Here is a 44527-nt window from a genome sequence, read left to right as displayed (position 1 = left end):
CACCCACCCACGCCAGCCCGCCCCACCGCCACGCCCGCCCCACTGGCCCCGGTGATCAAGAGAAATACGTCACGATTGATCTCCACGGTGACGCAGACCTCTTGATCACCGGGCCCGTCTCGCTGAAGGTGTTTCCGGCGATCTTGGTTAGTAGGTTTCGGGGGGGGAGCGGGCGCTGAAGGTACGGCGTCAGCCGCGGGCGGCGGCCTTCATGTCGCGCTTGAGCTCCTGGGGCAGCGAGAAGGTCAGTCGCTCGTTGGCGGTGACCACCTCGTCGACGTCGGTGAAGCCCCGCTCGGCCAGGTAGGCAAGCACCTCCTGGACCAACTCGTCGGGCACGCTCGCCCCGGAGGTCAGGCCGACGGTGGCGGCACCGGCCAGCCAGGCGTCGTCGATCTCGTGGGCGAAATCGACCAGGTGCCCGGCGCGGGCCCCGGCGTCCAGGGCCACCTCGACGAGGCGTACCGAGTTGGACGAGTTGCGGGAGCCGACCACGAGCACCACGTCGCAGTCGGGGGCGATCTCCTTGACCACGTGCTGCCGGTTGGAGGTGGCGTAGCAGATGTCGTCGCTGGGCGGCGACTGGAGCAGCGGCAGCCGGGTCTTGAGCCGGGCCACCGTCTCCAGCGTCTCGTCCACCGACAGGGTGGTCTGGGAGAGCCAGACGACCTTGCTCGGATCCCGCACGGTGATCTTGTCGGCGTCGTCGGGGCCGTCGACCAGCTGGATGTGGGCGGGGGCCTCGCCTGCGGTGCCGATGACCTCCTCGTGCCCCTCGTGGCCGATCAGCAGGATGTCGTAGTCCTCGGCGGCGAACCGCTTGGCCTCCTGGTGCACCTTGGTCACCAGCGGGCAGGTCGCGTCGATCGCCTTGAGCGAGCGCACCTTCGCCTGCTCGTAGACCTCGGGGGCGACGCCGTGCGCCGAGAAGATGACGGTGGCGCCCTCCGGCACCTCCTCGTTCTCCTCCACGAAGATCGCGCCCTGGGCCTCCAGGGTCTGCACCACGTGCTTGTTGTGCACGATCTGCTTGCGGACGTAGATCGGAGCGCCGTAGAGCTTCAGCGCCTCCTCGACGGTCTGCACCGCCCGGTCCACCCCCGCGCAGTAGCCGCGGGGCTTGGCCAGGAGCACGCGCTTGCCGGTCTTGGGGGTCGCCTCAGCCTCGGTCACCCACCCATCGTACGTGCCGACATCTCCGACGACAGGGGCTGCGACCCGTACCACAGCGGGGGTACGGAGCCGGTGGACCGGCGGCCCGGCAGCGCGCGGTTCGTCGGAGCCGGACCGTAGGGTGGGCGGGTGACCGACGCCCCCCGCAGCACCCCCGAGGAGCCCTGGCCGGTCCGGGTGGTCAGCCAGAAGGTCGGCGCGTGGATCGCCAGGCTCGGCTGGGTCTGGGTCGACGGGCAGGTGGCACAGATCAGCCGTCGGCCGGGAGCGGGCACGGTCTTCCTCACCCTGCGTGACCCGTCGGCCGACCTCAGCCTCACCGTCACCACCAACCGGGACGTCCTCGACGCCGGCGCCCCCGAGCTGCGCGAGGGCGCCCGGGTGGTGCTGCACGCCAAGCCGGAGTTCTACGCGGCCCGGGGCACGCTGAGCCTGCGGGCCGACGAGATCCGCCAGGTCGGGCTCGGTGAGCTGCTGGCCCGACTGGAGAAACTCAAGAAGCTGCTCGCCGCCGAGGGGTTGTTCGACAGGTCCCGCAAGCGCCGGCCGCCGTTCCTGCCACAGCGGATCGGCCTGATCACCGGCCGGGCGTCGGCGGCCGAGCGGGACGTGCTGACCAATGCCCGGCGGCGCTGGCCGGCAGTGGAGTTCCGCACCGTCAACGTGGCGGTGCAGGGGCCGGGTGCGGTGTCGCAGATCGTCGACGCGCTGCGGGTCCTCGACGCCGACGAGACCATCGACGTGATCATCCTGGCCCGGGGCGGCGGCGGCATCGAGGATCTGCTGCCCTTCTCCGACGAGGCGCTGTGCCGGGCTGTCTTCGCCTGCCGTACCCCGGTGGTCAGCGCGATCGGCCACGAGACGGACGCCCCGCTCGTCGACTACGTCGCCGACGTCCGCGCGTCCACTCCGACGGACGCGGCCAAGCGGGTCGTCCCCGACCTGGCCGACGAGGTACGGCTGATCGGTCAGGCCCGGTCCCGGCTGGAGCGGGCGGTGCGCAACCTGGTCGACCGGGAGTCGCACCGGCTGACCCTGCTGCGGTCCCGGCCGGTGCTGGCCCGCCCACAGGTGATGGTCGACCAGCGGGCCACCGAGGTGACCGCGTTGCGTGACCGGTCGACCCGCAGCCTGACCCACCGGCTCGGCGCGGCCACCGACGACCTGCGGCACACCCTGGCCCGGCTGCGTGCGCTCTCCCCCGCCGCCACCCTCGATCGGGGCTACGCCATCGTGCAGCGGGCCGACGGGCACGTGGTCCGGGCGGCCGGCGAGGTGGCCCAGGGCGACCCGCTGCGGGTACGCCTCGCCGAAGGCGAGCTGACCGCGACCGTCGAGGAGATGAGGACGACATGAGCGAGCGCAAACCCGACGAGCGGCTCAGCTACGAGCAGGCCCGCGCCGAGTTGGCCCAGGTGGTGGAGCGGCTGGAGGCCGGCGGCACGTCGTTGGAGGAGTCGCTGGCGCTGTGGGAGCGCGGCGAGCAGCTCGCCGCGGACTGCCAACGTGCCCTCGACGGCGCACGCGCCCGGATCGACGCCGCCCGGTCCACCGCGGAAGCCTGACCCGGCCCCGCCCTCGACGGACGGGCCGCACCCGCTGCCGGCGGAGCGGGTGCGGTGGCCCGTGCCGGCGCAGCGGTGGGTCAGCCGGCGAGGCGGATGCGTACCCGGCGGTTCTGCTTGCCCTTGCTCTCCACCTTGACGATCTGCAGCCGCCCGACCTGCCCGATCGAGGCGACGTGGGTGCCACCGTCGGCCTGCACGTCGAGGCCCTCGATGTCGACGATCCGGACCTCCTGCTCGTCCGGCGGGATCAGGTTTGTCTGGGTGCGCACGATGTCGGGGATGGCCAGCGCCTCGTCGCGCGGAAGCACCCGGACGGAGACCCGCCGGTCGGTGGCCAGCTCCTTGTTGACCGCCTCCTCCAGCAGCCCCTTGAAGCCCTCGGGGACCTGCGGCAGGTTGAAGTCCATCCGGGCCTCGCCCGGCTCCATGTTGCCGCCGGTCACCAACGCGCCGAAGTCGCGGAACACCACCCCGCAGAGCACGTGCAGCCCGGAGTGGGTACGCATCAGGGTGAACCGGCGTTCGTCCTCGATCGCCCCCTGCACCTCGGCACCGACCGGTGGCACCGGGTCGCCCTCGGCGGGGATCAGGTAGAGGTCGTCACCCTTGTGGGTGCCGACGATCCGGGTCTGCACCCCCTGCCACAGCAGGACTCCGTGGTCCGGTGGCTGGCCGCCGCCGCCCGGGTAGAAGGCGGACCGGTCCAGTACGACGCCGAGCTCGGGATCGACGTGCACGACCCGGCAGGTCCACTCGCGCAGCGAAGGATCGGCGAGGTCGAGACGTTCGGTGCGTCCGTGGTGGGAGATGCCCATGAAGGCGCAGCGTACTCCCGGTCGACGGGCGCCGTGGGTCCCGCAAGGCCCGACATCGACCGCCGGTCCGGGACGACGCTGGACGTGCCGGCGGCGGGGTGGGCCCCGACCACCCCGCCGCCTGACGGACGACTCAGTTGAACAGGTTGTAGAGCTCCTGCGGCGCCTCGACCACCTGGTCGGAGGCGGGCTTCTGGGCGGCGGTGGCGCTGCCGTAGTCGGAGTAGGTGATCTTGATGTCCTGGGCGGCGGTCTGACCGGCGGCCGGGATCTGGACCACCATCTCGCTGAGCCGGCCCTGCGGGTCCAGCTTCGCGGTGAACGGCACCGACTGCGCCTGGGCGCCCAGCGCGGTGATCACCGTCGGGTCGACCGAACCGGCCTCGGCCGCCTTCGACACGTCCAGGGTGCCGGCGTAGCTGCCCTCGCCGGTCTGCCGTACCTCGGTGATGCCCTGGGTGAGCACGGCGCTGCCGGCCGGGTCGACCTTGTCGAAGTCGAAGCCGAGCGACTTGTTGCCCTTGATCCGGGTCTGGTCGAGGTGCTGGTACTTGCCGAGGCTGAGCTTCTGCGCACCGGGGATGCTGCTTGCGGACTTGCCGCCGAGGTCCAGCTTCACCCAGCTGTCCGGCTTGGCGTGGATCACGTCCAGGTTCATCATCAGGTCCGAGGACGCGTCACCGATGCTCAGCTTGATCTGGGCGCTCTGGCTGGGCTGGTGCACCTGCCCCTCGGCGGTGGAGCCCACCCCGGTCATGGTGAACCGGAAGTTGCCGTTGCGGATCTCGTTGGTGGAGTTCAGCAGGGCCTGCTTGGCCTCGGAGGTGCCGGGCGAGGCGCTGCCCGAGGCGGCGCTGCCGGAGACCGTCGGGGATGCGGAGGCCCCCGCCTCGCCGCTTCCGGAGTTGTTGCAGGCGGCCAGGCCGGGGGTGAGCAGCGCCGCGGCGAAGACCGCCGTGCTGAAACGTCGAATGGTCACGTCAGGCTCTCCAGTCGGGTCGTCCGGTCCCCGGCGGGTGCCGGGGCGTGGCGCCGCGGGCGTGACGCTCTTTCGCGCGGCGCGCGGTCCCCGCCCGGTCGCGCCCGGCCCGGGGTCGCGTCCCTTCTGTTCCCGGACGTCGCCTTCCGCAATCCACCCCGGCGTGAATCACCCGTACGCCCGGGCGTGGAGCACCCGCCCGACCTGGCTTGGAGCACCCGCCCAACCCGGCGTGGTCACCGCCCCGCCCCTGGTCAGCGCAGTGCGCCGGCCAGCTCGCGCAACTCGTTGTCCCTGGCGTCCCCGACCACGATCACCGTACGGTTCGGTTCGAGCAGCACCAGGGCCTGCTCGTTGCCCCGCCCGGTGTACCGCTGCCAGTTCGCCCCGCCCAGGTCGGCCGGCCCCTGCGGTTGCCCCGCTGCGGTCAGCTCGGCCGGGAGCAGTCGCTCCGGCGGCACGTTGCTCTGCACCAGCTGGGCGCCCCGCCCCTCCGGAGTGAGATAGCCCACCCGCAGGTTCGCGCCGCCCTCGACGGTACGGAAACTGGCGCTCACCGTACGCCAGCCGGAGCCGAGCCCGGACGGCTCGGTGACCGGGAAGACGTTCGCGGCGCGGGCCTGCTCGTAGGCGGGGGTGGCGTCGACGGTGGTCGGCTGCTCGCCACCGAGGAAGCCCCGGTAGAAGGCGAGCAGCAGGGCGATCGGGACCAGCAGCACCAGCAGGGACAGCGCCATGTCCTTCGGCGACCGCTCTGAGCGGGGTTTCTCCACCCGACCGGCACCCGCCGGCGGGGTCGGCTCGGCGGGTACGCGGTCGGCAGGCTGTGCGGGCTCCACCGGCCCATTCTCGCAGCCGCCCGGTGGAGCGATCCCGCCCACCATCGCCCCGCCCCGTCTCCGGACCTGGCATCGTGTGAGGATCAGCGACAAAACCGGCCGGGGCGACCGAGCCCCTGCCGGTCCACCCCGCACCGTCGCGAGGAGGAGGCCGCCATGACGAACACCAGGACGCGGATCCCACAGGATCTCGACCGCAACCTCGCCCTCGACCTGGTCCGGGTCACCGAGGCCGCGGCGATGGCCGCCGGCCGGTGGGTCGGCCGGGGCGACAAGGAGGGTGGCGACGGGGCAGCCGTCGACGCCATGCGCAAGTTGATCAACTCGATCCAGATGCGCGGCGTCGTGGTGATCGGCGAGGGCGAGAAGGACAACGCCCCGATGCTGTTCAACGGCGAGGAGGTGGGCGACGGCAGCGGCCCCGAGGTGGACGTGGCGGTGGATCCGGTCGACGGCACCACGCTGATGAGCAAGGGCATGCCCAACGCGCTCGCGGTGCTGGCCGTCTCCGAGCGGGGGGCGATGTTCGACCCGAGCGCCGTCTTCTACATGGAGAAGCTGGCCGTCGGTCCGGCGTACGCCGACGTGGTGGACATCGAGGCCGGGCCGGCGGAGAACATCCGGCGGATCGCCAAGGTCAAGGGCACCGACGTCGCCGAGGTCACCGTCTGCGTGCTGGACCGTTCCCGGCACGAGGATCTGGTGGACGAGATCCGCCGTACCGGGGCGGGCATCCGGTTCATCTCCGACGGCGACATCGCCGGCTCGATCGCCGCCGCCCGGGGTGAGTCGGGCGTCGACGTGCTGATGGGCATCGGCGGCACCCCGGAGGGGATCATCTCCGCGTGTGCGCTCAAGTGCATGGGCGGGGCGATGCAGGCCAAGCTCTGGCCGCGTGACCCGCAGGAGCGGGAGAAGGCGCTCGCCGCCGGGCACGACCTGGACCGGGTGCTCGGCACCGACGACCTGGTCACCGGGGACAACTGCTTCTTCGTGGCGACCGGGGTCACCTCCGGTGACCTGCTGCGCGGGGTGCGTTACCAGGACGGCGGGGCGTACACCCAGTCGATCGTGATGCGGTCCAAGAGCGGCACCATCCGGGTGATCGACTCGTACCACCGGTTGGAGAAGCTGGCCCTCTACTCGGCGGTGGACTTCGACGGCAGGCCCCTGGCAGAGCAGGAGTGACCGCTACCGGCACGGCGACCCCACCCGTCCTGTCCACCTCCCGCCGGATCGCCGGGATCGGCCTGGCGACCGCCGCCGGCGTCGGGGTCGCCGTCCAGTCCCGGATCAACGGCGAGCTGGGCGTACGCCTGGCCGACGGGATCGCCGCGGCGGTGGTCTCCTTCGGCCTCGGGCTGCTGGTGCTGCTGGTGCTGGTCCCCGCCCTGCCCGCCGGGCGACGTGGGCTCGCCGAGCTGCGCGGGTCGTTGCGCTCCGGCGCGCTGCGCCCCTGGCAGTTGCTGGGCGGGGTGTGCGGGGCGTTGCTGGTCGCCACCCAGGGGCTCACCATCGGGGTGCTCGGCGTGGCGGTCTTCACCGTGGCGGTGGTGGCCGGGCAGTCGGCCAGCAGCCTGGCCGTGGACCGGGCCGGTATCGGACCGGGCGGGCGCCAGCCGGTGACCGTGGCCCGGTTGGCCGGCGCGGTACTGACCGTGCTTGCCGTGTTGTTGGCGGTCGGTGACCGGCTCGGCGACCCGGGCACGCTGGCGCTGGCCCTGCTGCCGTTGCTCGCCGGGTTGGGCCTGGCCTGGCAGCAGGCGGTCAACGGCCTGGTCCGGGCGGCGTCGGGCAGCGCGCTCACCGCCACCCTGGTCAACTTCGCCGTCGGTACGGCGGCCCTGCTTGTCGCCTTCGGTGTGGAGGTGGCGGTCCGGGGCGGCCCCGGTGGCACCCTGCCGACCGAGCCGTGGCTCTATCTGGGTGGCCCGATCGGCATCGTGTTCATCACTGTCGCGGCGGCGATCGTCCGCTTCACCGGGGTGCTGCTGCTGGGGCTCGCCACCATCGCCGGTCAGGTCGTCGGGGCCGTCGCGCTGGACGTGGTGCTGCCCACGGCGGCGTCGCACCCTGGGCCGGCCACCCTGGCGGGTGCGCTGCTCACCCTGGTCGCGGTGCTGGTCGCGGCGCTCGGCCCGGCACCCCGGCGCTGACCCGCGACCCGCACCGAGGGTCAGCGGGCCGCACCGGCACCCGACGCGACCGGCGTGCCGGTCGACGCGGTGAGCGTGCGGACGGTCGTGGCCAGCGCCTCGTCCAGCGGGGTCGCTGTGATGCCCAGGGTCGCGGTGGCCGCCGTCGAGTCCATCACGAAGGGCCTGGCGAACTGGTGCGCGGTCTCCCGCAGCTCACGGGCGAACGGGTCGGTCAGACCCCCGAGCCAGAGCAACGGGTAGGGCACCCGGGTCAGCCTCGGCGTGGGGGCGTCGGCCAGCTCCGCCGCCCGGCCGGCCAGCTCGCGGGCGCTGACCGCCGGGGTGCTGGGCACGTGCCAGGCCCGTCCCCAGGCCCGCTCGTCGGTCGCGGCGGCGACCAGGGTGCGCACCACGTCCCCGATGTACGTCCAGGTGTGCGGGGCGTCCCAGTTCACCGGCAGGAAGACCCGTTGCCCGGCGAGCACCTTCGGCAGCATCAGCATCGGCAGGGAGCTGCCATCGGCACCGAGGTAGTCCGAGCCGCGCACCTCGGTGATCCGGGCCCGGCCGGCGCGGTGGGCGGCGAGCGCGTCGGCCCACATCCGGTTGCGGACCCGCCCCTTGGTGCCGGTGGCGGCGAGCGGGGTGTCCTCGGTCATCGGCGCGTCGACCGGGCCGTACCCGTAGAGGCAGCCGACGGTGGCGAGCACCGCGCCGGTGCGCTCGGCGGTGGTGAGCAGCGCGGCGGCCAGCGGCGGCCAGTCGGTGGCCCACCGGTGGTAGGCCGGGTTGGCGCAGTTGTAGAGGGCGACCGCTCCCCGGGTGAGGGCGGTCAGCCGGTCGGTGTCGGCGGCGTCGGCGGCGATCCGCTCGATCGCCGGGTGGGCGGGGCCGGTGCCCCGTCGGGTGACCAGGCGGACCTGTTCGCCCTGCTCGGCGAGGTGGTGGGCGGTGGCGGTGCCGACCGGACCGGCACCGATGATCACGTGCAGCGACATGGGAACACCTTTCGGAGCGGGGGACTGAATCGAGAGCACTGCTCTCGTTCAGCTGCGTCCAGCATGGCCCACTGCCACCTCATCGTCAAGAGCAGTGCTCTCTCTTTTGATTGCCGCTCTGAACCGTGGCAGAGTGAGGTCATGCCGGCTTCCTCGATCCGCGCCCGGGTCCGTGCCGAGATGATCGACGAGATCAAGGCGGTGGCCCGTCGCCACCTCGCCACCGACGGTGCCGACCTCTCGCTGCGGGCGGTCGCCCGGGACATGGGCATGGTCTCCTCCGCGATCTACCGCTACTTCCCGAGCCGCGACGACCTGCTCACCGCGCTGATCATCGAGGCGTACCACGCGCTCGGCGACGCGGTGGAGGCCGCCGACGCCGCCGCCGACCAGGCCGACCTGCGCGGACGCTGGCACGCCGCCTGCCGCGCCGCCCGCGCCTGGTCGCTGGCGCACCCCGCCGAGTACGCCCTGCTCTACGGCAGCCCGGTCCCCGGGTACGCCGCTCCGGTCGACACCGTGCTGCCCGCCCAGCGTCCACCGCTGACCCTGATCGGCATCCTCCGCGACGGGATGGCCGACGGCCGGCTCACCCCGCCCGACGACGAGCTGCCCGAGCCGGTCCGCGCCGACCTGGCCGAGGTCGCCACCGGTCTCTTCCCCGGTCTGCCCGCATCCCTGCTGGCCCGGGGCATGGCCGGCTGGACGCAGCTCTTCGGGCTGATCAGCTTCGACCTCTTCGGTCGGCTGGATCCGGCCCTCCCGCACCGGGACGCCTATTTCGACCACCAGACCGGCCTGATGGCCGACCTGATCGGCCTGCCCTGACCCGGGCCGGTGCCAGGCGGCCGGTGCCAGGCGTTTCGCCGGGCCGGGCCGACCCGGCACCCCCGGCGGATCGGCCGGCACCGGCGTGGACGCCGGTCAGCCGGCGTCGGAGGAGTGGCCGGGGAAGAGGTGGGCCGCCGGGTCGATGGCCACTGCGGCGTTGTTGACGGCGGTGGCGGCCTCACCGAAACCGGTGGCGATCAGCCGTACCTTGCCCGGGTACTCGGTGATGTCGCCGGCGGCGAAGACCCGGGGGAGGTTGGTCGCCATCGCGCTGTCCACCACGATGTGCCGCCGGTCCAGGCGTAACCCCCACTCGGCCAGCGGGCCAAGGTCGGCGGTGAAGCCGAGGGCCGCGACGACCGTGTCGACCGGCAGGGTCTCCGTCGCGTCACCCCGTACGGTGATCTCGGCGGCGGTCACCGTGTCGTCGCCGTGCAGCCGGGTCACCTCGGCGTTGACCACGACCCGCACCGGTAGCGACAGCACCCGGGCCACCGTCCCGGCGTGCGCCCGGAACCGTTCGCGACGGTGCACCAGGGTCACCGAGCGGGCCAGCGGTTGCAGGGTCGCCGCCCAGTCGAACGCGGAGTCGCCACCGCCCACGATCAGCACGTCCCGGTCGGCCAACCCGGCCGGCTCCGGTACGAAGTAGACGATCCCGCCGCCGAGGAAGTTGTCCGCGACCGGCAGCGGGCGCGGGGTGAAGCTGCCCAGCCCGCTGGTGACCACCACCGCGCCGCAGCGCAGCTCCTCACCGCCGGCGAGGCCGAGCACCGGTCGGCCGTCGATGTGGGCGAGCTTCTCGGCCCGGGTGCCGAGCAGGTATTCCGGGTGGTAGGGCGCGGCCTGGGCGACCAGGTTGGCCACCAGGTCACGCCCCTTGATCGCGGGGAAGCCGGCGACGTCGAGGATCAGCTTCTCCGGATACATGGCGGTGATCTGCCCGCCCGGCTCGGGCAACGCGTCCACCACCGCCACCGACAGGCCCCGGAAACCCGCGTAGTACGCGGCGAACAGCCCCGCCGGGCCGGCTCCGATCACGGCGACATCGACCTCGCGCATGGGCGTACCGTCGCTTTCCGCTGGCGATCAACGCGTGCTGATGCCGACGTTAGGCGTGCCGACCCGATCGGGCAAGCATGTCCGGGCGCTGCCGTGTGCCGGGCGGGTCGCCGGCGCTCAGGAGGTCAACGTGGACTCCACCCGGTACTCCCCGTACGGGTCGTACGGGCGACGACGCCGGAACAGGATCGCCGCGACCACCCCGCCGAGCAGCCCGAACAGGTGACCCTGCCAGGAGATCCGCTCGTCGGTGGGGAGGATGCCGAGCAGTTGCCAGCCGTAGAGCAGGCCGACCAGCAGCACCACCGCGAAGTTCCACCAGCTGCGTTCGACGATGCCCCGGGTGAGCAGCAGGCCGAGGTAGCCGAAGATCACCCCGCTGGCCCCGACGACCACCGAGTCGGGCGAGCCGGTGAACCAGACGCCGAGCCCGCTGACCAGGATGATGACCAGGGTGGACCAGAGGAACCGGCGGACGCCGGCGGCCAGCACGAAGGTGCCGAGCAGGATCAGCGGGATGCTGTTGCTGTAGAGGTGGTCGAAGCCGTGGTGCAGGAACGGCGAGAAGAACACCCCGTCGAGCCCCTGGATGCGGTGCGGGATGATGCCGGCGGCCACGTCGAGCCCGAAGCCGAGCCCCTGGTCGAGGGCCTCGATGAGGAAGAGGAACGGCACCACCGCGCACATGGCGACGAAGGCCCGGCCGAGGGACGCGTAGAACGCCTCGGTGCCGAACCGGTCGGGGTCGCCGCCCGTCGGGTGCAGGGTCACCCCACCATGGCTATCAGCATTCCGCGGCAACCGCCACCTCGGTCCCGCGCCACCGGGGGTACGACGACGGCGGGGCGGATGGTCGCCCACCCGCCCCGCCGTCGTGGTCGTCGATCAGTACCAGCCGGAACTCTGGCTCTTGGCCCAGGCTCCGCACGGGTTGTCGTACCGGCCCTCGATGTAGCCGAGGCCCCACTTGATCTGGGTGGCCGGGTTGGTCTTCCAGTCGCTGGCGACCGAGCTCATCTTGGTGCCCGGCACCGCCTGCGGGATGCCGTACGCCCCGGAGGAGGAGTTGCTGGCCTTGGGGTTCCAGCCGCTCTCCTTGGTCCAGAGCTTGTCCAGGCAGGGCATCTGGTCGATCTTGAAGCCCTCCTGCAACAGCATCGCGCAGCCGGTCTTGCGGTGACCGCTGTACGAGCTGCACGAGGCGGGGATCGGGCCGGCGAACGACTTGATCTTCGAGTCCGCCTCCTTCTCCTTGGCCTTGGCCTCCGCCTCGCGCTCCTTCTTGCGCGACGCCGCGGCGGCCTCGGCGGCCTTGGCCCGCTGGGCGGCCTCCTTCGCCGCCGCGGCGGCCCGCAGCCTCGCCTGGTATTCGGCGGCCCGCTGCTTCGCGGACTCCCGCCGGTGGTCGGCCTGCCGGTCACGCTGGTAGTCGTACTCGGCCTGGTCGACCTGGAGGCCGACCTGCGCGGTCAGGCCCTGTTGCTGGGTTTCCCGGTCTTCGCCCAGATAGAAACCGCCGGCAACGCCCACGGAGAGCAGTGCGACAGCGGCCGTACGGGCGCCGAACCGGCTCCACAGCCGACTCACGAAGTCGTCCCTTCGTCGGGGGCAAGGACGCGGCGCGGACCGGCCCGTTGACGGGCGCGGTCGTGCCACGAGCGCCCCGACCTCGGCCGGTCGCCACCGACGTTCCGGCAGAGCGGCGGCGGCCCGTCCGAAGATGGGACGAACGTTCACCAATGACCCCACCGGGACGTGGGCGCTCGTGGGACACCATCGCGCACAGTGAGGCCGATGGGAAACCCGGTACGCAAATTGTGACCTGCGCCACAAAGTGAATGCGGACGATGCGGGGTGGAGTTCACCCCTGGACAGGTCAGCCCGGAATGTCCTCCAACAGATCCGTCACCATCGCCGCGATCGGGGAGCGTTCGGACCTGTTCAACGTGACGTGCGCGAAGAGCGGGTGGCCCTTCAACGCCTCGATCACCGCCGTCACCCCGTCGTGCCGGCCCACCCGCAGGTTGTCCCGCTGGGCGACGTCGTGGGTGAGCACCACCCGCGAGCCCTGCCCGATCCGGGACAGCACGGTGAGCAGCACGCCGCGCTCCAACGACTGCGCCTCGTCGACGATGACGAAGGCGTCGTGCAGGCTCCGCCCCCGGATGTGGGTCAGCGGGAGGACCTCCAGGATGCCCCGCGAGGTGACCTCCTCCAGCACGTTCTCGTGCACCACCGCGCCGAGGGTGTCGAAGACGGCCTGCGCCCAGGGCGACATCTTCTCCGACTCCGAACCGGGCAGGTAGCCCAACTCCTGGCCGCCGACGGCGTAGAGCGGCCGGAACACCACCACCTTCTTGTGCCGGCGGCGCTCCATCACCGCCTCCAGCCCGGCGCAGAGCGCCAGCGCGGACTTCCCGGTGCCGGCCCGGCCGCCCAGCGACACGATCCCGATCGACTCGTCCAGCAGCAGATCCAGCGCGATCCGCTGCTCGGCCGACCGGCCGTGCACGCCGAACGCCTCCCGGTCGCCCCGGACCAGCCGGACCGTCTTGTCGGGCAGCACCCGGCCCAGCGCCGAGCCCCGGGTGGAGTGCAGCACCAGTCCGGTGTGACAGGACAGTCCGGCGGCGGCGTCCAGGTCGAGGCAGTCACCGGCGTAGAGCCGGCCGATCTCCTCCTCGCCCAGCTCCAGCTCGGCCATCCCCGTCCAGGTCGGATCGCTTGCCTGACCGTGCCGGTACTCGTCGGCCCGCAGACCGACCGAGGCGGCCTTGACCCGCAGCGGCATGTCCTTGCTGACCAGGGTCACCTCCCGCCCCTCGGCGGCCAGGTTCAGCGCCACCGACAGGATCCGGGCGTCGTTGGACTCGTTGCGGAAACCCGGGGGCAGGACGCCGTCGTCCGAGTGGTTCAGCTCCACCTTGAGCGTGCCGCCGGACTCGTTGGCGGGCACCGGATGGTCCAGCCGACCGTGCCGGACCCGAAGCTCGTCGAGCATGCGTAGGGACTGGCGGGCGAACCAGCCCAGCTCCGGGTGGTGCCGCTTGCCCTCCAGCTCCGAGATGACCACGAGGGGCAGGACCACCTCGTGCTCCGCGAAGCGGTGGAAGGCCGCCGGGTCGGAGAGGAGCACCGACGTGTCCAGGACGAATACCTGGCCTGCTGGTCCGGGCTCCTCGGGGCCGGGCGGAGCGGCGGCCGTCGTACGGCGGCTCCGGGTGGATCGGCGGGTCGTGGCAGTCGCGGCCGGGATCTGGTCGACACCGGCGGGCGTACGGCGAGTCGTCACAGGCCTGCTCCGACGGACGGGCATCCGCCGTCCGCGTTCCGCCTCCTCCGGTGCCCGGGGACACGGGGTCGGATGCGGAACCCCGTGCGCGAGGTCGCAGATCCGGGCTGGCCGGCTGACCCGGGAGAACCCCGGGTCATGCCTAGACGCTAGCGGCGTCGGGCCGCCGCGGCTAGAGGGCGGACCAGGATCTCCCCGGCCGGGTGGTCACCGTCGGCGGACCGGCCGGGATGCGGCCCCCTGCGCGCATCCCGGCCGGTGGGACCGCGTCACCGTCTCCGACGCGGTCTGCGTCGGTACCCGTCCGCCGCGGACGTCGTACCGACGCGTGCCGGCTCCTGCGGTTCAGCCCGGCCGGCGGACCAGGGTGCCGGTCGGATGCCGACCGGTGACCGGGCCCGGTGGGGCCACCACCGGGCGCTGCGGAGCCGCGACCGGGCCCGGCGCAGCGGCGAACGAGGAGCCGGTGTACGTGGTGCCCTGGCGGACCGCCGGGGCGGGCAGCCCTGAGGTCGGGTGCGGTACGGCCGGGGGAAGCGCGGCGGGGGGCGGCACCGCCGGGGCGGCCAGGGCCGAGGCGAGCACCGCCTGGGCCTCACGTCGACGCCGGTTCCAGGCGCCGCGGTCCCCGTCGAAGTAGCCCTGCCGGTAGCCGAAGCGGTACCCGATCCGGTAGCTGAGCTGACCGTGCAGGCGACCGGCCGCATAGCTGGTGGCGCCCAGGACGAGCACGAGGAACAACGCGAGGAAGGGGCTCATCGGGCGGCTCCGGCGGGCCGCGTCGGCCGGGTCACCTGTCCTCCGGCTCGACCGGGCTCGGATCGACGACCAGCAACCGTTCCAGGTCCTCGGTGCTGACCTCCTCGACCAGCTCGACGCTGATCCGGCAGCCGTCCAGCACCACCTCGGCCATCGAGGAACGGCGGATCTCGCCACCCGCGTCGTAGACCCGGACGCTCATCTCCGGGCAACCGAGGTGGGCCCGCCAGGCGTCCCACTCGTCCCGGTCGCCGACGCTCAGTGACAGGTAGCGGCAGCCCCGGGCGAGGTAGAGCCGCCAGGGTGCGCTCAGTCCCGCGGCGACCCCCTCCGCGATCAGGCCGAAGGCCTGGGACCGGGTCGCGAGTTCGGTCACCACACACCCCTCGTACCGGGGGCGTTACGCATACGCGCAAAGATCGTCTCAAGCACGAGACACACCGTAGATTGTCCCATGAGCGTGACAGTATCAGCTTTTCGTCCGGTTTCCCCCGACCTGAGATACGGCTATTATGCCCAGGTAATGACCTATGCGCGGGCCGCCGACGACCGGCAGACCGCGCCATGAGGGCGTCTCATATGCGTGACAAAGATCCGCCCCGGACAGGCCGGACGGGCGCTCCGGTCGTACCGTCACGGGGTGACCGAGACCGCCCCCGCCCGGAAGATCGCATTCGCCACCTTCATTCGCCGGGCACTCGACGACGCCCGGGCGATGCGGGCCTGGACCGGCACCGAGGTCTCCCGCCGCACCGGCGTCTCCCGACAGACGATCAACCGGTGGGTTCGCGGCGACTGGGCCAGCGACCCGGAGGCGGAACGGGTGGTGGCCTTCTGCGAGGGACTGGGCCTGAACCCCGCCGCAGCCTTCGCCGCTCTCGGCTGGGACCGGGCCGCCGCCCCCCGGGGCACCGCCAACACTCCCCCGATGGACCCGGACGTGGAGGCACTGCTGCGCCGGCTGGTCGATCCGGCGGTGTCGGACGCGGAGAAGTTCCACATCCGGGAAACCATCCGTTACCTCGCATACCGCCCCACTCTCCCGGTGGATGTCCGAAATGGCGGCGAGCAGGCCGGGTAGTTCCTCAGATAGCGAAAGAACGCCTGAGTAGACCTGATCGTTTCCCTCCCGGGGCCGCAACGGGCACGCTAGCGTCCGTATTCGTACTGCTTGGGCTCGTCGTCGGCGGGGGGACGGGCAAGGCCGAACTCAGCCCTGCGGGACAGAAGGAGGGGTCTGTCCATGACCCTGAAATGGGGGGCGGTCCTGGTCGCGGCAGTGTCCCTGACCGCCTGCGTGACCGCGAACCTGATGGCCGCCGTGGGGGCAGGCGAACAGATTCCCCTGGTCGTCAACCTCTTCGCTCTCACCACCGCCGGCACCGCCGTCGTCCTGGCCGTGGTCGCCGAACTGCACGCCCGGCTCGACGACCGGGTCAGCGCACTCACCGAGTTCCTGGTGGCGCGGCTCAACGAGATCGAGCACCGCACCGGCGACCGGAACACCGGCTTCGTCGAGGGTTACCTGCTCAACCAGGGTCGGCAGGCCACCGTGGTGCCGTTGGGACGGCGCGGACGGGGTGCCGCCGAGCAGTGAGGACATTCACCGACGGCGTATCCCGACGGTGTCAAGAAGCCATTCCGAAGCCACGAATCAGCCATCACCCCCGGGGTACGCTGTCGCCCGTGCCGCCGTTGAATCTGGGTAACCAGCAGCCGCAGACCCCGCTGGATGCTGAGCACGCCTGGCGTACCACCGCCGAGCGGGCCGCCGACACCGTCCTCTTCTTCGACTTCGACGGCACCCTCGCGCCGGTCGACGACGATCCCACCGCGGTACGCCCTGCACCGAAGGTGCTCGCCGCGCTGGAAGCCCTCGCCCCGGTGGTGCAGCGGGTGGCGATCGTCTCCGCCCGACCCGTCGACTTCCTCCGTGACCACCTCGGCGGCCTCACCGGAATCGACCTCTACGGCCTCTACGGCCTGGAGCACAGCCACTCCGGCGGCGAGACCGTCACCGAACCCGCCGCGCTGCCGTGGGTGCCCACCATGGCCGAACTCGCCGACCTGGCCCGCGCCGAGCTGCCCGCCGGGGCGCTCGTGGAGTTCAAGCGGCTGAGCGTGGCACTGCACTGGCGTACCGCGCAGCAGCTCGGCCCGGCGGTCGAACAGTGGGGGCGGGCGCAGGCCGAGCGGCTCGGGCTCAGGGTGCAGGCCGGCCGGATGGTGCTGGAGCTCAAACCCCCCGTCGACCGGGACAAGGGGCTGGTCATCGGCGAGGTGGTCCGGGACGCCGGCGGCGCCTGGTACTTCGGCGACGACGTCTCCGACATCAAGGCGTTCGCGGCGCTGCGCGCCAGGTCCGCCGCCGACCCGAGGTTCCTCGGCGTCTGCGTGGCGGTGGCCAACCCGGAGACCGGTCATGAGGTCGCCGAGGCCGCCGACCTCACCATCGACTCACCCGCCGCGCTTGGTGACTTCCTGACCCACGCCCTGCGCCACCTCACCTGAACGCGACCCCACCTGGCCGCGACCCCACCTGGCCTCGTCTGACCGGCGGAGGCCGCGTCTGACCGGCGGAGCTGTGGTCAGGTGCCGTAGCGGCGTTGGCGGGTGCCGTAGGAGCGCAGGGCGCGCAGGAAGTCGACCCGGCGGAAGTCGGGCCAGTTGAGTTCGCAGAAGTAGAACTCCGAGTGCGCCGACTGCCAGAGCATGAAGCCCGACAGCCGCTGCTCGCCGCTGGTCCGGATGATCAGATCCGGATCGGGCAGGCCCCGGGTGTAGAGGTGCTCGGAGATGTGGTCGACGTCCAGCGACTCGGCCAGCTCCTCGATGGTCCCGCCCTTGGCGGCGTGCTCCACCAGCAGTGACCGGACCGCGTCGGCGATCTCGCGCCGTCCGCCGTACCCGACGGCGATGTTGACCTGCGCGCCGCCGGTGCGTTCCCGGGTGCGTTCCTCGGCGGCCTTGAGCGCCTGGGCGTGCTGCGTCGGCAGCACATCGAGCGCGCCGACCATCCGCAGCCGCCAGGGGTTGCCCTGCTCGGCCAGCTCGGTGGTCAGGTCCTCGATGATCTGGAGCAGCGGATCCAGCTCCTCCGCCGGCCGGGACAGGTTGTCGGTGGAGAGCAGCCAGAGCGTGACGTGGCCGACGCCGGCCGTGTCGCACCAGCGCAGCAACTCCTTGATCCGCTCGGCGCCCATCCGGTGCCCGTCGTTCGGGTCGACGAAGCCCATCTCCCGTGCCCACCGGCGATTGCCGTCGCACATCACGCCGACGTGCCGGGGCACCGGTCGACCCGCGAGCCTGGCCGTCAACCGGCGCTCGTAGACGGAGTAGAGAAGTTTCCGCAGAGTCATCACCCTTGAGCCTAGCGACCCACCCCCACCCTCAGTGCCTCGGACGCCGCACCTGCACCGTGATCAAGAGAAATACGTCATCCACCGGCCGTCCGATGACCGAAACCTCTTGATCACCGGGGTCCGTCCTCTCCGGTGCGGGTGGCTCGGTGGAGGGCGTAGAGGGTCAGGGAGGCGGCTGCCAGGAGGGGGGCGCCGTCGCGGATCAGGCCGTCCAGGCCCAGCAGCCACCAGCAGAGGGGAAGGTTGACCGCGAGGACGCCCAGGGTGATCGCCACCAGCAGGCGGCGGGCCCACGGTCGGCCACGCATCAGGAACGCCGTGCAGAACAGCACCAGGTAGCTGACCACGATGCCGGCACCGAACCAGAGCAGCACCACAGGTACGGCGGCGAGTCGGCCGTCCAGCACCGCGCCGCCGGCCACCAGGGCGGGCACCAGCGTCAACGGGCTGTACGTGAAGGCGGCCACCCGGCTGGTGAGCAGCCAGCCGGTGACCTGGGGGCGTTTCGGGGCGACCTCCCGCCAGGTGATCGTCCCGCCCTCGACCACCAGACCCTTGCGGTGCCGTACCAGGTGCCCGGCGACCGCGTCCGAGCGGTAGAGCAGCACGACCACGGCGACGCAGAGCGCGGTGAGGACGGCGAAACCGAGCAGGCCGGGCAGCGGTGGGACGCCCTGCCGGGGCACCACCAACCGGCCGACCGCGAAGACGGTGGTCACGGCGAGGATCAGCCCGAACGGCTTCGCCCCGGCCCGCCCCCGGTTCACGTGCCCGATCAACACCAGGAAACCCAGCGAGCGCAGCATCGCCCAGCCGGTGCGTACCGCCAGGCCGAACTCCTGCTCCGGGGCGTACCACCAGTTGAGCAGCTCGACCACGACGGTGGCGGCGGCGGTCGACGCGAGCAGGGTGGTCAGCGCCCGGACGGCGGACGGCCGCCGGACCTGCGGGGTGGTCACGGCGGCCGTCCTCATGACTTCCGGTGTTGCCCGGCACGGGTCACCGGCACACCTGTTACTTCTGCGGCTGTTCCGCGTCGAGCCGGGCCCGCAGCGCGTCCAGCTCCGACCAGAGGACGGCGGGGAGCTTGTCACCGAACTTCTCGAACCACTCGGTGACCAACGGCAGCTCGTCGCGCCACTCCTCCGGGTCGACCTTCAGCGCGATCCGGACGTCCTCCGGGGTCATGTCCAGTCCCTCGACGTCCAGCGCGTCGGCGGTCGGGACCATGCCGACCGGGGTCTCCACCGCGTCGGCGGTGCCCTCGATCCGCTCGACGACCCACTTGAGCACCCGTGAGTTCTCGCCGAAGCCCGGCCAGAGGAAGTTGCCCTCGGCATCCTTGCGGAACCAGTTCACGTAGTAGATCCGGGGCAGCTTGGCGGCGTCCCCGTCGACGCCCTTGCCCATCTCGATCCAGTGGTTGAAGTAGTCACCGGCGTGGTAGCCGATGAACGGCAGCATGGCCATCGGGTCGCGCCGCACCACACCTACCGCGCCGGACGCGGCGGCGGTGGTCTCCGAGGAGAGCGTCGCCCCCAGGTACACCCCGTGCACCCAGTCCCGGGCCTCGGTGACCAGCGGGATGGTGTCCCGGCGACGACCGCCGAACAGGATCGCGTCGATCGGCACCCCGTTGGGGTCGAAGTACTCGTCGGACAGGATCGGGCACTGGGTGATCGGGGTGCAGAACCGGCTGTTCGCGTGGGAGGAGAGCTGCTCGCTCTGAGGCGTCCAGTCGTTGCCCTTCCAGTCGACCAGGTGGGCCGGCGGCTCCCCCATCCCCTCCCACCAGATGTCCCCGTCGTCGGTGAGGGCGACGTTGGTGAAGATCGAGTTGCCCCGGTCCAGCGTCCGCATCGCGTTGGCGTTGGTCTTCCAGTCGGTGCCCGGGGCGACCCCGAACAGGCCGTACTCCGGGTTGACCGCGTAGAGGCGGCCGTCGGAGCCGAACCGCATCCAGGCGATGTCGTCGCCGATGGTCTCGACCTTCCAGCCGGGGATGGTCGGCTCCAGCATGGCCAGGTTGGTCTTGCCGCAGGCGGAGGGGAACGCGCCCGCCACGTGGTAGACCTTCCCCTGCGGCGAGGTGATCTTCAGGATCAGCATGTGCTCGGCGAGCCAACCCTCGTCCCGCCCCATCACGCTGGCGATCCGCAGCGAGTAGCACTTCTTGCCGAGCAGCGAGTTGCCGCCGTAACCGGAGCCGTAGGACCAGATCTCCCGGGTCTCCGGGAAGTGCGAGATGTACTTCGTCTCGTTGCACGGCCAGGCCACGTCGGACTGGCCGGGGGCGAGCGGGGCGCCGATGGAGTGCAGCGCGTGCACGAAGTCGGCGTCGTCACCCATCGCGTCGAGCACGCTGGCGCCCATCCGGGTCATGATCCGCATCGAGGCGACCACGTACGGGCTGTCGGTGATCTCGACGCCGAACATCGGGTTCTCGGCCTCGACCGGCCCCATGCAGAAGGGGATGACGTACATCGTCCGGCCGCGCATCGCGCCCCGGTAGAGGTCGGTCATCGTCCGCTTCATCTCGGCCGGCGCCATCCAGTTGTTGGTGGGGCCGGCGTCCGCCTCGTCCACCGAACAGATGAACGTGCGCTCCTCGACCCGGGCGACGTCCGTGGGGTCGGTGCGGGAGTAGAACGAGTTCGGCTTCTTCTCCGGGTTCAGCCGGACCAGGGTGCCGTTGTCGACGAGTTCGTCGGTGAGACGCCGCCACTCCTCGTCGGACCCGTCCACCCAGACAACCCGGTCCGGCGTGGTCAGTTCCGCGATCTGCCGGACCCAGGCGAGCAGCTTGGGGTGGGTCGTGGGGGCCTGATCGATCCCCCGCACAGTAGCCGGAGCAACCATGACTCATCTCCTTGTGGTCGACGCTGACCGATTTATGGGATGCACGAGTCTCGGCGGACGCGGGCCGCGTCGCCTTCGTGGAAACCTGGGATTGGCCTCAGCGTAAACCGGGCGGACCTGCGCGTCAGTGGGACTGGTTGTGAACAACTGCACAAGGTGCGGCCCGGCTGCGGTAACACGAGCTGATACCCGCTTTCACGCGCACTTTCACGCAGATCCTTCGACGAACTGTCGGCGACTGCGGGAACGGCCGACGGGAAACGGCGGAACCGGGCGGTCGGGCGGACCGGTCCGCGTCGCGGCGACAGGTCGCCGGTGGTGCCCCGTCCGGACAGCCGGGAACCGGTACGCTCGCGGGGTGGCCGCGACGATGACCGGGGACCAACCGGGCACCCCGCAGACCCGCCCGGGTCTGGTCCGTTCGTTGCTCGACCGGTTCGGTCATCTCATCCGTGAGTTGAGCAAGTTCGCCACGGTCGGCGGGGTGGCCTTCCTGGTCGACTTCACGCTGTTCAACTACCTGACGCTGGGCCGGGGCTTCGAGCCGGTGACCGCCAGGGTCGTCTCCACGGTGATCGCGGCGACCGTGGCCTTCGTCGGCAACCGGTTCTGGACCTGGCGGCACCGGGTCCGCTCCAACCCGGCCCGTGAGTACGCGCTCTTCTTCTTCTTCAACGCGGTCGGCCTGGGGATCGCGGTGGCCTGCCTGGCGGGCAGCCGCTACGGGTTGGGCAGCATCTGGCCCGGTGTCTTCCGCACCCCGTTGGCCGACAACATCGCCAGCTACGTGGTGGGCACCGCGCTCGGCACGCTGTTCCGGTTCTGGTCGTACCGACGGTTCGTCTTCGTGGAAGCGGGAACTCCCCCGGTTCCGGAGGCGACCAGCGACCCGTCGTCGTCCGGGGCGTGACCGGCCGCCCACCCCGTCCAGCCGGAGAATCCGGCATCGTCCACTGCCCTAAGGTGTTGCGCATGCGTCTTGTCCGTCTGCTGCCCGAGCGCTGGCAGAAGTTCATCCGCGAGGCGCTCAAATTCGGCATCGTCGGGGGCGTCAACACCGTCATCAATTACGCGGTGTTCAATGCCCTCGCACTCACGGTTTTCGTCGACGGTCAACTGAAGGCGACGGTCATCGCCACCATCGTGGCGACCATCACGTCATATCTGATGAATCGTCACTGGACGTACCGGGATCGACCCAAATCGGCACTCCGGCGGGAATACGCCCTCTTTTTCCTGTTCAACGGTGCCGGCCTGATCATCGAGCTGGGGGTCCTCGCGGCGGCCAAGTACGGCCTGGGGTTCAACAGCCTGCTCGCGCTCAACGTGGCGAAGACAGGCGGTGTGCTGCTCGCCACCCTGTTCCGCTTCTGGTCCTACCGGACCTTCGTCTTCCAGCCGGTCGCCCAGCACGCCGAGGAGACCTGGCACTCCATCAAGCGGGACGAGTGGGACACCATGGCCGAAATGGACCCGGTCGCCGAGCTGGCCGAGTCGGTAAGCGAACTGGAGGAGGCCCAGGACCAGCCGGACCAGCGGCCCGCCCCGGCCACCGAACCGACGCCCAGGCCCGCTCCGGCCACCGAACCGACGCCCAGGCCCGCCCCGGCCACCGAGCCGGTGTTCCCACCGGGTCCGACCACCGAGCCGGTGTTCAAGCAGGCCCAGGGCGGAAGCGCCGGTCTCGGCCGGGCGGCCGGCGGCGGCGACCTGAACGCGGAGCTGGCCACCGAGCTGCGCGTCGGCACCAACCGCGCGCCGCGCTCCTGACCGAACCCGATCGACCACGGCCCCGGGGGAACCCCCGGGGCCGGCGCGCAGGCCCGAAGAGTGTCAGCCGGTGGTGTCGCGCAGCGGCTTGCCGTCGCGCATGTCGGCCAGGATCTCGCGCATCTCGCCGTCGCCAAGCGTGTGCTTGTCGTGCTGCGCCTCCACCAGCTCGTAGAGGGTGGTCTGGACCCGGTCGACCCGGGGCACGTCGACGAGCACCGACTGGCCGCGTTCCCCGGCCGACTCGATGGTCAGGGTGCCGCAGCCGAGCAGCCGCTCGACGAAGCGCTGGCTCATCGAGTGGTCGTTGATCCGGGCCAGCGGCAGGTCCCGCCGGTGCCGGGAGAAGACGCCCTCCTGGAGCAGCACCCGCTCGTTGGTGAACAGGTAGTGGGTGGTGCGCCAGACCAGGAACGGCCACAGACCCAGCCAGAGCGCCGCGATCAGGAACAACCCGGCGACGACGTAGAGCGCGATCGTGCCACCGTCACCGTCGGGCAGCAGGAGCCAGCCCGCCACCACCGCCGCGACGCCGACGACCAGCACCAGGATGGGCCGCAGCAGCGCCTTCCAGTGCGGGTGCAGGTGCAGGACGACGTGCTCGTCCTCGGTGAGCACATCTTCGGGGAACGCCACGGGAACCTCCTAGCCGACAACCGGACGCGCTGACCGTAACCGGTCGACACGACCCGTCGGATCCGACGGTCGGCCCGCCGTGCACCCCCCGCACGAACCGACCGGAGGCGGCCCGGCCGCCGACCCGACCGGAGGCGGCCCCGGTCACCGCAGGTGCAGCACGTCCCCGGCGGCCAACCGGCGCTGGCCGGCTGCGGTGTCGACAAGCAGGTGCCCGTCGGCGTCCACGCCGGTGGCGAGCCCGGTCAGCGCGGATCCGTCGGGCAGCAGCACCCGTACCTGCCGGCCCACCGTGGCGCAGGAGGCCAGGTACGCCTCGCGCAGGCCGCACGCGTCGGCGTCACCGCCGGCGACCCGCCACCTGTCGTACCAGTCGGCGAGGGCGCGCAGCAGGGCCCGCAGCAGAGGATCACGATCGGTCGCGGTGGCACCGGCGAGTTGCAGCGAGGTGGCCGGCACGCCGGTCGGGTTCTCCGGCAGCTCGTCGGCGCGCAGCGTCACGTTCAGCCCGACACCGAGCACGATCGCGGGCGGCTCCGCTCCGCCGGCCGCCGGCACCGCCTCGGCCAGGATGCCGGCGCACTTGGCGTCGCCGATCAGCAGGTCGTTGGGCCACTTCAGGCCGGCGTCCAGCTCGGCCAGCAGGGAGACCGCCTCGACCAGCGCGACACCGGCGAGCAGGGGCAGCCAGCCGTACCCGGTCGGGGGGGCCGGTGGCCAGTCGCGCTCGGTGACGGCCTCGCCGGGCCGGAGCAGCACGCTGGTCGCGAGGCCCGCCCGGGGCGGCGACTGCCAGGCCCGACCGCGCCGGCCCCGGCCGGCGGTCTGCCGCTCGGCGACCACGACCAGACCCTCCGGCTCGCCGGCCCGCGCGGCGTCGGCCGCGTCGGCGTTGGTCGAGCCGGTCTCGGCCCGCAGGTCCAACCGCCGCCAGGGCCCCAGCGGCGCGGTCAACGCCCGGGACAGCCGTGCCGCCGACAACGGCGGTCGGTCCAGATCGGTGTACGGCGAGCCCGGCATCCCGCCAGCCTACGGGCCGGGCCGACCCCGCCGCCCCGCCAGCCTGCGGCGGAGGTCGCTGAGGCGTACTGCACAGCGGCGCGGGCCTGAACCATCGTTATATTCCCAGGGTGACTACCGAGACCGGGACCAACATCCACAGCACCGCGGGCAAGCTGGCGGACCTGGAGCGCCGGGTCGACGAGGCGGTGCACGCGGGGGCGCGCGGGGTGGAGAAGCAGCACGCGCGGGGCAAGAAGACCGCCCGGGAGCGGATCGGGCTGCTGCTCGACGAGGGCTCCTTCGTCGAGCTGGACGAGTTCGCCCGGCACCGGTCCGCCAACTTCGGGCTGGACCGCACCCGCCCGTACGGCGACGGGGTGGTCACCGGTTACGGCACCGTCGACGGCCGGCAGGTCTGCGTCTTCGCGCAGGACTTCACGGTCTTCGGTGGCTCCCTCGGCGAGGTCTTCGGCGAAAAGATCGTCAAGGTGATGGACCTGGCCATGAAGATCGGCTGCCCGGTGGTCGGGATCAACGACTCCGGTGGCGCCCGCATCCAGGAGGGCGTCGCCTCGCTCGGCCTCTACGGCGAGATCTTCTTCCGAAACGTCCGGGCCAGCGGGGTCATCCCGCAGATCTCCCTGATCATGGGCCCGTGCGCGGGTGGGGCGGTCTACTCCCCGGCGGTCACCGACTTCACCGTGATGGTCGACCGGACCTCGCACATGTTCATCACCGGCCCGGACGTCATCAGGACCGTCACCGGTGAGGACGTGGCGATGGAGGAGCTGGGCGGCGCCCGCACCCACAACACCCGCAGCGGCAACGCCCACTACCTGGCCGCCGACGAGGACGACGCGGTCGACTACGTCAAGGCGCTGCTGTCCTACCTGCCGTCGAACAACCTCGACGAGCCCGTCGTCTTCGACACCCCGGCCGACCTCGACGTCACCGACGCCGACCGGGAGTTGGACACGCTGGTCCCCGACTCGGCCAACCAGCCGTACGACATGCACCGGGTCGTCGCGCACGTCCTCGACGACGGGGAGTTCCTGGAGGTCCAGCCGCTCTACGCGCAGAACATGCTGGTCGGCTACGGCCGGGTCGAGGGTCGCCCGGTGGGGGTGGTCGCCAACCAGCCGATGCACTTCGCCGGCACCCTGGACATCGCCGCCTCGGAGAAGGCGGCCCGGTTCGTGCGCACCTGCGACGCGTTCAACATCCCGGTGCTGACCTTCGTGGACGTCCCCGGTTTCCTGCCCGGCACCGGCCAGGAGTGGGACGGCATCATCCGTCGGGGCGCGAAGCTCATCTACGCGTACGCCGAGGCCACCGTGCCGAAGGTCACCGTGATCACCCGCAAGGCGTACGGCGGGGCGTACGACGTGATGGGTTCCAAGCACCTCGGTGCCGACCTGAACTTCGCCTGGCCGACGGCGCAGATCGCGGTGATGGGGGCGCAGGGCGCGGTGAACATCCTCTACCGGCAGGAGCTGGCCGCCGCCGAGGATCCGGCCGCCGTCCGCGCCCAACGGATCGCCGAGTACGAGGACACCCTGGCCAACCCGTACATCGCCGCCGAGCGTGGATACGTCGACGCGGTGATCCCGCCGCACGAGACCCGTACCCAGATCGTCCGGGCGCTGCGGGTGCTGCGGACCAAGCGGGAGACCCTGCCGCCGAAGAAGCACGGCAACATCCCGCTTTAGCCGGCCGCCCCGGCCGCCGGCGGCCCGCCCGGCGCGGACAGGTCAGCAGAGCGGGGGCCACGCGGGCCGGTCAGCAGGGCGGGTCGGCGGCCGGGCAGAGCCGTCTCGCGGCCACCTCACCCAGGTCGATCAGGTCGGCGTAGTTTATCCCGGGTCCGGTGCCGTCGACCCGGTCGGCGACCGTGTCCGGGGCGGGCACGACCACGGTGACCAGGTCACCGACCCGGACCACCAGGGTGGTCTCGACGGTGGGGGGCCCGCCGACCGGCTCCCCGTCGGTCTGCGTCCGGGGTTGCAGCGCCACGTGCCGCAGCAGCACCGACTGGTCACCGGCGAAGTCCCGCACCGACGGCTCCCACCGGTGCTCCTGCTCCGTGCGGACCGGCTGCCGGCCGGTCGTCAGGGTGGACGCGGTAAGAGTCCAGTCCGGACACGCGTTGAGCAGCCGGTCGATCTCGCCGAAGAGCCACCGGCCCCGGGTCAGCTCGATCCGGTAGACGTCCTGGGTCAGCACCGGCCCGGCCGAGGCGTCGGCCCGGTACGACGGCCGGAGCAGGGTCTGCGAGCGGGAGGCACGCGACACCGGCAGTTGGGCGGCGACCTCGCGTTCCCGCCCGCACGATTCGAGCAGCGGGTCGACCCGGACGGTCTCGCCCAGCCCGGTCTCGCCGAGCCGTACCCCGGTCTTCGTGGGCAGTTCGGCGGGGGTGAGCAGCGCGTCGAGGGGGATCTCCACCCGGGACGGGGCCGGGGCTCCGGCGACCGGTGCCGAGGCCGCGACCGGGGCGGCCGGCGTCGACGACGGCACGGTGGCCCGCTCCCGCACCGCCCCGGCGGAGCCGGCGAGCACGACGAGCACCGTCACCGCCGACAGCGTCGCCGTACGACGGCTGCGGCGGCGGGCGCGGGCGCGGATCTCCGCCGGCTCGGGCCAGCCGACCTCGCGGAGATCCCGGTGCAGCCGCTCGACGAAGTACAGATCCTCACCCATCAGACCTCCTCCAGGTCAGAGACGGCGAGCAGTCCGGCGAGCGCAGCGCGCCCCCGGGAGAGCCGCGCCTTCACCGTGCCCACCGGGGCTGCGGTCTCCCGGGCCACCTCGGCGACGGGCATGCCGACCAGGTAGTAGAGGGCGAGCGCGGTGCGCTGCTCCTCGGGCAGTTGACGCAGGGCGGTGACCACCTCGAGCGTCTCGGTGCCGGGGCCGGGCATGCTCTCGGTCGCCCCGTGCCGCAGGTAGGCGCGGGCCCGACTGCGCAGGCTGCGCCAGCGGCTGACCGCGATCCGGGAGGCGACCACCCGTACCCAGGCCTCCGGGTCGTCGTAACCGCTCACCGTCGTCCAGCGCTGCCAGGCCCGGATGTACGCCTCCTGCACGGCGTCCTGCGCCTCGGCCAGGTTGCCGGTGAGCGCGCAGACGAAGGCGAGCAGCCGTTGCCGGCTGCCCCGATAGAACTCGTCGAACCCGTCGACGTCCGGCACCCTGGTACCTCCCCCGTGGCGGTCGCCTGTGACACGCACGCCGCGCCCCGGTGGGTTGCGTGTTCAGCCGGTCAATCTGGTCCCTCGACCACGCCGGTCAGCTCGGCCAGCGGGAACGTGCCGGCGGGAAGCCGGTCCCGGGCCAGCCGCCGCACCGCGACCTGCACTGCGGCGTTGGCCGGCGTGGGCACCCCGAGACGCCGGCCTAGCTGCACGATCTCCCCGTTGAGGTGGTCGGCCTCGGTGGAGCCGGCCGCCCGGGTCAGGCTCTGCCAGGTCGAGCTGCCGCTGCGCGGCTGACCGTCGACCGGCCGGGTGCCGACCCGACCGTCCCGCTCGGCCCGCTCCTCGTCGTCGCAGGGGTGCGCGATGCCCGCCGCGGCGAGCACTGTCGCGCCCTCGGCCCGGACCCGGTCGACCAGCCAGCGGGGGTAGTCCGCCCCGAACAGGGCCTGCACCCCGTTGCCGAGGTTGTTCAGCAGCTTGCCGTACTTCCAGCGCATCACGTCGTCCCGGACCGGGGCGACGAAGCCGGCCGCGGTCAGGTCCGCCGACACCGCCGCGTCGACCTTGTCGGCCCCCGCCGGGTAGCGGCCCAGGTGCAACACCCCCGGGTACGGGTGACCGCTGGCGATCACCACACCCGGATCGAGATGGGTGGCCGGCAACCAGACGCAGACCGGGTGGACGTCGGCGAACAGACGCAGCGCGGTCGGCTCGTTCGCCACCCCGTTCTGCGCGGTGAACAGCGGCAGCCGCTGCCCTGCCGTACCGCCACCGGTGACCGGGGCGTCCGCCCAGGCGTCCAGGGCGGCCCAGGTGTGCTGCGACTTGACGGTCAGCACCAGGACGGTGTCGGCCGGCAGCGGCTCCGGCCCCGGCCCGTCGGCGGCCGGCCCCCGCCAGGTCACCGCCCGGTCCGGGGTCCGCAGGGTGAGGCCCTGCCGCCGGATCGCGTCCAGGTGCGCCCCGCGCGCCACCAGCGTCACGTCGCGCCCGGCCTCCCCCAGCAGTACGCCGATGGTGCCGCCGACCGCGCCCGCCCCGATGATCACGTATCGCATCCCACCGATTCTGCCCCTACTCGGCGAGGTCGGCGATCCGGTGCCGGTCCGTCCGCCGGTGCCGGTCCGTCCGCCGGTGCTGCCGGCGGCCCGGCGCGGGATGCCGCTGGTGGTGCGGTCGCCGTGGAGTGGCCCGGGCGGGCGGCTTCAGAGCGGGATGCCGGCCTCGGTGAGCAGGGGGCCGGCCAGCAGCACCGCGCCGACGGCGAGGGCCAGCAGGTTGACCAGCCCGAAGACGACCACCCAGAGCAATGCCGGGAAGGGCGTCAGCCGGGCCAACTGGTCGGCGTCGGATTCGGGCATCCGGCCCCGGCTGCGCAGTCGTTGCAACTCGAAGACCGGCCGGACCCCGCCGAACAGCAGGAACCAGACCGACGTCCAGGCGAACACGGCCTGCACCTGCGGGGTGGCGTACCAGGAGACGACGAGCACCACACCGCCGGTGACCAGCAGGGAGAGCACCCCGAAGACGTTGCGGACCAGCAGCAGCATGGCCAGCAGCAGGGCCACCGCGACCCAGAGCAGCAGGGTGATCCGGTTACCGCCGAGCAGCCAGGCGCCGCCGAGCCCGACCAGCGACGGCGCGACGTACCCGGCGAGCAGGGTGAGGATCATGCCGGGGCCGGTGGGGCGGCCGGCGCTGAGGGTGAGCCCGGAGGTGTCCGAGTGCAGCCGGATGCCGTGCAGCCGCCGCCCGGTGAGCAGCGCCGCCAGGGCATGGCCGCCCTCGTGCGCGATGGTCACCGCGTTGCGGGCGATCCGCCAGGACGACCGGACGGCGACGACCACCAGCGCGGCCAGCGCGGTGAGCAGCACCAGCAGGGGCGGCGGGTCGGGTTGGGCGCTGAACAGCCGGTCCCAGAGGTCGCCCAGCCCGTCGATCGACACCATGGCCGGGGAGCCTACCCGGCCGGATCGCGTCGCTCGCCGGTCGTCGCCTCGTATCGTGTGAGACTGACCGGACGGCGAGCGGAGCGGGAGGTGAGGGCCAGTGAGCGCGGCTCCCCTGGAACACCACGTCGGCCTCTGGACCGAGGCCGACTACCTCGCCATGGGCGACACCCCCCACCGGATCGAACTGCTCGACGGGAGCCTGATCGTGAGCCCTGCCCCGAGCAAGCGGCACCAGCGGGTGTCTCGCCTGCTGGCCAACAGCGTCGAGGCCGCAGCGGGTCGACTGCTGGTGTTCGAGGCGGTGAACCTCCGGCTGGGGGTGGACCGGATCGTGATTCCCGACGTGGTGGTCGCCGACACCGACGACGAGGGCACGGTGGTCGAGGCCGGCGAGGTCGCTCTGGTCTGCGAGATCGTCTCGCCGGGCAACGCCGCCGCCGACCGCCTGGTCAAGATGCAGCTCTACGCGATCGCCCGCATCCCGTGGTACCTGCTGGTCGAGCAGGACGGTGACGCGTACTCGCTGCGGCTGCACCGGCTCGACGGCACGCACTACATGGAGGACCAGGTGGCGAAGGCCGGTGAGACGCTGAGCCTCACCGAGCCGTTCCGCTGGCAGCTCGACCCGGCCGCGCTGCGCTGATCCGACCCGGCCCACCGGCTGACACCGCCTCTGGCCTGCCCTGACCGGTTCGGATCACCCGCGTCGCATTCGACCCTTGTCGATGAAAGTTTCCTTAAGCCCTCTTGCGATCAAGGGCAGGAATCTCCAAGGATTGGCGTCAATCGATTGGCGTCCCTGGAGGAATCCATGACCCGTACCAGATTCTCGTTGCGCCGGCTGTTCGCCGCCGGTCTCACCGTCGCCGCCACCGCGGCCGCGGCCCTCGTCGCCACGGCCGCGCCCGCGGCCGCCGCCACCACCGCCGGCGTCGACGTCTCCCGCTACCAGGGCACCATCAACTGGACCAGCGTCCGCAACGCCGGCATCGAGTTCGCCTTCATCAAGGCCACCGAGGGTACGACCTACAAGGATCCGAACTTCAACGCCAACTACGTCAATGCCTACAACGCCGGGGTGATCCGCGGGGCGTACCACTTCGCCCGGCCGAACGTCTCCTCAGGCGCCACCCAGGCCGGCTACCTGGTCAGCAACGGCGGGGCCTGGTCGGCGGACAGCCGTACCCTGCCGGCCGCACTGGACATCGAGGCCAACCCGTACAGCGGCGGCACCTGCTACGGGCTGTCCACCACCGGGATGCGCAACTGGATCCAGGACTTCCTCAACACCTACCGCTCCCGCACCGGCCGGTACGCGGTCATCTACACCACCACCAGCTGGTGGAACCAGTGCACCGGCAGCTGGACCGGCCCGTGGGCCAACCACCCGCTCTGGCTGGCCCGTTGGGCGAGTTCGGCGGGCACCCTGCCCGCCGGTGCCCCGGTCTGGAGCTTCTGGCAGTACACCAGCACCGGCAGCGTCTCCGGGATCAGCGGGAACGTCGACCGCAACTACTGGAACGGTGACCGCTCCCGGCTGGTCGCGCTGGCGAACAACACCTGATCGACGCGGCACACCGGTCGGCGGCAGCGGGATCGGTCATCACCGTACGGTCGATGACTGGTCCGGCTGCCGCCGTCGTGGTGGTGCCGACGTGTCGGTCTGCCGACTCAGGCGCTCCTGCGGGTGGTCAACGGCACGCTCACGGCGTCCGTACCGGTCAGCGCGGCCCGCCGGCTCAGCCGCCAGGCGGCGACACCGGCGGCGGCGACCGTCACGACGACCAGCGAGACCAGCGCGGTCAACGGGGCCACCCCGGCGCTCAGCAGCAACAGGACGACATCGCCGAGGGCGACGAGCATCCACAGTGCCAGTCGGGGCCGGGCGTCCCTGCGTCGGTAACTCATCTCGGTACCTCCTTCCGTCGTCCCAGGACAGGTACCCCGAACGACGCAAGGTCATGCGAAACGATTTCACCCCGGACGGGAATCCCCGGATCAGTTCTTCCGGTCCGGCACGAACCGGCTGGTGATCAGGGCGAAGTTGTCGAGGTTGGCGTTCCAGTCCTTCTCCGCCACCTCCCAGCGCATCCCGTAACCCCGGTTCGTGGCGGTGACGAAACCCCTGTTGCGCACCCGGAGCCGGGTGTTGTCCCGGGTCTCGTACCAGTCCCAGTCGGCGCAGGTGCGATAGCCGCCGCACGCCTTGATGTCGATGTACTGGTAGTTCTTGACGTAGTTCTTCCGGGCCGATTCCTTGCTCTTCCAGTCGGCGACCGCGTCCTTGAGCGGGCTGGACGTCCACTGGATGAACAGCTCCCGCACCCCGCCCGGCTCGGTGATGACCACCGAGTCGGAGCGGACGCTGCGTCGCCAGCCCTTCGGCACCGGCACGCTGAACGTCGGCCCCTTGTACATCTCCCAGCCCTCCGGCAGCGCGTTCGGATCGGCGGAGGGGGTGGCCGACGGGGTCGGGCTGGGCGCGGCGCTTGTCGGTGGCGGGGCCGCCGGAGCCGACGTCGGGGCGGCGGAGGAGGTCGCGGCACTTGTCGGGTCGGCCTGCGGGGTGCCGTCCCCCGGGTCGTCGGAGCGGGTCAGCAGCGGGACGACGAGCGCCAGCCCCACCAGCAGCACCGCCACCAGCGCACCGATCAGCAGGTTGCGCCGCTTGTGGTCCGGTGGCGTCCCGTCGTACACCGGGACGGACGCCCGGCCGGCGGGGCCGGCGGGCGGACTGACCGGCGCGTCCAGCACGGCGGTGGGGTTGCCCGGCGGGGGTGGGACGACCCGGCCGGCACCGGCCGCCGGGGTGACCTTGCTGGTCGGCCCGACAACCTTGCTGGTCGGCCCGGCACCGGCGTCGGCCGGCGCGGCGACCTTGCTGGTCGGCCCGGTGTCGGCAGCAGTCGACGGTACGACGCTGGTGGGCGCGTCGGCCGGCGGGTCCACCGTGCTGGCAGGTGCGGCATCGGCATCGGCCGGCGGGGTGACCTTCGTGGTGGGTCCGGCGTCCACACCCGCCGGCACCTTCGCGGTGGCGTCCCCACTGGCCGTCGACCCGGCAACCGGCGACCCGGTGACGGTGGTCTCCTCCGCCGCCTGGGACGCCGCCGCGCCACTGTCGTTCGCGGCCTTCGCGGCGCTGCTGCCGGACGTGGCCTTGGCGGCAGCACCGTCTGATGTGGCGTTCGCGGCGGCGGTGCCGGCTGCGGCGGCGGTGCCCGCCGCAGCGGCCCGGTACGGCGGGGTCCCACCCGCCGGGCGGGGTGCCGGCACCACCGGTGCGCGTGGCTCCCGCGGACCGTTAGGCCCGGGTCGGCGTACCCCGTCGAGCAGTGAGATGCCCCTGGCGCGCTTGCCAGCGGCCCGACGCAGCATGCGCTCCGCGACCTCGGCGGTGATCCGCTCGGCCGGGTCCTTGCGGAGCAGGCCGGTCAGCACCGGCTTCAGCGGGCCGGCGTTCCTGGCCGGCGGCAGCGGTTCGGTGGCCAGCGCGGCCAGCGTGCCGATCGCCGACGGCCGGGCGTACGGCGACTTGCCCTCCACCGCGGCGTAGAGCGTCGCCCCCAGCGACCAGAGGTCCGCCTCCGGACCGGCGGTGCCGTCCCGGGCCCGCTCCGGCGCGATGTACGCGGGCGAACCGAGCACCATGCCCGTCCGGGTGACGTTCGGGTCGCCGGGGATGGTGGCCAGTCCGAAATCGGTCAGCACCACCCGCCCGTCGGTGCCGAGCAGCACGTTGCCCGGCTTGACGTCCCGGTGCATCACACCCGCCTTGTGGGCGGACTTCAGCGCGCCCAGCACGCCCAGGCCGATCTCCACCGCGCGGGCCGGCGGCACCGGCCCGTCCTCGGCGAGGGTGTCCTGCAACGACTTCGACGCGACGTACTCCATGACGATCCACGGGTCGCCGTCGGTGCGCAGCACGTCGAAGATGCGGACCACGTTGACGTGGTTGAGCCGGGCGATGGCCCGCGCCTCACGCAGCGACCGCTCGCGCATCTCGCGGCGCTCGTCGTCGGTCAGACTGGGCGGCGGGACGAGTTCCTTGATGGCGACGTCCCGGTGCAGGACCTCGTCGCGCGCCTTCCAGACCCGGCCCATGCCACCCTGACCGAGCGGCGAGAGCAGCCGGTACCGGTCAGCGACGAGTTGGGAAGGCACATCAGACATCGGTGAGACGGTACCCGGCCCCGCCGACGCGCACACCGCCGGCACGCCACTGTGCGACGTGGGTCAACTTGTCGACGCGTACCCTGGCGTCATGTCTGCCGAAGAGCCGCTGTTCCGGATCGTCCGGGGGATCCCGACCGTCGAGGAACTTGCCGCACTGGTGGGCGCGATCGCGCTCCGTTCCCGGCCCGCCGGCACACCCGGGCCGGTGACGAGGTCCGAGTGGGCCTGCAGCGCCCGTCCGGTCGGCGTCGCCCCGGTGACCGGTCGCGGTGCCTGGCGCGCCTCCGGCCTGCCCCGCTGACGGCCTGCTCTGCCGGACGTCGGGGCTGCCGGTCGGGGCTGCCGGGATCGCCGCGCACCCACTAATCTCACTCTGGGAAACGGTGTCGTGACAGTCGGGAGGACCAGTGATTCCTGAGGAGGGCCGTCCAGCTTCCTGGCTGGGTGACTACGGCGGCATCGAGGCCGACATCCGACAGATGCGGGAGTTCGCCGACCAACTCCAGACCGAGGTCGAACGGAACTACACCCCGCACCTGCGCTACATCGCCGACGACATGACCGCCGCCGTGCCCAACCCGTGCGACGCGTTCATCGAGCTGGTGCACTTCCTCCAGGCGCACTGGGAGACCCAGCAGGCTACCTCCGACCTGGTGCACGGCCTGGCCGGGGCCACCGGGCGGCTGGCCGCCGCCGCCAACCGGATCGCCACCGACTACCAGGGCGCCGACGCCTTCGCCAAGGCCCGGGTGACCGACGTCGAACGCGCGTTGCACGGCGCGTACGCCACCCCGTCCACCCTCGCCGGCCGTTCCTCGTGGACGGCGCCCGAGCCCAACAGCCCAGAGAATCCGGGTCCGGTGGTGCTGCCGTGATCGAACGGGGCAGCGGCCGCACGTCCGGCCTCACCGACTGGCAACTGATGGACGTGCTCAGCATGTGGGCCTGCCTCCAGGACCAGGAGACCCAGGGGCACTGGAAGCACGTCACCGGGTGGCGCAAGGTCTGCGACCTCGCCCAGGCCCACCTGCGGCGACTACGGCAGTACCGCAGTGGCCTAGCCGAGGCGTGGCCGCCCGCGACCAATGCCGCCGCCCGGACGTACCTCGGCGAGCTGGACGAGCTGATCAGCAAGGTGCAACACACCCACGACACAGCCGCCGCCAACCACGACGCCCTCGCCGCCGCCGCCCGCGCCATCGACAGCGCCAGACCGGAGATCAAGCGGCTGCGCGACGACTACGCCACGAAGCTCAGCCGGAAGCGAGGGTACGAGGCGACGCTCGCCGACCTCAAGGCGGCAGCGGGCAGCCGGGTGGTCGACCCGCCGGTGACCGACGCGGACCTGGAGAAGTTGAATGTGCAGGCGCGCGGGATCATGTTCGGGCTAAGTGGAGAACTCCAACAAGCCCAAGTAATGCTCCAGAAACCCCCTCCCGTGCGACCCACTCGCGACCTGGGAACTGCGGATGCTTATGGCAATTCGACCTCAATGCCAATAATTCCTCCAGTCACTCCCATTCCAATTGATTTGTCGACAGCAATACCCTTGGGAGTTAAACGGTCGAAAACCGCAAAACCAGCCTTCGTCCCATCATCTCCGATCGGCGGACCCACGCTCGGAGGCATCGTTAAATCACCCCCGCCGACCCCAACTCAGGGAGCGAATCGGGGACTCCAATTAGGGGCATCCCAACCTCAGCCAGGCTCTGGCCTGCCACCGATATTTACAGCGGGACAAACGGGGCCGATTAATGGAGATAGCACAACGCAGGGACGCCACAACCCTTTGAGCCGATCTTCTGCTATTGACAAAAACGCCACCCCCCATGCGAACACTCCACCGAGAGCTACACCCTCCAGCAGCATAATTGGCGGCACGCACGGAATGGGAATCGGCCAGCCGGTAAACAATGGCGCTCCACGACGTGTTAATCCAGTCGGCGGGGTGATCGGAGGTGGCGGCGCCGGACTTGCCCCTACGGGAGGTGCCGGAACGAGGCCTGGCGGCGGGAGGGGAAGCCAACTCGGAACACTCGGCGGCTTCCCACCTGTAGGCGGAAGTAATAAGACGGGCAGATTTCCCAATTCTTCGACAGAAAGTGATTTACCGGACAGCAGTTCAACGCGCCATTGGGATCCCGACCATCCCTGGGCAACCGACAAGGGGGTACCACCGGTGGTTCATCCCCCAGAAGAGGAAGGGCCGATCGACCCAGGCCCCGCCATTGGTTTCAACCGGTGAGCATCGGCGACGCATCTGGCTTTCTGCGCCACCTCGCGGTAACGCAGATAATCTGCATACTTGCAATAGCGGCACCTGCCGTTGCAGCACCTAAGAGCCAAGATCTGATACGCGGTGATCAATGGCACTTGGAATTTTTGAAAGCCAATAAAGCGCATCGCATTAACCAAGGAAATGGGTCACTGGTCGCCGTGCTAGACACTGGCGTAGCACCCCATCCAGACCTACAAGGCAACCTACTTGCAGGAACTGATACAATTCCGGGAGGAGTCGGAGACGGTCACGGCGACCGCGATAGCCACGGCACTGGAATGGCAGGATTGATCGCGGCGCATGGCCATCAAGGCGGTACGGGAGCGCTCGGGATTGCGCCAAAAGCGCAGATTCTTCCGGTTCTTTCCTCGCCGCCTGATGGGAATGTAACCCCGGACGCCCTAGCCGAAGGGATAAAATTTGCAATCGAGCGCAACGCGAATGTGATAAGCATCTCCAGCGTCGGCGACAAGAATGCATACCTAGATCAGATGATCGCTCGCGCCCTTGCCTCGAATATTGTCATTGTAGCTGCCGCCGGCAATCTTCCCGACGATACAAGGGTAGGTTATCCCGCTTCTGTTCATGGAGTGGTCGCCGTAGGCGGAGTAGACAGAAAGGGGGAACACGCGCCTATTTCTGTGAGTGGGCCGGAGGTTGATGTTGTCGCGCCTGCGGTTGACATCTACAGCACCAGCATCAACGGTAAGTACCGCAAGGGCACCGGTACGTCTGACGCCACTGCGATTGTGGCTGGTGCGGCGGCCTTGGTCCGGTCGAAGTACCCCTACCTCCCCGCTTCAGAGGTCGTACACCGACTCACGGCCACCGCCGTCGACAAGGGCCCGCCCGGTCGGGACGACGAGTACGGCTACGGCGTCATCGATCTGGTGGCCGCCCTCACCGCCGACGTTCCACCCCTCGGCTTCGAAAGCGCCACGGCCACCGCGCCGAACACCGGGGCGACGAGCGCAGCCGCGCAGCCGGCCGGCGGGAACAGCGACAGCGGTGCCACCGTACGAGGGTGGGCCACGCTGGGGGTGATCGTGGCCGCCGGGTGCGGATTCCTGGTGTGGCGTCGACGTCGACGTGCCGACGACCCGCCCCCGCGGATCAGCCGGTAGCGTCGGCCCCGTGTCGAACTCCCTACCGCTCCGCCTCGTGCTCGCCTCGCAGAGTCCCGCCCGCCGCAAGTTGCTCCAGGCCGCCGGGATCGAACCTGACGTCCTGGTGAGCGGGGTGGACGAGTCCCAGGTGATCGCGGACCGGGCCGAGGATCTCTGCCTGGAACTGGCCCGGATGAAGGCGCAGGCCGTGTCCGACCGGCTGCGCCCCACGCCGGACGAGCGGACGCTGGTGCTGGGTTGCGACTCGGTGCTCGCGTTCGACGGTGAGATCCTGGGCAAGCCGACGGACGCGGCCGACGCGACCCGGCGGTGGGGTCGGATGCGCGGGCGCAGCGGGGTGCTGCACACCGGGCACTGCCTGGTCGACGTGGTGCACGAGTCCCGCGCGGAGGCGGTGGCCTCGACCGTCGTACGCTTCGCCGACGTCACCGACGAGGAGATCGCGGCGTACGTGGCCACGGGTGAGCCGTTGGCGGTGGCCGGGGCGTTCACCATCGACGGGCTGGGTGGGGCGTTCCTCGACGGGATCGAGGGTGACCCGGGGACGGTGGTCGGGTTGTCGTTGCCGCTGCTCCGCCGGCTGCTGCGCGATCTGGAGCTGAGCATCACGGACCTGTGGACGAAGGTCGCGCCGGGTGCCCAGGAGGTCGAGTCGCTGGGCTAACGTCCGGTCATGACCTCGAAGTCGTTGCCGCTGACGCCGGAGCTACACGCCTACCTCGTCGCCCACGGTTCTCCGCCGGACGAGTTCATCCGTGACCTGGCGGCGGAGACCCGTGCGGTGCTGCCGGAGCACTCCGAGATGCAGGTGGCACCGGAGCAGGCGGCGTTCCTCACCTTCCTGACCCGGTTGCTGGGGGTGCGGCAGGCCGTCGAGGTGGGTACGTTCACCGGGCTGTCCTCCCTGGCGATCGCCCGTGGGCTGCCCGAGGACGGCAAGTTGACCTGCTTCGACATCTCGGAGGAGTACACCGGCATCGCCCGGTCGTACTGGCAGCGCGCGGGGGTGGCCGACCGGGTCGAGTTGCGGATCGGCCCGGCTGCCGAGCGGCTGCGGGAGCTGCCGTACGAACGGCACCTGGACTTCGCCTTCATCGACGCCGACAAGACCGGCTACCCGGTGTACTGGGCGGAGTTGGTGCCCCGGATGCGGCCCGGCGCGGTCATCGCAGTCGACAACACCCTGCGCGGCGGCCGGGTGCTCGCCCCACGTGACGCCGCCGACCGGGCGATCGCCGCCTTCAACGACGAGGTGCTGGCCGACGTCCGCGTCGACGCGGTGATGCTCCCCCTCGCCGACGGTGTCACCCTCGCCCGGGTGCACTGACCGCTCGGCCGGGGGTCGCCTGCCGAGATCAACTCCCCTGGGCCGATACAGCGGTGTCGAGCGCACGTCGACACCGCTGTATCGGCGACATTGAGGCGGTCAAGGGCGCACGGGCCAGGTCGAGATCGGGTGAGCCGGGCTCTCGTCAGCGGACGCTGCGGGCGAACTGCCGGGCCGCCCAGAAGACTCCGGCGGCGGCGAGCACCGCGATGATGGCCAGCCCCTGCCACACCTTGTCGTTGCCGAGGTCGCCGGCGAACAGCGCCCGGGTGCCGTCGACCGCCCAGGAGAACGGGTTCCACTCGGCGACGCCCTGGAGCCAGCCCGGGGCGAAGGTCAGCGGGAGCAGGATGCCGGAGAGCAGCAGCACCGGCTGGGCCAACGTGTTCATCAGCGGGGCGAGCGCGTCCTCGCTCTTGACCTTGAGCGCGACGCCGTACGAGACGGCCGAGGTCATCAACGCGATCAGCGCCAGCAGCAGGTATGCCAGCAGCAGGTCGCCGATGAAGACGCGCAGGTCGAACAGGAGCGCCAGCAGGGTGATGATCACCGCCTGCACGAGCAGCGAGACGACGTCGCGCAGGGAGCGGCCGAGCAGCAGGGCGAGCCGGCTGATCGGGGTGACCCGGGACCGCTCGATGACCCCGGCGCGCAGCTCGGCGATCAGGCCGAAGCCCTGGAACAGCCCGCCGAAGATGGCGAGCAGCACCAGCAGACCGGGTACGAAGATCTTGTAGGCGGCGGCCTGGGTGGGCGCGTTCAGGGCCGGCTTGAGCAACGGGGCGAAGAGCAGCAGGTACATCACCGGCTGGAAGACGCCGACGAAGACCCAGACCGGGTTGCGCAGCAGCAGTTGGAGTTGGCGTTGGAAGATCAGCCAGGTGTCGCGGGCGAGTTTCATGCGTGGTCTCCGGGGTCTCAGGACTCGCGCAGCGAGCGGCCGGTCTTGGTGAGGAAGACGTCGTCGAGGCTGGGGCGGTGCAGCTCGATCGAGCTCATGGTCAGCCCGGCGTGGTCGAGCCGGCGCAGGATCTGCGGGATGGCGGTGGTGCCCTCGTCGACATAGAGGCGCAGCCCGCCCTCGTCGACGGTCTCCAGCTTGTTGAGGTATTCCTCGCCGTCGAGGAGTTGGGCGGCCTGCGGGGTGCTCGCCACGTCCAGGCCGACGAGCACCACGTCGCCGGAGATCTCCCGCTTCAGCGCGGCCGGGGTGCCCTCGGCGACCACCTCGCCGTGGTCCATGATCGCGATCCGGTCGCAGAGCGCGTCGGCCTCGTCGAGGTAGTGGGTGGTGATGAAGACGGTCATCCCCTCGGTACGCAGCCGGCGGATCTCGTCCCACATGTGCGCGCGGCTCTGCGGGTCGAGGCCGGTGGTCGGCTCGTCCAGGAAGACGATCTTCGGCTCGTGGATGATGCCGAGGGCGATCTCCACCCGCCGTCGCTGGCCGCCCGAGTAGGTCTTGCACTTGCGGTCGGCGTACTCGGTGAGCTGGAAGGCCTCCAGGGCGCGGACGGCGCGGCGGTGCGCGTCGGCCTTGCCGATGCCGTACATCCGGGCGTGCAGGACGAGCTCCTCACGGGCCGTGCACTCGTCCCAGGTGCTGCCGCCCTGGGCGACGTAGCCGATCCGGCGGCGCACCTCGGCCGGGTCCTTGCGCAGGTCGGCACCGGCGATGACGGCCTCGCCGCCGTCGGGTTCGATCAACGTGGCGAGCATCCGCAGCGTGGTGGTCTTGCCGGCGCCGTTGGGGCCGAGGAAGCCGAAGATCTCCCCCGCCGGGACCTGGAGGTCCACCCCCCGTACCGCGTCGACCGTTTTTGTCTCCCGACCCTGCCGGGAGCGGAACGACTTCCGCAGCCCCCTGGTCTCGATCATCTCTGCTCCTGGTCGTCCGGGCCGGGTCGTGCCGGCCACCCTCTGCCCCCGAGGCGTCGTTCGACGCGCTCCCCACCATCGGGCCGGGAGCAGGCTAACGCGATATAGCTTCTATGGTCAACGTTGATTATTGCTTTTCCTGGCCGGGTGACGGACCGCCGTCCGTCCAACCCGGCCAGCCCTCCGTCCCGGTCACCCCAGCAGGCAGGTACGACACTCCCGAGTCGATCCGCTCGGCGATCCGCCCGCACCACGCCACCTCCGCCTCGGCCCGGGCCAGCCACAACTCGAACATCCAGGTCACGTGCACCGGCTTGCTCCGACGCACCCAGTCCGAATCCAACGAGGCGCGCATCGACTCGACACCGGCGCGCAGCAGGTTCGCCCGGTTGCGCAGCGCCGCCGCCGCCTCCTCGCGGGGCATCGCCGGCAGGAACGAGAAGGCCGCCACGAACGGGTCGGGTGCCTCCTGCAGTTGCCACCACTGCGCCCGCAGCAGGGTCTCGAACTCCTCGTCCCCCTTCGGCGTCACCTCGTAGGTGGTGCGCGCCGGACGCGCGCCGACCTGCTCGGTGGCGACCGTACGCAACAGTCCCTCCTCGGTCAGCTTGCGCAGCGCGTGGTAGATCGAACCGGGCTGCACGTTCGCCCACTTGTCGGCGCTCCAGCTCAACAGCTCGCGGCGCACGTCGTAGCCGTGCACGGGCTGCATCCACCGGACCAGCCCCAGGATCATCATCCGAGTCGCAGACACCGTACAAGCGTAATAACCAAGTTTGACTAGCCCCCCGGCGCAGGCAGTGCGACATCCCACACTGAGTGATCGTTAGGGGTGCTCCGGGCCGGCCGATACACTCCCGAGCAGACGACCCCCGGGAGGAGCACCAGGTGCGCAAGGTTCTCATCGCCAACCGTGGCGAGATCGCCGTCCGCGTCATCCGGGCCTGCCGCGACGCCGGTCTGGGCAGCGTCGCCGTCTACGCGGACTCCGACCGGGACGCCCTGCACACCACCCTCGCCGACGAGGCGTACGCCCTGGGTGGCGACACCGCCGCCGACAGCTACCTGCGCATCGACAAGCTGATCGAGGTGGCCCGGCAGTCCGGCGCGGACGCCGTGCACCCCGGCTACGGCTTCCTCTCCGAGAACGCCGACTTCGCCCAGGCGGTCATCGACGCCCGGCTGACCTGGATCGGCCCCACCCCGCAGGCGATCCGCGACCTCGGCGACAAGGTGACCGCCCGGCACCTCGCCCAGCGGGCCGGCGCACCCCTGGTGCCGGGCACCTCCGACCCGGTCGCCGACGCCGACGAGGTGATCGCCTTCGCCGTCGCCCACGGTCTCCCGGTCGCCATCAAGGCCGCCTTCGGCGGTGGCGGGCGTGGCCTCAAGGTGGCCCGCACCCTGGAGGAGATCCCGCACCTGTTCGAGTCGGCCACCCGGGAGGCGGTCGCCGCGTTCGGCCGGGGCGAGTGCTTCGTCGAGCGTTACCTGGACCAGCCCCGGCACGTCGAGGCGCAGGTCCTGGCCGACCAGCACGGCAACGTGATCGTGGTCGGCACCCGGGACTGCTCGCTCCAGCGCCGGCACCAGAAGCTGGTCGAGGAGGCCCCCGCGCCGTTCCTCACCGCCGCGCAGCGCGCCCAGATCCACGACAGCGCCAAGGCGATCTGCCGGGAGGCCGGCTACCACGGGGCCGGCACGGTGGAATACCTGGTCGGCATGGACGGCACCATCTCCTTCCTGGAGGTGAACACCCGGCTCCAGGTGGAGCACCCGGTCACCGAGGAGACCGCCGGCGTCGACCTGGTCCGTGAGCAGTTCCGGATCGCCGACGGCGAGAAGCTGCGGTTCACCGAGGACCCGACCCCGCGCGGGCACGCCATCGAGTTCCGGATCAACGGCGAGGACCCGGGCCGCAACTTCCTCCCCGCCCCCGGCACCATCACCGCGCTTCGCCTGCCCACCGGTCCCGGCGTACGGGTCGACACCGGGGTCTCCGCCGGTGACGTGATCGGCGGCAACTTCGACTCGCTGCTGGCCAAGGTGATCGTCACCGGCGAGACCCGCGCGGAGGCGATCGAGCGGGCCCGCCGGGTGCTCGACGAGATGGTCGTCGAGGGGATGGCCACCGCGCTGCCGTTCCACCGCCTCGTCGTGCGGGACGCGGCGTTCACCGCCGAACCGTTCGCCGTGCACACCCGGTGGATCGAGACCGAGTTCGACAACACCGTACCGGCGTTCGCCGCCACCGCCGGCCCCGCCGATCCGCCGGCCCCGCGCGAGACCGTCGTGGTCGAGGTGGGTGGCAAGCGGCTGGAGGTCACCCTCCCCGCCGGCCTCGCCGGGGGTACGACCACCGCCGCGCCCGCCGCGCGCAAGCCGGCCCGCCGGGGCGGCGGCGCCACCGTGGGTACGGCGGTCAGCGGCGACGCGCTCACCTCCCCTATGCAGGGCACCATCGTCAAGATCGCCGTCGCGGACGGGGACACCGTCGCCGAGGGTGACCTGGTCGTCGTCCTGGAGGCGATGAAGATGGAGCAGCCCCTGCACGCCCACAAGGCCGGCACAATCGCCGGGCTCGCCGCCGAGGTCGGCGCGGTGCTCACCGCCGGCGCGGCGATCTGCACCATCGCCTGAACCACCTCGCGGCCCCCGGGGTGGTGTGGGCCACCGACGGCGGCGGGACGGGCCGGAAGCGGGAATGATGGTCGGGTGAGGTTCCTTCATGGCGCGGTTCCCGGGCACGACCTGACCTACAACGACGTCTTCATGGCGCCGGCCCGCTCCGAGGTGGGCTCGCGGCTCGACGTCGACCTGTCCACCGCCGACGGCACCGGCACCACCATTCCCCTGGTGGTGGCGAACATGACCGCGGTGGCCGGGCGGCGGATGGCCGAGACGGTGGCGCGGCGCGGCGCGATCGCGGTGATCCCGCAGGACATCCCGATCGAGGTGGTGGCCACCGTCGTCGACTGGGTCAAGCAGCGGCACCTGGTGCACGACACCCCGATCACCCTGGGCCCGACCGACACCGTCGGCGACGCCATCCACCTGCTGCCCAAGAAGTCGCACGGCGCGGTGGTGGTGGTCGACGAGGCCGGTCGGCCGGTGGGTGTGGTCACCGAGGCGGACACCCACGAGGTGGACCGGTTCGCCCAGCTCCAGCACGTGATGTCCACCGAGCTGCACACCGTGCCGGCCGACGCGGACCCGCGTACCGGATTCGAACGGCTCAACGCGGGGCGGCGTCGGCTGGCCCCGGTGGTGGACGCCGACGGTCGCCTGGTCGGCGTGCTCACCCGGCAGGGCGCGCTGCGCGCCACCCTCTACAAGCCGGCGGTCGACGACCGGGGACGGCTGCGGATCGCGGCGGCGGTGGGCATCAACGGCGACGTCACCGGCAAGGCCGAGGCGCTGCTCGCGGCAGGTGTCGACACCCTGGTGGTGGACACCGCGCACGGGCACCAGCAGCGGATGATCTCCGCGCTGCGGGCGGTCCGCAGGCTGGACCCGCCGGTGCCGGTGGCGGCCGGCAACGTGGTCACCGCCGACGGGGTACGCGACCTGATCGAGGCGGGCGCGGACATCGTCAAGGTCGGGGTCGGACCGGGCGCTATGTGCACCACCCGGATGATGACCGGCGTCGGTCGGCCGCAGTTCTCGGCGGTGCTGGACTGCGCCGCGGCGGCCCGGGCGCTGGGCCGGCACGTCTGGGCCGACGGCGGCGTACGACACCCGCGGGACGTGGCGTTGGCGCTGGCCGCCGGGGCGTCCAACGTGATGGTGGGCTCCTGGTTCGCCGGCACCTACGAGTCGCCGGGTGACCTCTACACCGAGCCGGACGGCCGACGCTACAAGGAGAGCTTCGGGATGGCCTCGTCGCGGGCGGTCAGTGCGCGGACCGCCGAGGACAGCGCCTTCGACCGGGCCCGCAAGGCGATCTTCGAAGAGGGCATCTCCACCGCGCGGATGTACCTGGACCCGGCTCGCCCCGGTGTCGAGGACCTGATCGACGAGATCATCTCCGGGGTACGCAGCGCCTGCACCTACGCCGGTGCCCGCACCCTTGACGAGTTCCACGAGCGCGCCCTGGTCGGCGTCCAGAGCACCGCCGGCTACACCGAAGGCATGCCCCTCCCCACCAGCTGGTAACCCCCCACCCCCCACCCCGCCCCGCCCCGCCCCGCCCGAGTTGATCAAGAACTTTACGTCACCACAACGATCATCTTTGACGCAAACCTCTTGATCACCGCCGCATCCACCCCACTCGTCCCGGTGATCAAGAGGTTTGCGTCAGCGTAGGCGGGCGGGTTGACGTAAAGCTCTTGATCACCGTCGAGAGGGGCATGCGCGGGGAGAGCGACAGTGTGGTCGGCCGGGGGCGGGGGCTGAGGCCGGACACAGACCGGTGGGGGTCAGGGTGCAAGTGGGGTGGGGGCGGGGTCAGGGTCGGGCGGATGGGAGCGGGGTGGACGCGGAGGTGGGGGTCAGGGTGGGGGTCAAGGT

Annotated in this window: 45 protein-coding genes; 20 read left to right on the top strand and 25 right to left on the bottom strand. The window is 71.4% G+C overall.

Annotation, left to right across the window (positions count from 1 at the left end):
- Positions 1 to 189 precede the first annotated feature (189 nt).
- Complete coding sequence (locus tag AC0AIB_RS23025; RefSeq protein WP_328340104.1) at positions 190 to 1173, bottom strand: 4-hydroxy-3-methylbut-2-enyl diphosphate reductase; 984 nt, start codon at positions 1171 to 1173, stop codon at positions 190 to 192.
- Between the two features lie 129 nt (positions 1174 to 1302).
- Here AC0AIB_RS23025 and xseA point away from each other — a divergent pair, with 129 nt between their 5' ends.
- Both xseA and AC0AIB_RS23015 read left to right on the top strand, forming a co-directional pair.
- Complete coding sequence (xseA, locus tag AC0AIB_RS23020) at positions 1303 to 2529, top strand: exodeoxyribonuclease VII large subunit (RefSeq protein ID WP_328340106.1); 1227 nt, start codon at positions 1303 to 1305, stop codon at positions 2527 to 2529.
- Positions 2526 to 2738 (top strand): exodeoxyribonuclease VII small subunit, encoded by a 213-nt coding sequence (locus AC0AIB_RS23015; RefSeq protein WP_328340108.1) that lies wholly within the window; start codon positions 2526 to 2528, stop codon positions 2736 to 2738. Before xseA ends, AC0AIB_RS23015 begins: the two co-directional genes overlap by 4 nt.
- An 80-nt stretch (positions 2739 to 2818) precedes the next feature.
- On the opposite strand, the gene AC0AIB_RS23010 is transcribed toward AC0AIB_RS23015, so the two are convergent.
- From AC0AIB_RS23010 to AC0AIB_RS23000, 3 genes are all read right to left on the bottom strand, one after another.
- Entirely contained in the window at positions 2819 to 3556 is a 738-nt protein-coding gene (locus AC0AIB_RS23010; RefSeq protein WP_465097461.1) for an alanyl-tRNA editing protein, read from the bottom strand.
- A gap of 133 nt (positions 3557 to 3689) precedes the next feature.
- Positions 3690 to 4535 carry a hypothetical protein gene (locus tag AC0AIB_RS23005; RefSeq protein ID WP_328340110.1) on the bottom strand — a complete coding sequence of 282 codons (846 nt, stop codon included), beginning with the start codon at positions 4533 to 4535 and terminating at the stop codon, positions 3690 to 3692.
- Between the two features lie 254 nt (positions 4536 to 4789).
- Positions 4790 to 5374, bottom strand: a complete 585-nt coding sequence (locus AC0AIB_RS23000; RefSeq protein ID WP_328340112.1) for a DUF4245 domain-containing protein — start codon at positions 5372 to 5374, stop codon at positions 4790 to 4792.
- A 156-nt stretch (positions 5375 to 5530) separates the two neighbouring features.
- On the opposite strand from AC0AIB_RS23000, the gene glpX reads away from it, so the two are divergent.
- Both glpX and AC0AIB_RS22990 read left to right on the top strand, forming a co-directional pair.
- Positions 5531 to 6562, top strand: a complete 1032-nt coding sequence (gene glpX / locus AC0AIB_RS22995; protein WP_328340114.1) for a class II fructose-bisphosphatase — start codon at positions 5531 to 5533, stop codon at positions 6560 to 6562.
- Positions 6559 to 7530, top strand: coding sequence for a DMT family transporter (locus AC0AIB_RS22990; protein ID WP_328340116.1), 972 nt, complete (start codon positions 6559 to 6561; stop codon positions 7528 to 7530). Before glpX ends, AC0AIB_RS22990 begins: the two co-directional genes overlap by 4 nt.
- A 20-nt stretch (positions 7531 to 7550) precedes the next feature.
- Here AC0AIB_RS22990 and AC0AIB_RS22985 read toward each other — a convergent pair whose 3' ends face one another.
- On the bottom strand, positions 7551 to 8510 hold the full coding sequence (locus AC0AIB_RS22985; RefSeq protein ID WP_465097460.1) for an NAD-dependent epimerase/dehydratase family protein: 960 nt from the start codon (positions 8508 to 8510) through the stop codon (positions 7551 to 7553).
- Between the two features lie 141 nt (positions 8511 to 8651).
- Here AC0AIB_RS22985 and AC0AIB_RS22980 point away from each other — a divergent pair, with 141 nt between their 5' ends.
- Entirely contained in the window at positions 8652 to 9338 is a 687-nt protein-coding gene (locus AC0AIB_RS22980; protein ID WP_328340120.1) for a TetR/AcrR family transcriptional regulator, read from the top strand.
- Positions 9339 to 9434: 96 nt separating this feature from the next.
- On the opposite strand, the gene AC0AIB_RS22975 is transcribed toward AC0AIB_RS22980, so the two are convergent.
- The 6 genes from AC0AIB_RS22975 to AC0AIB_RS22950 all read right to left on the bottom strand — a co-directional run bounded on the left by AC0AIB_RS22975 (position 9435) and on the right by AC0AIB_RS22950 (position 14830).
- Complete coding sequence (locus AC0AIB_RS22975; RefSeq protein WP_328340122.1) at positions 9435 to 10403, bottom strand: NAD(P)/FAD-dependent oxidoreductase; 969 nt, start codon at positions 10401 to 10403, stop codon at positions 9435 to 9437.
- Between the two features lie 117 nt (positions 10404 to 10520).
- Positions 10521 to 11174, bottom strand: coding sequence for a rhomboid family intramembrane serine protease (locus AC0AIB_RS22970; protein ID WP_328340124.1), 654 nt, complete (start codon positions 11172 to 11174; stop codon positions 10521 to 10523).
- A gap of 114 nt (positions 11175 to 11288) precedes the next feature.
- The gene (locus AC0AIB_RS22965) at positions 11289 to 11990 is read right to left on the bottom strand and encodes an aggregation-promoting factor C-terminal-like domain-containing protein (RefSeq protein WP_328340126.1); all 702 of its coding nucleotides are present in this window, start codon (positions 11988 to 11990) and stop codon (positions 11289 to 11291) included.
- A gap of 289 nt (positions 11991 to 12279) precedes the next feature.
- On the bottom strand, positions 12280 to 13695 hold the full coding sequence (locus AC0AIB_RS22960; RefSeq protein WP_328340128.1) for a PhoH family protein: 1416 nt from the start codon (positions 13693 to 13695) through the stop codon (positions 12280 to 12282).
- Positions 13696 to 14040: 345 nt separating this feature from the next.
- Positions 14041 to 14454: a hypothetical protein gene (locus tag AC0AIB_RS22955; protein WP_328340130.1), complete on the bottom strand. Its 414-nt coding sequence runs from the start codon at positions 14452 to 14454 to the stop codon at positions 14041 to 14043.
- A 31-nt stretch (positions 14455 to 14485) separates the two neighbouring features.
- The gene (locus AC0AIB_RS22950) at positions 14486 to 14830 is read right to left on the bottom strand and encodes a hypothetical protein (RefSeq protein ID WP_328340132.1); all 345 of its coding nucleotides are present in this window, start codon (positions 14828 to 14830) and stop codon (positions 14486 to 14488) included.
- 264 nt (positions 14831 to 15094) lie between these two features.
- Between AC0AIB_RS22950 and AC0AIB_RS22945 the strand changes: the two genes are divergently transcribed.
- The 3 genes from AC0AIB_RS22945 (at position 15095) to otsB (ending at position 16965) form a co-directional block, all read left to right on the top strand.
- Complete coding sequence (locus tag AC0AIB_RS22945) at positions 15095 to 15535, top strand: XRE family transcriptional regulator (protein ID WP_328340134.1); 441 nt, start codon at positions 15095 to 15097, stop codon at positions 15533 to 15535.
- 162 nt (positions 15536 to 15697) lie between these two features.
- The gene (locus AC0AIB_RS22940; protein ID WP_465097459.1) at positions 15698 to 16051 is read left to right on the top strand and encodes a hypothetical protein; all 354 of its coding nucleotides are present in this window, start codon (positions 15698 to 15700) and stop codon (positions 16049 to 16051) included.
- Between the two features lie 89 nt (positions 16052 to 16140).
- Entirely contained in the window at positions 16141 to 16965 is an 825-nt protein-coding gene (otsB, locus tag AC0AIB_RS22935; protein WP_328340137.1) for a trehalose-phosphatase, read from the top strand.
- A gap of 77 nt (positions 16966 to 17042) precedes the next feature.
- Here the strand turns inward: otsB and AC0AIB_RS22930 are convergent, their stop codons facing one another.
- The 3 genes from AC0AIB_RS22930 to AC0AIB_RS22920 form a co-directional block, all read right to left on the bottom strand.
- Positions 17043 to 17813 carry an isoprenyl transferase gene (locus tag AC0AIB_RS22930; RefSeq protein ID WP_328340138.1) on the bottom strand — a complete coding sequence of 257 codons (771 nt, stop codon included), beginning with the start codon at positions 17811 to 17813 and terminating at the stop codon, positions 17043 to 17045.
- 113 nt (positions 17814 to 17926) lie between these two features.
- Positions 17927 to 18790: a hypothetical protein gene (locus AC0AIB_RS22925; protein ID WP_328340140.1), complete on the bottom strand. Its 864-nt coding sequence runs from the start codon at positions 18788 to 18790 to the stop codon at positions 17927 to 17929.
- A 40-nt stretch (positions 18791 to 18830) separates the two neighbouring features.
- Positions 18831 to 20675 (bottom strand): phosphoenolpyruvate carboxykinase (GTP), encoded by a 1845-nt coding sequence (locus AC0AIB_RS22920; protein ID WP_328340142.1) that lies wholly within the window; start codon positions 20673 to 20675, stop codon positions 18831 to 18833.
- A gap of 139 nt (positions 20676 to 20814) precedes the next feature.
- Here AC0AIB_RS22920 and AC0AIB_RS22915 point away from each other — a divergent pair, with 139 nt between their 5' ends.
- Positions 20815 to 21585 carry a GtrA family protein gene (locus AC0AIB_RS22915; protein WP_465097458.1) on the top strand — a complete coding sequence of 257 codons (771 nt, stop codon included), beginning with the start codon at positions 20815 to 20817 and terminating at the stop codon, positions 21583 to 21585.
- Between the two features lie 62 nt (positions 21586 to 21647).
- The gene (locus AC0AIB_RS22910; protein WP_328340144.1) at positions 21648 to 22445 is read left to right on the top strand and encodes a GtrA family protein; all 798 of its coding nucleotides are present in this window, start codon (positions 21648 to 21650) and stop codon (positions 22443 to 22445) included.
- A 63-nt stretch (positions 22446 to 22508) separates the two neighbouring features.
- On the opposite strand, the gene AC0AIB_RS22905 is transcribed toward AC0AIB_RS22910, so the two are convergent.
- Together AC0AIB_RS22905 and AC0AIB_RS22900 are read right to left on the bottom strand one after the other, a co-directional pair.
- Positions 22509 to 23081: a PH domain-containing protein gene (locus AC0AIB_RS22905; protein ID WP_328340146.1), complete on the bottom strand. Its 573-nt coding sequence runs from the start codon at positions 23079 to 23081 to the stop codon at positions 22509 to 22511.
- Positions 23082 to 23225: 144 nt separating this feature from the next.
- Positions 23226 to 24101, bottom strand: a complete 876-nt coding sequence (locus AC0AIB_RS22900) for a biotin--[acetyl-CoA-carboxylase] ligase (protein ID WP_328340147.1) — start codon at positions 24099 to 24101, stop codon at positions 23226 to 23228.
- A 110-nt stretch (positions 24102 to 24211) separates the two neighbouring features.
- Here AC0AIB_RS22900 and AC0AIB_RS22895 point away from each other — a divergent pair, with 110 nt between their 5' ends.
- On the top strand, positions 24212 to 25792 hold the full coding sequence (locus AC0AIB_RS22895; RefSeq protein WP_465097457.1) for an acyl-CoA carboxylase subunit beta: 1581 nt from the start codon (positions 24212 to 24214) through the stop codon (positions 25790 to 25792).
- A 70-nt stretch (positions 25793 to 25862) separates the two neighbouring features.
- Here AC0AIB_RS22895 and AC0AIB_RS22890 read toward each other — a convergent pair whose 3' ends face one another.
- The 4 genes from AC0AIB_RS22890 to AC0AIB_RS22875 all read right to left on the bottom strand — a co-directional run bounded on the left by AC0AIB_RS22890 (position 25863) and on the right by AC0AIB_RS22875 (position 29229).
- Positions 25863 to 26783, bottom strand: coding sequence for a hypothetical protein (locus AC0AIB_RS22890; protein ID WP_328340149.1), 921 nt, complete (start codon positions 26781 to 26783; stop codon positions 25863 to 25865).
- Positions 26783 to 27274: a SigE family RNA polymerase sigma factor gene (locus tag AC0AIB_RS22885; protein ID WP_465097456.1), complete on the bottom strand. Its 492-nt coding sequence runs from the start codon at positions 27272 to 27274 to the stop codon at positions 26783 to 26785. Before AC0AIB_RS22885 ends, AC0AIB_RS22890 begins: the two co-directional genes overlap by 1 nt.
- Positions 27275 to 27345: 71 nt before the next feature.
- Complete coding sequence (locus tag AC0AIB_RS22880) at positions 27346 to 28338, bottom strand: ketopantoate reductase family protein (protein ID WP_328340153.1); 993 nt, start codon at positions 28336 to 28338, stop codon at positions 27346 to 27348.
- A 147-nt stretch (positions 28339 to 28485) separates the two neighbouring features.
- A complete protein-coding gene (locus tag AC0AIB_RS22875) occupies positions 28486 to 29229 on the bottom strand; it encodes a M50 family metallopeptidase (RefSeq protein WP_328340156.1) in 744 nt (247 codons plus the stop codon).
- A 100-nt stretch (positions 29230 to 29329) separates the two neighbouring features.
- On the opposite strand from AC0AIB_RS22875, the gene AC0AIB_RS22870 reads away from it, so the two are divergent.
- Together AC0AIB_RS22870 and AC0AIB_RS22865 are read left to right on the top strand one after the other, a co-directional pair.
- Positions 29330 to 29875, top strand: a complete 546-nt coding sequence (locus tag AC0AIB_RS22870; protein WP_328340159.1) for a Uma2 family endonuclease — start codon at positions 29330 to 29332, stop codon at positions 29873 to 29875.
- A gap of 168 nt (positions 29876 to 30043) precedes the next feature.
- Positions 30044 to 30796, top strand: a complete 753-nt coding sequence (locus AC0AIB_RS22865; RefSeq protein ID WP_328340161.1) for a GH25 family lysozyme — start codon at positions 30044 to 30046, stop codon at positions 30794 to 30796.
- Positions 30797 to 30903: 107 nt separating this feature from the next.
- Here the strand turns inward: AC0AIB_RS22865 and AC0AIB_RS22860 are convergent, their stop codons facing one another.
- Together AC0AIB_RS22860 and AC0AIB_RS22855 are read right to left on the bottom strand one after the other, a co-directional pair.
- Complete coding sequence (locus tag AC0AIB_RS22860) at positions 30904 to 31140, bottom strand: hypothetical protein (RefSeq protein ID WP_465097455.1); 237 nt, start codon at positions 31138 to 31140, stop codon at positions 30904 to 30906.
- A 90-nt stretch (positions 31141 to 31230) separates the two neighbouring features.
- Complete coding sequence (locus AC0AIB_RS22855) at positions 31231 to 33405, bottom strand: protein kinase domain-containing protein (RefSeq protein WP_465097454.1); 2175 nt, start codon at positions 33403 to 33405, stop codon at positions 31231 to 31233.
- Positions 33406 to 33496: 91 nt separating this feature from the next.
- On the opposite strand from AC0AIB_RS22855, the gene AC0AIB_RS22850 reads away from it, so the two are divergent.
- From AC0AIB_RS22850 to AC0AIB_RS22830, 5 genes are all read left to right on the top strand, one after another.
- A complete protein-coding gene (locus AC0AIB_RS22850; protein WP_328340166.1) occupies positions 33497 to 33709 on the top strand; it encodes an acyl-CoA carboxylase subunit epsilon in 213 nt (70 codons plus the stop codon).
- A gap of 106 nt (positions 33710 to 33815) precedes the next feature.
- Entirely contained in the window at positions 33816 to 34283 is a 468-nt protein-coding gene (locus tag AC0AIB_RS22845; RefSeq protein WP_328340168.1) for a hypothetical protein, read from the top strand.
- Positions 34284 to 35655: 1372 nt separating this feature from the next.
- Positions 35656 to 36810, top strand: a complete 1155-nt coding sequence (gene mycP, locus AC0AIB_RS22840) for a type VII secretion-associated serine protease mycosin (protein WP_465097463.1) — start codon at positions 35656 to 35658, stop codon at positions 36808 to 36810.
- A 10-nt stretch (positions 36811 to 36820) separates the two neighbouring features.
- A complete protein-coding gene (locus tag AC0AIB_RS22835) occupies positions 36821 to 37477 on the top strand; it encodes a Maf family protein (protein ID WP_328340172.1) in 657 nt (218 codons plus the stop codon).
- A 9-nt stretch (positions 37478 to 37486) separates the two neighbouring features.
- Positions 37487 to 38140 carry an O-methyltransferase gene (locus AC0AIB_RS22830; RefSeq protein WP_465097453.1) on the top strand — a complete coding sequence of 218 codons (654 nt, stop codon included), beginning with the start codon at positions 37487 to 37489 and terminating at the stop codon, positions 38138 to 38140.
- 145 nt (positions 38141 to 38285) lie between these two features.
- Here AC0AIB_RS22830 and AC0AIB_RS22825 read toward each other — a convergent pair whose 3' ends face one another.
- The 3 genes from AC0AIB_RS22825 to AC0AIB_RS22815 form a co-directional block, all read right to left on the bottom strand.
- Positions 38286 to 39041, bottom strand: coding sequence for an ABC transporter permease (locus tag AC0AIB_RS22825; protein ID WP_328340176.1), 756 nt, complete (start codon positions 39039 to 39041; stop codon positions 38286 to 38288).
- 17 nt (positions 39042 to 39058) lie between these two features.
- The gene (locus AC0AIB_RS22820; protein WP_328340178.1) at positions 39059 to 40018 is read right to left on the bottom strand and encodes an ATP-binding cassette domain-containing protein; all 960 of its coding nucleotides are present in this window, start codon (positions 40016 to 40018) and stop codon (positions 39059 to 39061) included.
- Between the two features lie 127 nt (positions 40019 to 40145).
- A complete protein-coding gene (locus tag AC0AIB_RS22815; RefSeq protein ID WP_465097462.1) occupies positions 40146 to 40757 on the bottom strand; it encodes a PadR family transcriptional regulator in 612 nt (203 codons plus the stop codon).
- A 149-nt stretch (positions 40758 to 40906) separates the two neighbouring features.
- On the opposite strand from AC0AIB_RS22815, the gene AC0AIB_RS22810 reads away from it, so the two are divergent.
- Together AC0AIB_RS22810 and AC0AIB_RS22805 are read left to right on the top strand one after the other, a co-directional pair.
- The gene (locus AC0AIB_RS22810) at positions 40907 to 42658 is read left to right on the top strand and encodes an acetyl/propionyl/methylcrotonyl-CoA carboxylase subunit alpha (protein WP_328340180.1); all 1752 of its coding nucleotides are present in this window, start codon (positions 40907 to 40909) and stop codon (positions 42656 to 42658) included.
- 75 nt (positions 42659 to 42733) lie between these two features.
- Entirely contained in the window at positions 42734 to 44173 is a 1440-nt protein-coding gene (locus AC0AIB_RS22805) for a GuaB1 family IMP dehydrogenase-related protein (protein ID WP_328340182.1), read from the top strand.
- The last annotated feature ends 354 nt before the right edge of the window (positions 44174 to 44527 follow it).

The sequence above is a fragment of the Micromonospora sp. DSM 43699 genome (assembly GCF_055517075.1).
Note: the sequence above shows the minus strand (reverse complement) of the source record. Positions and strands in the feature narration are given on the sequence as shown.

Bases quoted from the DNA above. Each gene is read 5' to 3' on its own strand.
- AC0AIB_RS23015 (WP_328340108.1), top strand. From the start codon at position 2,526: ATGAGCGAGCGCAAACCCGACGAGCGGCTCAGCTACGAGCAGGCCCGC.
- AC0AIB_RS23010 (WP_465097461.1), bottom strand. From the start codon at position 3,556: ATGGGCATCTCCCACCACGGACGCACCGAACGTCTCGACCTCGCCGAT.
- glpX (WP_328340114.1), top strand. From the start codon at position 5,531: ATGACGAACACCAGGACGCGGATCCCACAGGATCTCGACCGCAACCTC.
- AC0AIB_RS22985 (WP_465097460.1), bottom strand. From the start codon at position 8,510: ATGTCGCTGCACGTGATCATCGGTGCCGGTCCGGTCGGCACCGCCACC.
- AC0AIB_RS22980 (WP_328340120.1), top strand. From the start codon at position 8,652: ATGCCGGCTTCCTCGATCCGCGCCCGGGTCCGTGCCGAGATGATCGAC.
- AC0AIB_RS22975 (WP_328340122.1), bottom strand. From the start codon at position 10,403: ATGCGCGAGGTCGATGTCGCCGTGATCGGAGCCGGCCCGGCGGGGCTG.
- AC0AIB_RS22955 (WP_328340130.1), bottom strand. From the start codon at position 14,454: ATGAGCCCCTTCCTCGCGTTGTTCCTCGTGCTCGTCCTGGGCGCCACC.
- AC0AIB_RS22940 (WP_465097459.1), top strand. From the start codon at position 15,698: ATGACCCTGAAATGGGGGGCGGTCCTGGTCGCGGCAGTGTCCCTGACC.
- AC0AIB_RS22930 (WP_328340138.1), bottom strand. From the start codon at position 17,813: ATGACTCTGCGGAAACTTCTCTACTCCGTCTACGAGCGCCGGTTGACG.
- AC0AIB_RS22925 (WP_328340140.1), bottom strand. From the start codon at position 18,790: ATGAGGACGGCCGCCGTGACCACCCCGCAGGTCCGGCGGCCGTCCGCC.
- AC0AIB_RS22920 (WP_328340142.1), bottom strand. From the start codon at position 20,675: ATGGTTGCTCCGGCTACTGTGCGGGGGATCGATCAGGCCCCCACGACC.
- AC0AIB_RS22910 (WP_328340144.1), top strand. From the start codon at position 21,648: ATGCGTCTTGTCCGTCTGCTGCCCGAGCGCTGGCAGAAGTTCATCCGC.
- AC0AIB_RS22900 (WP_328340147.1), bottom strand. From the start codon at position 24,101: ATGCCGGGCTCGCCGTACACCGATCTGGACCGACCGCCGTTGTCGGCG.
- AC0AIB_RS22890 (WP_328340149.1), bottom strand. From the start codon at position 26,783: ATGGGTGAGGATCTGTACTTCGTCGAGCGGCTGCACCGGGATCTCCGC.
- AC0AIB_RS22880 (WP_328340153.1), bottom strand. From the start codon at position 28,338: ATGCGATACGTGATCATCGGGGCGGGCGCGGTCGGCGGCACCATCGGC.
- AC0AIB_RS22875 (WP_328340156.1), bottom strand. From the start codon at position 29,229: ATGGTGTCGATCGACGGGCTGGGCGACCTCTGGGACCGGCTGTTCAGC.
- AC0AIB_RS22865 (WP_328340161.1), top strand. From the start codon at position 30,044: ATGACCCGTACCAGATTCTCGTTGCGCCGGCTGTTCGCCGCCGGTCTC.
- AC0AIB_RS22860 (WP_465097455.1), bottom strand. From the start codon at position 31,140: ATGAGTTACCGACGCAGGGACGCCCGGCCCCGACTGGCACTGTGGATG.
- AC0AIB_RS22855 (WP_465097454.1), bottom strand. From the start codon at position 33,405: ATGTCTGATGTGCCTTCCCAACTCGTCGCTGACCGGTACCGGCTGCTC.
- AC0AIB_RS22850 (WP_328340166.1), top strand. From the start codon at position 33,497: ATGTCTGCCGAAGAGCCGCTGTTCCGGATCGTCCGGGGGATCCCGACC.
- AC0AIB_RS22830 (WP_465097453.1), top strand. From the start codon at position 37,487: ATGACCTCGAAGTCGTTGCCGCTGACGCCGGAGCTACACGCCTACCTC.
- AC0AIB_RS22825 (WP_328340176.1), bottom strand. From the start codon at position 39,041: ATGAAACTCGCCCGCGACACCTGGCTGATCTTCCAACGCCAACTCCAA.
- AC0AIB_RS22820 (WP_328340178.1), bottom strand. From the start codon at position 40,018: ATGATCGAGACCAGGGGGCTGCGGAAGTCGTTCCGCTCCCGGCAGGGT.
- AC0AIB_RS22815 (WP_465097462.1), bottom strand. From the start codon at position 40,757: ATGATGATCCTGGGGCTGGTCCGGTGGATGCAGCCCGTGCACGGCTAC.